Genomic DNA, 57671 nt, shown 5'->3' with positions numbered 1-57671 from the left:
CGACCACGCGACCTTGGCCTTGCATACTTTGTTTGACAACGGCCTGTGCACTACTTAGCAGCTGTCGCTCTTCATCTGATGTTGGTGGACGAGCCAATTGGTGCAGTGCCTGCATATGCTTACCGACTTTTGCCCCTTTACCTGTTTTGCTATCTTGATAGCTATCCTCTGGAAACATCGGATCCAAATAGACGACATCGATTGCCGTAGCATTATCTATTACGGTGCCTGCTTCTAAATTCGCAAAATAACTGAGTGCATCAGCATTGATAATATGTAGACGGCTCATGAGCTTTTGCCAATTGGGTAGCGCACTCATACGCTGCTGCTCTACAAGTAACAGCAATGCCATCAACGGCTGTTGTTCAAGCATAGTAACTTGGGCACCAGTACTGGCCAATATCAAACTATCATGCCCAAAGCCAGCGGTTGCATCAATAACGTGACTATCTGATGTGATTTTAGCCGCTTGTAATAGCAGCTCAGACTTACGACCAGCACTCACTACACGGCGCTGCAACTTGTCCCACTCAGGTGCTACACTGAGCCCATCACTTAGCCAGGATAGCTTGTCTTTATCATCTAATAATAAAATAGGCTGAGTAGATGCTTGGCTCAATTGCTGACGGCGCTTTTGAGTTAGTTTCTCTGTAGCGACTTTAATATCTAAAATGATTGGTAATGTATGCTCAGCTATCAATGACTGTAGACTCTCAACCTGTGCTTGCTGGCTGTCATTGACGTAGAATAACTGACAATGTACAAAAGCACCTGTCTCGTCATACGTTTGGGGCACATCTGTCATAACTATCATCCTAGTTGCTGCTTATTTTCACTATAAATTACTAGCGTGTTAAATCATAACGCAAATCTAGCCAGCCATTTGATAACCAAAGCCCCAAGCGGCGACCAACACGATAACACCCGTGATAATGCGCAACCAAGCAAAGATAGTAAAGTCACGGTGACTTACCCATGCCACTAGCAAGCGAATACAAAGTAGCGCCACTACAAATGATACGATGGTTCCGATACCTAGCACCAGCCAGTCTTCACTGTTGGTCAGTACGTCACCATGTTTGAGCAAATCCAACAGTGCTGCCCCTACAATGACAGGAATACCTAGAAAGAAAGAAAACTCAGCAGAAGCCTTACGTGAGACACCTAACCACAGCGCACCAATAATAGTGGCACCTGAGCGTGACGTCCCTGGTATAAGAGCTAAACATTGGAACAAACCAATCATCAACGCAGTTTTTATGCTGACATCTTCTGCTTCTTCTGCAATGACCGTTTTAGGACGCTTTTCCACGTAAAATATCAGCAGACCACCGATGATGAGCATAATGGCAACGACAATAGGATTGAATAAATACGCTTTGATTTCATCAGCAAAGGTAAAGCCAACAATCATCACAGGGATAGTAGAGACAATCAGACTCAGTCCCAGCTGTCTAGGATTGGTCATTCCTTCTGCTTTGCCAGTCAGCAAACCCATCAACGCTTGCCACAATCTACCCCAATAGTCATAAATCACTGCCAAAATAGCGCCAAGCTGTACCACCACGACAAATAAATCAACTTTTTCTTTAGTCCAGAAACCCATCACATCTGCTGATAAGATCAAATATCCCGTACTAGAGATGGGTAAAAACTCAGTGATACCTTCAACGATACCCATGATGACAGCTTGAACAAATAAAACTATATCCACAGTGACTTTCCTAGAAACAGATTGGCCTAAAAAATTGGCCTAAAAACAGACCGATTGGCTGTCCTATATTAACGTTGATTTTATATTGGTATGCGCTTGCTAAACACTAAAAAGCTAGCTGCTATCAATTGACGCTGCAAAAGCATATTTATAAAGCTATGCTTTACCTTGCTCTTTAAGTGTTTTCCAAGCTTGATTACGTAGATATTTTGGTAATGCCTGTGACGCTTCCGTACCACCATCGTTTGCAAACTGAGCAATACCAAGCTGCCCAATGACAACAGCATCTGGCCAAACATCTTCATGATAGTCTTGCTGATCATGTCGTGCCAATAGCGGCGCGCCATTACCCGCGATAGGTAGGCTAAGTGCAGTTTGGCGATCATAATCTAGTAGCTGCTCAGTGCTATCGCTATCATTAGCCAAGACTGGCTGCATAATGCTATGACCTGATTTGTCATCAGTTGCCAACTCATACTGTCCAAAGTAAACTTGCTGCATACGAGCATCAAGAGCGCTATATAAGTGTGTCAGCCTGTGTTTCTGATACGCGCATTGTGCGATTGCTTGTAGGCTTGAGACGCCAACGCAAGGTAAATCATGCGCTACAGACAGAGCCTGTACCACTGCCGTATTGATACGGATACCACTAAACGCACCCGGCCCGCGATTGAATATTAAAGCCTGTATATCAGCAAGACGTAACTGTGCCTCAGACAATGCAGCTTCAATCATCGGTAAAATCTGTTGAGTTTGCTGACGCTTACCTGTTTCGGTATGGCTCGATAGTACCTGTCCACTCGAATCTAAAATCGCGATCGAACACTGGTCGAACACGGTATCCATTGCTAAAAACATCACAACCTCGGCTTTTACTTTTGGCGTTCTAAATTGATTTATCAGATTTTATTAATTTTTTATAACGATCTATCATTCATGTCCTGTAATAATCTAGACAGAGTGAAGCAGCGCCTATCATAGCATTTAGGGTACACGAATTTTATTAATTTCTATATTTTTCACACTTTATCCATCAGTGTTTATCTACAACTGCTAACGATAAAAAGCCCCAAAGCTTCATTGGCTTCGGGGCTTTGATCGAACTTCTTAAAAAGAACTAATTGTTATCTAAAAGCGGGTTTTGAACTTCTTTGGTGCTTGGTTTTGCATTTCTTGCATTTGCTTTTGCATCTCTTCGGTACTTGGCATGTTATTTGGATCCAGTCCCATTTGCTTGGCCATTTGTTCTGGATTCACGTCCTTAGCGCCACCTTGCTGACCACCGCCAAACAATGGACCGCCGCCACCGCCAGCACTACCGCCACCCATGAGCCCTTGCATAGACTTCATCATTTTACTGATGCCTTCAGGCTTTGAAATCATTTTCATCATTTTTGCCATTTGCTTGTGTTGCTTGAGCAAGCGGTTAACATCTTGAATCTCACGCCCTGAACCTGCAGCGATACGGCGCTTACGACTTGGGTTAATCTTATCAGGGTTTTTGCGCTCAAACGGCGTCATTGAATTGATCAATGCTTCCATTTCACGTACTTTTTCTTCTGGTTTGGCATCTTCGACGGCCTTTTGCATATCTGAGCCGCCCATACCCGGCATCTTATCCAAGAAACCTGCCATGCCGCCCATGCTCTTCATCTGCTGGAACTGAGTCAATAGATCCTCAAGGTCAAAGTCACCGCCCTTTTGCATCTTTTTCGCCATTTTTTCGGCTTTATCACGGTCAATTTTCTGCTCAACTTCTTCGACCAGACTCAGTACATCACCCATACCAAGGATACGCTGCGCGATACGTTCAGGGTGGAACAGCTCTAGCTCGTCTAGTTTTTCACCGCGGCCTAAGAACTTAATTGGCTTGCCAGTGATAGCGCGTACAGAAAGCGCCGCACCGCCGCGAGCATCACCGTCAGTCTTGGTTAAGATAACACCTGTCAATGGCAACGCATCATTAAAAGCTTTTGCGGTATTGGCGGCATCTTGACCCGTCATTGCATCGACGACAAATAGCGTCTCAGATGGGTTAACCGCAGCAGTTAGCGCCTTAATCTCATCCATCATGGTATCGTCGATATGTAGACGACCAGCGGTATCAATGATCAGGATATCTTGATATTGGATTTTGGCTTCTTCAATCGCACGCTTTGCGATATCAATTGGATTCTCATCTGTGCTTGAGTTCACAAACTTAGCATTCACTTGACCGGCTACTTGCTCAAGCTGTTTGATAGCCGCTGGACGATAAACGTCAGCAGAGACTAGCATCACTTTTTTCTTTTGGCGCTCTTGTAGATATTTGGCCAATTTACCAGCTGTGGTCGTTTTACCCGCACCTTGTAAACCTGCTAGCAAATAGACAACAGGCGGTTTGCCTGTCATCTCTAACTGTTGGTTGGCACTGCCCATCATTTCAGTCAGCTCGTCGTGTACGATTTTGACAAAGGCTTGACCTGGCGCTAACTCTTTTAGCACCTCAGCACCAAGCGCTTGTTCTTTGACGCGTTTTACAAAATCACGAGTGACAGGTAGTGCTACATCGGCTTCTAACAACGCCATACGCACTTCACGTAGCGTGTCTTTGATATTGTCTTCGGTCAACTGTCCGGTACCGACAATGTTACGTAGGCTCGACGATAAGCGTTCTGTTAAGGTATCAAACATAAATAACTCTCAATTAAAATGGTTTTCAATTAAATAATACGCAATTAAAATAACTCTAAATCAAACCATTAAAATGGTTCATAAATAATATTAGGATACGCTATAAGATATTAGGATATTGCATGACAAAGGACATGATAAAAGAATTATATTATCAATACTATAGCATTAACATGGCTCTAAACTTATAGTCGTTTCGCAAAGGACACAGCGCTTATAATTGTAGTCAACTTTTTATAGATGACATATTTTACGTTTTGCGCTATGCAGCACTACCGATCATTTATAAGTTATAAGCAAGATGGTGCTCAATTGGCACCCATTTTATGATAAATTGGACGATTATTCTAATCATTCTGATAATACCACTTTAGCGACACATTGAGCGGCAATTTATGCTCAGTATAAGATGAGGCTTTTTATCTGTGCACTTTGCATTCTTACTTGCTAGCATGGCTTATATCTTAGTCAGCATCCACATTGGTTGGGCGTTGGTTCAGGACAAACCTATCCACAAAAGCCTCAGTTTGGGCTTGTTGCTGGTCGGCATGTCTGCACATGCAGCACTACTATATCCATACGTTGTGACGCTGTATGGTTTGAATTTCAACTTATTCAATATAATCAGTTTGACCAGTTTATTTTTCTTATTCTTTTACCTGTTGTTCTGTTTATATCGCCCTATTCTTAGTCTTGGCATTTTGGCTGCACCCACTGCGCTAATAGGTATGACTGTCGGCTACGTCGGCCGCGCCCCTTATCAACCACTCACTGATGTCAGTATCGGGCTTGAAATCCATATCATATTATCATTAGCTGCCTATTGTGTGCTGTTGATGGCGGCGGTACAAGCGCTATTTCTACGTCTACAAATACGTGAGCTCAAGCATCATACTATTCATCGATTTTGGGTCAATAAACTCCCCTCCTTGCAAAGTATGGAGAGTTTATTATTCGATATGCTGTTGGTAGGCTTTGTATTGCTAAGTATCGCACTGGGGATTGGGTTTATCTATGTGCAAGACCTGATGGCGCAACATATCGTGCATAAGACTGTTTTTAGTCTACTGTCGTGGTTATTATTTGGTGTGCTACTATTCGGTAATTGGCGTGCAGGCTGGCGAGGCAAACGTGCGGCTAATATCACTATTTATGCCTTTATCCTATTAGCCATTGGCTTTGTTGGTAGCAAGTTCGTCTTAGAAATGCTCTTATAAAATATATGTTCAGAAAAAAGCGGTCAGCAACACTAGTTACTGACCGCCTTTTTTATATTTTAGCAGACTCACTACTCATTTTTCTTAGTTAAATACGACTGTCTTATTACCCGCCACAATCACACGGTTTTGCACATGCCAGTTTACAGCACGTGCTAATACGTTGCGTTCGATATCACGGCCGATAGCACGCAACTCTGTCACCCCTTGGCGATGCGTCACACGGTGTACATCTTGCTCAATGATAGGCCCTTGGTCAAGCTCAGCTGTGACATAGTGCGCAGTTGCGCCGATAAGCTTAACGCCTTTATCATAAGCTTGACGATAAGGATCTGCACCCACAAACGCAGGCAAGAATGAATGATGAATATTGATAATCTGCATCGGCCAACGTTTGACAAAATCTGATGACAAAATCTGCATATAGCGCGCCAATACTAGCAAGTCATTACCTGCCATCAACTTATGGATTTGCTCTTCTGCGTCTGCCTTATTGTCTTTTGTCACTGGTACATGGTGAAAAGTAATGCCAAAATTCTGTACTGCTTGCTTTAAATCAGGATGGTTGCTGACCACGCAAGTAATCTCGCAATCGAGCAGTCCACGCTGATGTCGCCATAATAAATCTAACAATGCATGATCAAACTTAGATACCAAAATACCGACTTTGGTCTTCGTTGCATTATTATGTAGTCGCCAATCCATATCGTGGCGCTTAGCAACCGTATGCGCAAAGCTGGCTTCAAAATTTTCAATAATATCGCTCAAACCTGCCAAAGCAAACTCTAAACGCATAAAATATTGCCCGCCTTCATGCGCCGTTGAATACTGATCGAGCGTAATAATATTAGCGCCATAACGATGAATAAATTCAGAGACTGCTTGTACGATACCAGCCTGATCTTTGCATTTGATGAGCAGCGTGGCTGTATCGATAGCGCTAGGTGTCTGTTTGCTCTGAGAAGCTATGGTCGATAATGAAACCGTTTTAGTGTTGTCTGACATAATTCGCCCAATATAAAAATGATGACTTATCGCTGAAAAATTACTGACAGCGTAGTAAACCGGTTATTTTAATCTTTTTTGCAATACTTTGCTGAGCGAGTTGGTTGTTTTTGGTTATTTAAGGTGATTTGGTTATTTTAAAAGGATAAAGCAAAAACCCCTGACACGTGGTCAGGGGTTTACAAATTATGAGAATTTACTGAACAGTATAAATAACATTAGTGGTCACACCTTTAGGAGTAGTCACAGAAATTTTGAAATAGTCACCTGCTTCGCACTCATCTAATGCAAAAGTATTAATAGTCCCTGTATTATCACCAGGTTTACCAGGAGATACTATTGCTGGCACTTCTTCAGGGCCTCCAATCATTTCTACAGTACAGCTACCACTGCCTTCTCCGCTAGTTTTGTCAACAACTGAGCCTGAAATGGTAGTACCAGATGGCATTGGGTTTAAATCATAGAAACCACCGCTATTGATGCGAGTAACTACTCTTTTATTTGCTGCAGTAATGATTTGTGTATTAGGAGATAATAACGTGATATTTGGAATACCATTCGATAGCAACTGAATACCTTCATAACGTACTACTGCATCTAGCCCTGAGTTACAGGTCATAGGTTTATTTGGCGATACAAAGTTACCAATAAAGGTACTTTCAAAGAGATCTTTCTTATCTTGAGCAAAAGTTGGAAACTTAAGCTGGATAAATTGCTGGATATTGTTTTCACACACTTGATTGGCTTGAGTAGTTAGTGGGTAATTGAACTCCCCTATTTGGAAGATGCCGTCTTCATTGTCATCACGGAAAGTATCTCCAATATTGTGGACTAATGTATCAACTCCTTCATCCCAAGCATTGTTTTCATTATTATCTATATATGATTTCTCACCTTCAACAACTGCTAGAATACTAACACGACCATCACCAGGGCGAGGGTTTTGAGTTGAGAAGGTAACTTCACAGGCACCATTAGATGTTGTACAACTAGAAGGAGATACTTTACCGCCTTCAGCAGTAAAGTTAACTACTGTCCCATCAGGTACTTTATTACCATTACGATCGACTAGACGTGCAACTACTGAAGTTTCATCACCATCCAAACTCCAATCCAGCACATTTTTACCGAAGGACAAGCTTATTCCATCTTGTGTTACACGAGAGCTAGCAATAGATATGCCTTTTGATAAAGCATTAATACGAGCATCAGTTGCTAAAGTTGCTTTTATCTCTACAGGGCCTGGAGTACTGCCAGGATAAATATTAACTGAAACCTTACCATTTTCATCCGTAATAGCATTAAAACTATTTTTGTTTCCTAATACACCAAAAGTCAATCCGAGAGGAGACTTTTCTAATGAGAGAGTCACTTCTGCGTTGGCGAGCGGTGTTTTATTTGAATATATTGCAAATTCAGCTTCACCCGTCGCTGATGATCCGCTATTCTGAATACCTAATGTAAGCTCATTTGAAGTATAAACAATAGAAGTAGCTTCAGGCGCTTGAACAGTAAGATTGGCCGTCTGAGTAGCCGAACTGCCTGTACTAGCCGATATACGAACATTCCCACTACATAAAGTATTGTCTGTATTTATAGCTTTATAGACAAATGTAATCATACCATTTTCATCTGAAGTTGCTTGAGTAGGTAGCTGACCACAACTAGCATTCAAACTGACTAATATGCCACTTATAGCGTTACCTTCCGTATCAGTTGCCATTAATGATATAGCTGTTTGACCACCTGCAGAAAGCTGCGAGTCAACCACAGTTAGGGCACTTAGATTTACATTTGTTGCTTGTACGGAAAATGTTAAATTATTAATTGCCGTATTGTCATTATTACTTGCATTAGCGGTGATGGTGTATGCGCCAGAAACTTCAGGAGCATTAGGCTTCACGAAAATTCGAGCTTTACCTTCACTATCTGTTAACTTAGCTCCTGATGTTGTCTGAGATAACACAACACCATCAGCATCAATCGAGAATGTTACCTTAGCATTTGCGACAGGCTCATCATTCCCGTCCATAACTTGTACTTCATAATAAGCACCTTCTAGATCGATAGAAGTTATGGTATTACCATCTACATCTACTAGCCCACTGTTGCTAATATTTAATTCTGCAGCAGGTGTTTCAACGCCCCCATCACCAGTACCTGGCTGTTGCACTCCTAGGTCAGGTTCCGGCGCGATAGTATCAGTACCGTCACCGCCGCCACCACAGCCCGCTAGGGCTAATGATAATGTGAGTGCTGTTAATTGAAACAACTTAGAAGTGGGCAGGGATGTATATGACATGTTTTAACTCCGCATGAGCAGTAATTTATCTGAGCAAATAAGCAAAAAATCATTACCCAGAATCAAAAGAGATTGGTAATGATACATAGATTTACAGTAATACTGGTGTATTAACAGATTGTATTAAATATATAACAGCAACTTTACTGACTTTTGTTATAACTTACAACTAAAAATTAATCTTTACTATTAAACAATCAACAACATAGAGCGCTCATTTCAGGGTATAATAGCCCTCCTTTAATTCGACAGTTATTGTAAAAATATTTGAGTATTCATCTGTTTTATGGTATAAATGTCGGCTTTAAAATTTTCTGAATTGGTCAGCCTGTTATTTGCCTTTAGATAGCAGCAAAACCAGCTCAACCTTCATATAGTTTTGTTTGGTGCAAAGCTGCCGCTTGCTGTGTCCATGCCGCAAAAACGTGCAACTTGCCCAGACTGGTATGAGAAAAACTCATACCTCATAGATTAGGAGTTCGCCATGTCTCGAGTTTGCCAAGTGACTGGAAAGCGCCCTATGGTGGGTAATAATGTTTCGCATGCAAACAACAAAACCCGTCGTCGCTTTCTACCAAACCTTCACAACCATCGTTTTTGGGTAGAGTCTGAAAACCGCTTTGTACGTCTACGTGTGTCTACCAAAGGTATGCGCATCATTGACAAACTTGGTATCGATAAAGTGTTAGCGGATCTACGCGCACAAGGTCAAAAAGTTTAAGTTAAAAATAGCAGCTGGGTGATGACTCTCATCATTTAGGCTGCTGTTTTGCTACATTAATTGTGGCAACTCACTCTTTGAGACACGTACCTATCGTTTGAAGACCCCTCATTTACAGGAAAGCTATCATGAGAGATAAAATTAAATTAGTATCAACAGCTGGTACTGGGTATTACTACACCACTACTAAAAACAAGCGCACTATGCCTGGCAAAATGGAAATCAAAAAGTTTGATCCAAAAGTACGCCAGCACGTGATCTTTAAAGAAGCTAAAATCAAATAATCTTCATTTTATAAGTGGTATTATTTGAACAGAAAAAGGGTTTATCAATTGATAAACCCTTTTTTTATGCTTGTATATCTAGCTATCTTCAGCTCGCTAACAAACCAAAGCTTAGCTGTAGTGTGTTGGTTCTTTATCATATACATGCGCATGCCATTTACTCATCTGCTTTTGCATAATGACCTGAATCGCAGCATGAATCATATGTTGACCAATGGCTTGAGTATCGCTACCAAGTAGCTCTTTTAGCTTGTCAGAAAAATCAATAGTCATCAGCGGCGCTTCATCTTGTTCAGCATCACGTAACAACAATCTACCATCATCTGCTTCCACCAGCTCTAACGTGGTTTCTTTGGCAAATCCTGCAAACTGATCGCTACTCTCGTTATCTACTTCTATATCATTATCGATATCATATGGCATTAATGTGTTCCTTATTATCCCGTTTAGTACTGGTAGAGAAACTGGTCATTGCAAAGCAGTCATTTCTTAAAAATAAACTCATTCGGCAAATCTATCGTCTTACAGTAACGCGGGTAAATCTGTCTTACTCATACAATGGACGCTTTAACACTCGAATTCAAGGGCTGTCACATAAGTCTTCGCTATAAAAGCAAACTTGAATACCATGTCGTTTGTATATATTAGTGCCAATAACGTAACTTTCCTAATGTAAATAAGAATGCCACAAACATTCCAAGATAATAAACCAGCTTTAACTCAAGGCTAGGATCACGATACTTAAATGGTAGTGCAACGGTGGCAGTCGCAGTGGGCAATATCAGCAGCATAAGCAGCCAATTCTCAATGACATTTAGCCAACCTTGTAAGTCGGTTCCGTGACGTAATGACGCCAATCCCATTAACAAACAAGCGATAATTAAACTAGTAAATAAGCCATTTGGTAAGTCTTTAGGATAGATAATTTTAGCAATACTGGCTGGTACGATTCTCATATAAAATTCCAGTCATGCTTGTAGAACATGGCTTAATGATTAAAAATATAAAATATTACGACACTATATAGGCGTGAATAAACAATATAAGCACGAATCAACGATACAGACGCGAAGAAGCCTTATATTTACAGCTAAACAACTTAACTGTAAGTACCCATCAGCCATAGCATCGATATACAAGAAGTCAAATAACCCAAACTAATCGCATTCCAACTTTCGATATGCAGGCCTTTAACTTTATTAAGTATGCGAGAGCCTACCCAAAAAAACAGCGGAATGCCTAGCATAAATGCAGGCACAATGACCGCTGCATGACGCAGCACGGTTTCAACATCATCACCCACCATCAGGCGAAAGCCATAACCTGCCAAGCTAAGTACCAGTGCAAACATCGCTAAGCCAATGGTAATGCCTCTAGGCACCAAGCTGCGCTGCGGTGTTTCACTTTCAAGTGATTGCTTAGCCTGCTGGTTCAACGCTTCATGAGAGCTTGCTTGCTCAGAAGGTTCTGTTGAACGGGTAGAATTGTTTGTGTCCATATTTCACCTTTACGTGACTGACCGTTATACATAGTCATAAGTTATACAGCACATTCTAATATTATTATTGTATGGCTAATAGCGTTTATTAACCATACAACACTCGCTAGCTGTTGTTGGCTAACAACAACTCCGCGCGCATCTCATCGATAGCCGCTTTATAATCTTCTTGATTAAAAATCGCAGAACCCGCAACGAACATATCAGCGCCCGCTTCAGCAATCGCACGTATATTACTGGCTTTGATACCGCCATCAACTTCCAATCGAATATCTCGACCACTAGTAATAATACGCTGACGTACTTGACGGACTTTATCTAAAGTACTATCGATAAACGACTGTCCACCATAGCCCGGGTTCACACTCATTAATAAAATCTGATCTACTTTATCCATAACATAATCAAGATAATGCAGCGGGGTCGCTGGGTTCAATACCAAGCCACACTCCGCGCCGCCATCTTTGATAAGTTGAAGTGAGCGATCGATATGAGCGCTGGCTTCTGGATGGAAGGTAATGATACTAGCACCCGCTTCCAAGAACTGCTCAATCATACTATCGACAGGTGAAACCATCAGATGCACATCAATTGGCGCTTCAACACCATAGTCACGCAACGCCTTACAAATCATGCTACCAAACGTCAAATTGGGTACGTAATGATTGTCCATTACATCAAAATGAATCACATCGGCACCCGACTCTAGTACCTTCTCCACTTCTTCGCCCAACCGCGCGAAATCAGCTGAGAGTATCGACGGTGCAATAAGATAAGGTTTAGCAGGACTGTTCATAATTGAGCTACCTAATTCATGTTTATATAAGATATTAATAAATTAAAAAGGAAATTATAATTGGCTCACATATGCTGAGAGCCTTTTATATATTGATGCTAAATACTTAATGGTTTAGCGCTGCTTATATTGAGTTTTGCAATAAGCACGGCCAACTTCGAAAGAGCGCTTTGCCTCATGTTTGGTGGCGCGATTGCTCACTCTCTGACGCCATAAGCGAAAAGATGACGGCTTTAGCTCTTGGCGCATGAGTTTGATAACCCCAGTCTCATCGAGACCATAGCTATGCTCTATAGCCCCAAATGGCGTTCTATCTTCCCATGCCATCTCTATCACGCGAGATATTTGCACATCATCAAGTACTCTATCGCCAGCGTCGTTGACGGTTTTTGCAATCAGCTCGTCTGACTTAACTTGAGACACTTCATCATTATAATCAATGTTACGTTGTTTATTTTGTAGAGCAACATCCATATCAGCCTGCATAGTCGCTTTTGTAGAGCTCGTATCTGCTGACTTATTCTTTGAATTAGAAGCTGTCAAATCTTGATAACTTGCCATAAAAATCACCTTCTGAGCATGAATGGAATAGCGAAAAATGTATCACGGTCATCTAAAAGACATCTTAGCTCATTTGAGCCATATGCCAATGATGTTCGATATGATCATTAATCACTGTTTGGATAAAATAATAGCTGTGATCATGCCCCGCTTGATAGCGTAATGTTAAGGGCTGTTCGGCTTTTGCACAAGCGTCTTGTAGTTTAGAAGTCTGTAGCTGACCTTCTGCTAAGAAGTTATCAGCCGCGCCTTGATCAACCAAAATGCTCGAATACTGCTGACCAACCTTTTCAATCATCTGTGAGGCGTCCGCTTGTGCCCATAGAGACTTATCATCACCGAAATACTCTGTGTAGGCAGCTTGCCCCCATGCAGACTCACTCGCCGCACATACTGGCGATAAAGCCGATACGCTGACAAACTTACTTGGGAACTTAAACCCTAGCAATAACGCGCCATGACCACCCATTGAGTGTCCTGTGACACCGATGCTGTGAATAGGAAACTCTGAACGTAGTAAGTCATATAACTCATCGACAATATAGCTTTGCATATTAAAATTGTCTGACCAAGGCGCTTGGGTCGCGTCAACATAATAGCTTGCACCTTGACCGACAAAATAGCGATCGTCGTTTGGTACATCGCTGTCCTCACTACTTCTAGGCGAAGTATCAGGTGCGATAAGTATCATACCAAGCTCGCTGCATTTCTGCTGAAAATGCGCTTTATGAGTGACATTATCAGCATTACACGTCAGACCTGATAGGTACAATATCGCAGGACAACGTCGCCCAGCCAAGGCTTCATCAGGTAGATAAATACTAAACGTCATAGAGGTTTTGGTAGATGTCGACTCGTGGCTATAATAATGCTGCTCACCATTAAAACAACGATTCACACTCTTTTGGGTAAGCTGTTTATTGGTAGATAAACTGTGACTATAGGAATTTTGCATGAGTGATATCCTTTTATTCAAAATAGAACCAATGACGATGTTTAATAAATACTCATCATCTAATAGTAAATCTGATATTGGCATTTATAAAATGCTAGATCATACTTCGTATTTATTCAGCTATTCAGCAGCTATCTCTACTTCGTCTACCGACAGATTAGTAGCGCTTTCAGGTAGAGTATTAACCGTTGTAGAAGTAGCATTATTTGTAATACTAGCAACGGATGGGCGTGCCTTATCAAACAATACTTGCTCAAACGCAGGCAATGCTGTCTCCATTAAGCTACCAATAACCATTTGCGGCTCTGATGGCTCAAAGCCCATGGCGCTCTCACGCTCATTGACCCGTATACTGGCATCTTTAAAAGCCGACTCAAAACTGGTATTCCCTCGTAGACTTTCAGCAAAAAACGCTTGGCCAAAATAGGTCATCTCAGCTGTATTCGTGCAGCCAAACGATGCTTTGTCAGCAGCTGATGCAGTAATCACTACCGTGGTTGGCGATGCCAATTCGTCAATAAACGAACCTGAGTAGCAAGCAGACACCACAATCACACGCCAGCGGATACCAGATGCGTCTAGCGCGTCACGCAACCAGGTGGCATCTAAATTGTCCATCGCAAGCGGTGGATTTGCCAACTGGACGATATCCTGATTACCATGTGAAGACAACGTCAGGAACAACACGTCTTCATCAGGGTTCATCTGCTGACCAATTTTCTTTAGGCCGCGCAAAATGCTGGTCTTAGTAGCAATTGGTTCATCGAGCCAGCTATAAGTATTATTGATCAGCGATAGTGAATGCCCGCTAGTACCAAAGCGCACATCAAACAACTCGCGTACCTTGTTAATCTCGGAACGAAAGACGTTTTGATCAGAGAATCCTGCGACTCCCATAAAGTACCAGTCGGTTTTGCCATCGATACTCGGGTCTATACTATCCAATGCTTGCTGTAACAGACGTGGCTGCTGATACAATGCCGCCTCTTCTAGTACAGGCTCTACAGGTATTTGCTTAAAGATTGGCTGATCAGCGACATTACGCTGCCAGATGGTCAGCAACGCCACCGCGCCAACCAATACAATGATTCGCTCCCACCATGGTATACGCAGACGACGGGAGAAAATCCAAAGTAACGCTAGCGTTTGCCATAAGAACAATACTAAAAACAGTACTGGTAAGAACGAATAACTCCAATTTGGCAACCAACCATAGCTACCAAAAAACTGCACCAAGCTCTGCAATAGGGCTGATAATGTATCAGCGACCAACCATAATACTACTGGTACAAATACCAATGCTTGGTTGCTCGCTCGCCGAGCCAAAATGATACCACCAAGCAAAATAATCATCGGCCAGATCAAATAACTGACCAATCCTTGCTCATTGAATATGCTGCCACTTTCAGCAGCTAACCATGAAAATAAGACATTACTACCAAGCGCCAATAGCGCAAATACGGCAAACTGTACAAAAGTGGGTTTAACCCAAGAAAAAGCCCGTGTTGAGCCCACCAGCATCCACAAGGTTGCAATAATATTGGCAGCGAAATTGAGCGAAAAACGCTGAAGCGAGACGGTTTTTAACGACGTAAGTGACAAAGACTTAGACCTCTAGCCAGTCGAGAAAAATAAAATGACTCAATGATAATTATCTTAATGTAACAGCCGCGCGGTGCAATCAGTTGACGATTTTTTGTACAGCATGCAGACATCGATTTATATTGAATTCACGATGGAGTGATTATAGAAGATGACTAGCACTGCCTAATATTTTAGCTCGCTAATCTATCGCGATTGTAACGGATTGTCGGTTAAGAGGATAAGGCTGATTTGTAAAATTCACTCAAATTTAACCAAAAATTCAAATAAAAAAGGAGGCCTTTTATATAAAGCCTCCCTTTCTTACTAATTACTGAACATTATCTCATCAATAGCTCATTGACGCGTTTTAGGTAAGCGGCTGGATCGTCTAGCTGACCGCCATCTGCCAATAATGCTTGATCAAAGATCACTTGTGCCAGATCATCGAATTGCTCACTGCTCTCAAGCTTCTTGATGAGTGGATGATCAGGGTTTACTTCTAGCGTTGGCTTACTTGCTGGTACATCCTGACCCATTTGCTGTAGCATCTGAATCATTTGTGGTGATAGCTCACCTTCACCTACAACCAAGCAAGCTGGACTATCGACTAAACGCGTCGATACTTTGACGTCTTTAGCACGCTCACCCAATGCAGCCTTTAGTTTATCAACAACAGGCTTTAGCGTTTCTTGGGCTTTCTCCGCTTCCGCTTTTTCTGCTTCATCTTGTAAGTCGCCTAAATCTACTGCGCCCTTGGCGATGTTTTGCAGCGGTGTCTCATCGAATGAGGTCAAGAAGTTCATTGCCCATTCATCGACACGGCTGGTCATCAAGATAACTTCGATACCTTTTTTCTTGAATAGCTCAAGTTGCGGGCTGTTTTTTGCAGCGGCTAGGTTATCAGCGGTGAGGTAATAGATGGCTTTTTGGCCATCTTTCATACGGCCTTTGTAGTCTTCAAAGCTCGTCACTAGACCGTCTTGGGTGCTAGTTGCATAACGCAATAGCTTAGCAATACGTTCTTGATTGCCTGTGTCTTCGCCTAGGCCTTCTTTGATAACATCACCAAACTCTGCATAGAACTGGGCAAATTTTTCTTGTTTGTCACTGTCTTCGCTATTCGCAAGGCTGGCGAGTAAGGTCAAAATACGGCGAGCGTTACCATCACGAATAGATTTTACATCACGTGACTCTTGTAATAGCTCACGGCTCACGTTCAATGGCAGGTCTGCTGAATCGATCACACCTTTCACAAAACGCAAATACATCGGTAGCAATTGCTCAGCTTCGTCCATAATAAAGACACGCTTCACATATAGCTTTAGACCATGCTGCTGCTCACGAGTGTATAGATCAACTGGCGCTTTTTTAGGGATATATAATAGCTGCGTATACTGTACGCGACCCTCTACACGGTTGTGCGTCCAAGTAAGCGGCGCATCCATGTCATAAGAGATATTCTTATAAAAATCGACATACTCATCATCTTCAATTTCAGAGCTTGAGCGAGTCCATAGTGCACTGGCTTTGTTAATTGTTTCCCACTCATCAGTGAGTACCATCTGGCCACCAGCAGGTGCCTGATCATCAGAGCTGTCATTTTCGTCTTCTTTTACATCTTCTTGCCAGATCTCTTTACGCATTTGAATCGGCAAACTGATATGGTCAGAGTATTTATTAACCAAGCGCTTGATTTTGCTGCGATCCAAGTAGTTATCTTCACCCTCGCTATATTCTTCTTTTAGATGCAAAGTAATCGCCGTACCGCGCGTGTCTTTGGTAATAGGCTCAACAGTAAAGCTACCAGTACCATCTGATACCCAGCGCACGCCTTTATCAGCAGGCTCGCCCGCTTTGCGTGATTCGACACTGATGGTATCAGCCACAATAAAACCTGAGTAAAAACCAACACCGAACTGACCAATCAATTGACCGTCTTGTTTCTGTGATTCAGACAATTTGTCTAAAAATGCTTTAGTGCCTGATTTAGCAATCGTACCTAAGTTTTCGATGGCATCGGCTTCGTTCATACCAATACCATTGTCGGTAAAGGTAATAGTTTTGGCGGCTTCATCGACGGCGATGCGGATTTTTAATTCGCCATCATCTTCATAGAGGCTATCATCATTTGTGCCTTCAAAGCGCAACTTATCACAAGCATCCGACGCATTAGATACCAATTCGCGGACAAAAATATCAGCGTTAGAATATAGTGAATGCGTTACCAAATGCAGTAACTGCGCCACTTCCGCTTCAAACGTATGTTTTTTTAATTCTGGATTCAGACCTTCAGCTTGAGTTGCTTCACTCATAAAAACTCCTTTAAATTCTATGAAAGACCTATTATCAGATAACGATATACTCACTAAAGCCGTTCTCATAATGTTAGAGAACTTGCCGTATGCAATACCGTTAAACTGTCTATACTAATAGGGGCATTGAGAAAAAATTCAAGCTCAAAAGTTTTATTCCATAAAAAACACCGCGCTTGTTTACCAAGGCGGTGTTCTGGTATCAGTTATTTGTTTGCTTGGTTTTTACTTGCTTCGTCATTTAATTGCTCAGTTATTTTCTGATATAACAATCAACGCGCAAACAACAGCAACTATTCTGAATATGCTTCTATCAATATATCCCAGAGAGTCGTCAGCTTTTTTGAAAATTGAGTACGGGTTTTCATAGTAACCTCTATGTCGATTAACATCAGCTTGTTAGTAATATTGTCTTGTTAGCTACTATTAAAACCATTTCTCTATTATTTGTATAATTAATTGATTACAACGTATAGTTTCATTTTTCAAAACTATAGCCTGACTGACTCTTAGCCTTTTAACGTGGCATAGGGCGAATAGTAAGGATTTGCTCACTACGACCAAAAGGCCCAGACACATCGTGCAATACCGCACTGGTCAACCCGATACCATCATCACCATATTGTTGTACAGCCTCGATACCCAGCCAGCGACCTTTTGGCGAGCGATGCATATGGATTTGCAAATCAGTATTGGGAAACATCCATTCTAACTTAGATAAACCAAGACCCAATCTTGGTACAACACCATTGGCAGTATCGACCATACCTAACAGATGCACCAAATCATCAGTCGGCTCGCCTTCTACCATGTCGAGATCATTGGTAATCCATACCATACCGCGACCAGAACGACGGTCTTCTGTCGCTACTAGACGTACGCTCTCAATAAAACCACCCGGCCAGCCTTTCATACCTTCCCAAACTGGTAGTCCTTCAGGTTTGTATTCTGCTGGTTGATCTTCAAGTCCGGCAATCTCGCTGGTATCTTGAGTAATCAGTCGCCACGCTCTTGCAATGATAGCATCGCGGCCACGGCTACTCATGACCGCTTCGACCAGCTCAATAGTCTTACCCGGTCGGATACAGCGAGTAGTGATAGTAAAATCGTCAAGCGGTATTAGCCCCAAGATATCGAGGCTCACACGTGCGATACGGGTATTAGGTTGTGGCGCGAAGCTGTTAATCTCGGCTGTTAATAGGCCTGTTGCTGGCGCCATGTGCTGCTCATGCTCATTCCAAGCACCTTGAGCATGCTTGGTTGGCTGATAATGCGCCACACTAACACCGTCTTCTTGCAATTCTCGTTTAACAAATTTGTAATAAGCAGTCATAGCTATCCTATATTTGGTACTTTCATCTGTATTTTTTATTTAGGCTTGTACTTTTTATTTATGGATAAGCTCTTGTTTTCTGAGCGTGAGAATCCGGCGAGCTTTTTGTATGAAAAATAACAAACAGATCATGACTACTGCGAGCATTGCGTAGAAAAAGCTTTTATCTGCCATAAACTTCATAATATTCATAAACAATACGAAAACCACTGCTACCATCACTAGCATATTGAGCTTTAGTTGCTTGTTGACTTCAGCGAGCGTGGCCTCTGCCAATACAAATCTGGCTTTTGGTTCTTTCATGCGACCTTATCCATATCAATGATGGTTCATACAAATACAAACACGAATATTAGTTACTTACCAACCTGAGTAACAGGTATCCGCAACGCTTTCGGCAGACTAAACGTCACATTTTCTTCAATACCAGATAGCTCACTAGGCAGATCACCACCCCAGTCTTGCAGCTGTTGCAATACTTCTTGGATCAACACTTCGGGCGCGGATGCACCAGCGGTCACGCCTATACTCTGCACACCATCTAACCAACGCTTGTCCATCTCACTGGCATTATCGATTAAATACGCTCGGCAATTCATACGCTCAGCCAGCTCACGCAGGCGATTAGAGTTTGATGAGTTTGGTGAACCGACCACTAGTACGACTTCACAGCGACTGGCCAAATCTTTTACCGCATCTTGGCGGTTTTGAGTAGCATAGCAAATGTCGTCTTTGCGAGGGCCTTGGATACTAGGAAATTTTTCACGTAGCGCATCGATAACGCGCGCAGTATCATCCATCGACAAAGTTGTCTGAGTCACAAATGCCAAGCGTTCAGCATCTTGTACAGTCAATGCGGCCACATCACCTTCATCTTCGACCAGATGAATATGCCCACCATGGCGACGATTAAAGCGGCCCATCGTACCTTCGACTTCTGGGTGTCCTGCATGTCCTATTAACACTGCATCCATCCCATCTTGCGCAAACTTTGCCACTTCGATATGTACTTTAGTTACCAACGGGCATGTCGCATCGAACACTGTCAAATCACGACGCTCAGCCTCATCTTCGACTGCTTTGGAGACCCCATGAGCGGAGAAAATAACGATGGAGCCGTCTGGCACTTCGTGAAGCTCTTCAACAAATACCGCACCACGATTGGCCAAGTCTGACACCACAAACTTATTATGCACAACTTCATGACGGACATAAATAGGCGGCTCGAAACGTGTCAATGCTTCATTAACAATCGCAATTGCACGGTCCACACCAGCACAAAATCCACGGGGATTGGCAAGATAAATTTGCATAAAAAGGCCTATCATTGGATAATTTATAGTTAAAACGTATTTTTGAATTTTTTATTCAAAAGTTGGGGCGAAATCAATGCTCTACTTTAGCATAATTTGCTTTTGTCGCTCTCTAAAATAGCTGTCTACTCATAGCAATATTTTGTGGGCGAATCTCAGCATGCTTACGACATATTGCAAAACCAGCTTTAACTTGTATAAAAGCAGTTTATAATAATGCATCTATTATAATTTCTATCGCCATACATGATGGCGTTTTTTATTTTTTCCAGTCTTTGTTTTTGACTGAGGCACTGCTTAACCTTTTATCAACACGCATTTATTACGATACATTTTACAAGTTACCAAGACACCTTCTATTAGGATAAATTGTATGACAGGTTCATTATTCATCGTTACTGCCGCTTCAGGTACTGGCAAGACCTCACTGGTCAAGCAGTTGCTTGCTACCACCAATGACTTGACTGTCAGCGTCTCTCATACCACTCGCGCACCGCGTCCAGGCGAGATTGATGGTCAGCACTATCATTTCACAGATACCGATAGTTTTACCAATGGTATCAATGCGGGTCTATTTCTAGAGCATGCTGAAGTATTTGGTAACTATTATGGCACGTCAGAGGAAAGTGTCCGTACCCAACTAGCGGCGGGTATCGACGTTATTTTGGAGATTGACTGGCAAGGCGCGACGCAAATCAGAAATATTTTTCCCGATGCCATTATGGTTTTTATTCTACCACCTAGCATTGCGACATTACGTCAACGTCTCTCAACCCGCGCGCAGGATTCTGTAGAAGTTATAGAGCGCCGTCTAGCTGGCGCGGTCACCGAAATGGCACAATACGTGAATGCTGACTATGTAGTGATCAATGATAATTTTGATGTAGCCTTAGCTGAGCTAAAAGCCATCATCGTGGCCGACAGGCAGACACTTGGTCGTCAGCAGCAGCGCTATCATCGCACGATTAGCAACTTGCTAAACACTCAGGTAGAAGAGTAAACTACGCACAAGCAGCTAATCTCGTAAGTAGATATAAAAAGCAACTACGCGGCTTGGCAAAAAATGCTATAATATTTAGCTATCCCCCTTTATATTTTTGATATTATTTTTATTGAGTGGCGGGCAAGGTCCGTTACTAATAAAAACAACCGAGGTAGCTATTTATGGCACGAGTGACGATTGAAGATTGTTTGGATAATGTTGATAATCGCTTTGAGCTAATTTTGGTCGCAAGCAAACGCGCCCGTCAATTGGCCAAAGGTATTGCCGAGCCGTTGGTTGACGTTGATAACGACAAGCCTACAGTATTGGCACTACGTGAAATTGCCGCTGGCAAAATCACACGCGACATCCTAAATCAGCCAGAGCATAATTTTGCTACTAGCTCATTAGATTTAGCATTGTCAGGCGACCACAGCTTCTAGTAGGCTGTTTTGATAAGATGTATTTTATAGAGCCAATAGGGTTTTTATAAAATAAATACACATCTTGATCAACTATAGAGACCACAGCATAGGCTGTGGTTTTTTGGTTGTAATAATAGTGTATTGGCTATTTTGGTCACCATTTATCCCCAAAATAGACCACTGAGTGAAATTTTTTCATCGCCCACACGCTTATCAGTTGACATTGAAAGCGATTTGCGATTAATTAGAGAATGGCGTACTCATCCTTAAGTTTTGTATGGTAGGTCATTATTTAGCCTCCATTTGCTTCGGTAAGTGGCCCAACAAGTAGGTCATGGAAAATAGGATCATCATTTTATGAGTCAAACCCTACCCAAACTCAGTCATCACCTCGTCGATGATGCTCAATATAATTTACTACGTTCGGTAGGTTATCTCACTGCTGCTGAGCGCCGTGATATTGTTGATGCTTGTGAGTTCGGAGATATTGCGCACATTAAAGACAAGCGCAAATCAGGGGAACCTTATATCACGCATCCAATCGCTGTCGCTGAGATACTAGCGGGCTTTCGCTTAGATCGAGATACTATTATTGCAGCAATTTTGCATGATACGGTCGAAGACACCGAAGTCAGCGATGAACAAATCAAGCAGCGTTATGGTGAAATTGTATCAAGACTGGTCGATGGTGTGACTAAGCTAAAATCCTCTTCACATAACAAGCAGCAGAATAAAGCGGCCACCTTTCATAAAATTCTGACCGCCACCCTCGCCGACCCGCGTGTACTCATTATCAAGCTTGCTGACCGTCTACATAATATGTCTACGCTTGACGCGGTACGTCCTGAAAAACAGCGTACCACAGCTCAAGAAACCTTAGATTTTTATGTGCCATTTGCCCGATTAATGGGTCTGAATGATATTGCTGACTATATCGAAGTATTGTGTTATCGCAATTTAGACTCTGATATGTACAACAAGCTGTCTGATAAACTGCTACAGCATGGGCTTGGACGAAATTTTCAAAGAGAGTCGATTCATCGTTATTTGAGTATCGTACTAAACAACTTGGATCTCAATGGTCTGGTCAAAGTCTTAGACAATCGCGTGGTCATATATCGTCAGTTTTTCCGCAATCGCGGTGAGATTAACGCGCTACTGCGTCACTATGCATTTGAAATCGTCCTTGATAATATCGAAGCATGCGACAAACTGGCCTATTACTTAATCAAAAAATATCAGATTGATGATACCCATATTGCGGATAATATTCGTCGTCCGCTGCCAGGTGGTAACCAGTCCCTCACCCTCATCTATGAGCGTGACAATGACGTGGTAAAGGTCACTATATTGACCAAGCAAATGCAGAGCGCTGCAAGACTTGGGGTCATCGGGGCAGAGCATGCATCTGATGTGAGTCAATCGGTTATCCAAGCGTCATTGCGCAATATGAAAGATTTGGTCGATGAAGATAATCTGAATGAAAACAGTCCTGATTTCTCAGCGGCAGTCTCAACCATTAATGAGCTGATGGATTACCTGCATTCTAGTAAAATCATTTGCTACAGTCCTCAAGGGCGTGCTTACGAGCTACCTCAAGGGGCAACCGCTCTAGATTTTGCCTACGCGGTCGGGCCTATGATTGGTAACGTTGCCGTTGGTGCAAATATCGATGGCAAAGCTGCAAAGCTCGGCACCGTGGTAAAAAATGGACAGTCCGTTGAGATAGAAGTGAACAGTCACTCAGAACCAAAAGCGGAGTGGTTAGGATTTGTAGTGACTAACAAAGCCCGTGAAGAAATTTTACGTTGGTTCAAAGATTTATCTGTCGCTGACAAACAACACCATGGTAGACAGGCATTGGATCGTGCGCTCCGAACGCATCAGAAAAGTTTTGATGACTTGACAGATGCTGATTGGAAAGATCTGACTGAATGGCGCGGTCTGACAGAAAAAGATGCGTTATTTGAACAAATAAGCTCAGGTACGCTACTTCCTCAGCTAGTCGTGACACGTTTGTTTAGCGATGAACTGAGCGATCTACAGGCAAAAGTACATAGCGATGATATGACCCAACCGCAACAGCTGATTGCAAATGCTGCTGGCGTCGAGCTTGATTTTGCCAACTGTTGTCATCCGATATATGGCGACCCTATCGTAGGGCATTTATCACGTCATGGTTTGGTCGTTCATCGTCATAAGTGTTTCTCACTTGACGATATCCGTAAAGACAATCCTTATCAGGTGATCCAATTACGTTGGCGCAATGACAATGCGGTCAAACAAGGTGACATCGGCGAGCATGACTTAAAAAACAGCGGCAAGATTCGTTTTCCTGCTTATTTGAAGCTCTCTATTGCGCTTAGTGATGAGCAAATCAGTGAAGTTATCTATCACTTGCGCCAGCTCAATATGGGTGTTGAAACCGTTGATGTTCGCAATACTGATACCATCATTCATATCGTGGTACGTAGTCGCAACCACTTAGCACAGGGTATTCGTGAACTACGCTCGTTGCTAGGTTTCCCTAACATTATAAGGTTATATCAATTATAATAAGCGCATTTGCTGATTTGTATCACTGGTATAGTCATGATGCAAATAGCTAAAATAGAACTGCTATTCTAGTAGCAATGAATCACTCACATAAAATATAAAAGGGATACCCCATGACTCGTCAAACCATCCAAACTGATAAAGCACCTGCAGCAGTTGGCACTTATTCACAAGCTGTAAAAGTCGGCAATACTGTTTATATCTCAGGTCAGCTTGGTTTTGATCCTGACACGATGGAGCTAAGAGAAGGTTTTAAAGCACAGGCTGAGCAAGTATTTGAAAACATCAAAGCTATCTGTGAAGCCGCTGGTGGCAGTCTAAATGACGTGGTCAAATTCAATGTATCTTTGACTGACTTGAGTAATTTTGCTGTCTTGAACGAAGTGTTTGTCGCCAATCTAAGCGAGCCATACCCTGCCCGCGCTGCCGTTCAAGTAGCTGCTCTACCTAAAGGTGGCGTGGTAGAAATCGAGTCTATTCTTTATATCGAGTAAGATGATATTTGATGCTTAATATTAGGTACTAATTGTTAAGCATCATTATTAAGTGCTCATTTTAGCAACAGCCTATAAGTCATATCACAATAAGCTTAGCATCATGCTAAGCTTATTGGTCTCCGTTCTATTATTCTGATCTCATATTCACCTAATAAGACTGCGAAGCCGTTTATGTTGGTACAAGTTGCTCTGCCCGTTCCCCTTTATCGGGTGTTTGACTATAGCCTACCAGCTGATATGCTTGCTTTGCCAGACAGTGCGATACCGCAAATTGGCAGCCGTGTTGAAGTTTCGTTTGGTCGTCAGACTCTGATTGGCATTGTGATTGCTCATATTTCACAAGACGATAGCAGCGTACCTGTTAATAAAATCAAACCTATTAATAAATGTCTAGATGCTGAGCCTATTTTGGACGCGGACATGCTCAAGCTTGCCTACTGGTTAGCCCGCTATTACCATTATCCACTTGGCGACGTGTTAGCAGTTATCCTGCCAAGCCTTGTTCGTCAAGGCAAACCATTAGATTTACTGATTACCCATTGGCGAATTTTGCCTCATATCACTGATGATGATTTTCGAGCCAATGCCAAGAAACAAAAGCAGCAGTTCGACATGCTAAAGCTACATGGTCAGCACGGCGCAAGCGAAGATGTATTGCTACTAGAAGGGATGCAACGAGCATTTTTAAAGACGCTAGAAGATAAAGGGCTAGTCGAGCGCTATATTCAGCCAAAACAAGCACCTACTCCAGTCAAACTGGCAAAAATGCCACTTGATCTCAATGATGAGCAGAAACTTGCTGTCGACGCTATTATTGCTGCACACGAATCCGATACTTATACTGGTTTTCTGCTCAACGGTATTACTGGTAGTGGTAAAACCGAAGTCTATCTGCAAGCGATGCAAGCCGTACTAGAGGCTGGCAAACAAGTCCTTATTTTAGTGCCAGAGATTGGTCTCACACCGCAAACGCGGGCAAGATTTGCCAGTCGGTTTGCCGCCCATATTGTGCTATTGCACTCTGGCATGACCAACACTTATCGCTTACAAGGTTGGCAAGACTGCCGCACGGGTCATGCACAAATCGTGATCGGTACACGTTCAGCTGTGCTATATCCTTTCGCAGACTTAGGCCTGATTGTCGTTGATGAAGCGCATGATGGCTCGTACAAGCAACAAGACACGTTACGTTATCATGCCGCTGATGTCGCTCTCTATCGAGGTTTGCAGTATAAAATTCCAGTGATACTCGGTACTGCCACACCTTCTCTTGAGCATTTAAAACTGGTCGATGATGGCAAACTAGCAGAATACCAACTGCTTACTCGTCCAGGTAATGCCAAGCCTGCAACCATGCAACTGATCGATGCTCGCTTGCAAAGCACCCATCAACAAGCCCAAGATGACGGTGCGCGCTATGATACAGGGCTGACGGATGCCATGATCGGGGCGATACGGCAAACGCTAGAAGCTGGTGATCAAGTACTAATATTTTTGAATCGTCGTGGCTATGCGCCTGTTCTATTGTGCGAGGCTTGTGGCTGGCAAGCAGATTGTCCGCGCTGTGACGCGCACCTGACCGTTCACTATAACGGCCAATCCCAGCGAAACAGTTATTCAAGCAACTCTTATTTGAAATGCCATCATTGCGATTGGCAAGCCTATATCCCTACCGTATGCCCTGATTGTGGCAGTCAAAATCTAGACGCCAAAGGCATGGGAACGACAAGGCTCAGCGAAAATCTACACGCAATCTTTGCTAATCCTCAAACCAGCAAAGAGCTCTATCCGATTATTCAAATAGACCGTGATACCACAAGACGTAAAGACAGCTGGGAAAATATTTACGAGCAAATTAATAAAGGCAACCCTGCTATCTTGGTCGGTACGCAGATGGTCGCCAAAGGACATCACTTCCCCAACGTTACATTGGTTTGCTTACCCAATGCTGATCGCGGATTTTTATCAGCAGACTTTCGCTCACCAGAGCATACCGCACAGCTCATGATTCAGGTAGCTGGCCGTGCTGGTCGAGGTGACAAAGCTGGCCGCGTATTGATTCAAACGTTGCAGCCTGATAACGAGTTACTATTAAAACTGGTCAAAGACGGCTACTTGTCATTTGCACGCGAGCTACTGCAAGAACGTCAAATGATGGGCTTACCTCCTCATCGACATGCTGCATTGATACGCTGCGAAGGTAAAACATTAGCAGCTACTACTCGAGCACTCAAGGATGCTATTGCGCATTTGCCGAATGCTCATAACCTCGCTGTTCTCGGTCCTATTGATGCACCCATGAGTAAAAAGAACAGCCGCTACCATGCACAACTTTTGCTATTGGCTAAAGACCGTCGTCAATTGCACCATGTGTTGGGACAGTGGTGGCAACCAGTGCTTGCCCTACCAAGCGCTAAATACCTTAAGCTTACTTTGGATATTGATCCTGTCGGTTGGTAGTTCTCACGCAGCTCTCAACAAATGGGCGCATATCTTTCTACTCATCTCCTCATCATGTTTACTTCGTCGTTACAGCTTCTCATGCTTGGCTATGTTAAATTTATAACCATCAAATGATATGCGGCAAAGGCTTTACGCCTACTCTACCCATAGCAAACGTCACTTGTCAGTAAGCATCATCTATCGAACGCAACTATCAGCGAATTTGAGTATTATTATGAATCCAAATAATCCAAACTCTGACGAGCACAATCATAGCCAGCAGCATGATAATACGGATGTGCCTAAGTACGTTCGCGAAGATGAAGAAAATAACTACACTCAGGAAAACCAAGGCCATCACGATCATGATGAGCATCTAGAACAGACAACTACAGCACGAGATACCAAGGGCTATCAGCGTACCTTGCTGTTCAGCTTTATTATCATTACTGGTTACATGTTTATCGAAGCCATTGGTGGCTGGCTTACCGGTAGTTTAGCCTTACTGTCCGATGCAGGACATATGTTAAGCGATGCGATAGCGCTTGGCGCCACTTTGGTCGCATTTAAAATCGGCGAAAAAGCGGCCACTCACCAGAAAACCTTCGGATACAAGCGTTTTGAGATATTAGTCGCTACGGTAAATGGCGCGACACTTGTCATAATTGCTTTGATGATTTTTTATGAAGCGATCAAACGCTTTAACTCACCGCCAGAAATTGCCACCCAAGGCATGCTTATCGTTGCGACTATCGGTATGCTGGTGAATATTTTGGTGGCATGGCTGATGCACCGAGGCAGTCAAGGTGAAGAGTCACATGGTCATAGTCATGGAACAGACAATCCCAAAATAACAGAGGAAAAATCTGATAATAAAGCACCCGTTAACCTCAATATGCAAAGTGCTTATTTACATGTATTGAGCGATTTATTAGGGTCAGTAGCTGCGATTATCGCTGCGCTACTGATGATGGGATTTGGTTGGGTATGGGCAGACGCAGTAGCATCAGTAATCGTTGCTGTACTTATTTTAATCAGTGGCTACCGCGTCGTACGTGATTCTGTGCATATATTAATGGAAGGGACGCCTGCCAATATATCGCTAGTCGATGTGGAGCAAAAATTACTCGAAGATGCTCAAGTACAAAAAGTACATGACCTACATGTTTGGAGTATTACTAGCGGTCTCAATGCACTCTCTTGTCACGTAGTGGTCGATGGTGAAATGAGTATCTATGAATCAAATATTCTAATTGCCAGTCTCGAACAAAGACTGCTAGAGCTTGGTATTCATCATGCTACTATTCAGGTCGAAAGCTCGTCTCACCCGCAGAATATCGCACATAGCGATGCATTGGTCTGTGATATTTCGGGACAGCTACCTGATGGTAATAGTCATATTGGTCATAACCATTAACGATACATTATCAGATAAGTGACTGAATAAAGAAGTCAGTAACTTGAAACACGTCCTAGAAAATACAAGTATAGGCATCTGATACTGGCTCATACTAAAAGTTACATGGAATTAAAACTAGAATCTAGATCACATTAAGACAGTCGTGATTTGCGACAAACTTTTGCTTTATTCCATTCAAAAAAATTAAGTCCGAATCGGCTTATGTGGTTATAATAACTATTATAAAGTTTTGTTTAGCACCCCAGTTAATTTTTATAATCATACTTTTTGGTATTTTCACTCTATCTATTGATGATACAACACTATGTCTAGACGCTCAGCACCCTTTGTCGCCCCAGACTATATCGATGATCCTGCATCAAAAGATGGCAAAAAACACGCCAAAGTTTTGTTATCAACGCTGCAAGAAGACATTGCAAACTTTCGTAATGAACAGTTTCCACCTGATATTTTGCGACAAATCCGCGATATGCCTATCTACGAGGGCAATTTAGCGGAAGTCCAAACCTATCAGCAACGTTGGCAAAATCTGCTTGAGCGTGCCAAGGATTTTTATCCAGCGGCCAATATGCCACCTGACTATCTACCGCTCCCAGCCAGCCTTGAGATACCACAATTTATTTATCACGTTCAGCGTCTACATTTGACTAAGACACGCGCCAAAGAATCTAAAAGCTTTGGATCAGTAGGTGCTCTGACCGATAAATGTGGTCAATATACGGATGATGAAATTGAGCGTATGACAGCAATGTTAGACAACGATGATGAAACGCGACTGGTGGCGCATCGTGAATTTATCGATCTGCGTGCTTATGTTTTTTGTCGCGATAGTAAGGGCGAGATGCTAGAGCCTGAGCGGGTACGGTTTTATCGTACTGGTCTTATTGTACATGCCCTGCCTGATTTTAAGATTGTAGATAGTCGCCAGACACCACGTAAACGCCGCAACGATGCTTATAATAATCCGCTTGCAGACAATGGTGTGTGGAAAATTTATCGCAAAAAATAATAGATACTAGCGCGATGTAGTTTTAGCCATACTGATTTTAGCCACGTTGATTTTATATTGTATATTTTATTCAAATTTTTAAGGAGCCCAGATGTTTGCTGCCGCCGCCGGCTCACCAAATCTCATGTTGCAAGCCACTATCTTTTTGGGAGCAGCATTGCTCTTTGTCCCTCTCGGTAAACGCTTCGGCATTGCAACAGTTTTAGGCTACCTCATCACCGGACTCATATTGGGCCCAAGTGGCTTGGATGTGGCAGGCGACGCTGAAAGTTTATTGCACTTCTCAGAGTTTGGCGTGGTCATGCTGCTGTTTATTATCGGGCTTGAGCTCCAGCCTTCGCGGCTCTGGGCATTGCGCCGCTCTATATTTGTATTGGGCGGTTTGCAGGTCGGTTTGACTGGTACGCTACTGATGTGGCTCCTACACCAGTTTTTCTCCTTACAACTAGATACTGCCTTTATTGTTGGTTTTGGTTTAGCCCTGTCTTCTACTGCATTTGTACTACAGATACTGACTGAAAAACAGCAGCTTTCAAGCACGCATGGTCGAGAAGCCTTCACTATCTTATTATTCCAAGATATTGCGGTCATTCCCTTGTTAGCAGTCATTCCGTTCTTATCAGGGGTGCGTGAGCAAAGCTACGATTTGATTTATTTTGGTAAAGTATTTGCTGTCTTTGCCGGTCTGATTTTTGCCAGCCGTTATGTGGTTCGACCATTCTTTAAATTTGTGGCTTCCAGTGGTGCATCAGAACTACTGACAGCGGTCGCGCTATTTATCGTGATGGGCGTATCTATCTTGATGGGTCAAATCGGTCTATCAATGGCGTTAGGTGCATTTTTGACAGGTGTATTGTTAGCAGATTCCGAATATCGTCACGAATTAGAAGCCAGTATCGAACCTTTTAAAGGGTTGCTATTAGGTCTGTTCTTTATGTCGGTCGGTATGCTTACCGACGTCAAGCTCATTTTGGCAGAGCCCATCTTTATTATTGGCTGCGCCCTCGCCTTGATGTTTATCAAGTTTGCAGTGATTGCAGGTATTGCCAAAGTATCAGGCAACCGCTGGCCGACCAGTATCAGATTGGGCGTAACCCTAGCCCAAGGTGGTGAGTTTGCCTTTGTCCTGTTTAGTGTTGCTACTGCCCAAAACGTCTTACGTCCCGAGCTTGCCAATACTCTCAATCTTGTCGTTACTATCTCGATGGCGCTGACACCTCTGGCATTCTTGTTATTAGAAAAAGTGGGCGAACCGTTATTTGCCAAGAGCAAACCGAGTCGCGAATACGATACCATTCCCGATCATGAACATCAGGTCATTATTGCAGGCTTCGGCCGCGTCGGTCAGATTATTGGCCGTGTACTGCGCATGCATAATATCGAATTTACCGCCATCGAACGCTCTGCAAACCGAGTAGATTTTGTAAGAAAATTTGGTAACCAAGTCTATTATGGCGATCCGAAAAATCCTGAGATTTTACGAGCGGCAGGCATTCAGAAAGCGCGGGTATTTATTCTTGCCATCGATGACTTAGAACGCTCTATCACTACCGCTCAGTATCTTCGTAAGAATTATCCTGAACTGATTGTATTGGCAAGAGCACGTGATCGTCAGCACTATTATCGCTTGCGTGAAGTTGGCGTGCGTCATATTTGGCGTGAGACTTACTTGTCGTCTTTGGACATGTCACGCGAATCACTACAGTTATTAGGCATCTCACCAGAAAAAGCGCGAGAAACAGTAAAAACATTCCGTGATTATGATGATGATTTGATCGAACGCCAACAAGCAATTTACGATGATGAAGCCAGCATGATTGAGTCCGCACAATCAGCAATGGCTGAGCTTGAAAGCTTGTTTGATGAAGATATTGGTAAAGCACGAAAAATGGATTTAACCGATTTTTATGAGGCGTTAAAGAGCCAAGCAACACCAGTTGAGGAAAAAGATGATACTGCAACGGACTCTAAGCATTAGCTCTCAGTACTAGCAACATCTACAAGCACTCGTGAAATACAGCCCCTAATCAGCTATGCAGTTTTTAGGGGCTTGTTTTTTATTCAGTGAGCTGGTGCAATCCCAGTTATCACTGTCTGGTATATGATAAAAGACCAGCGTCTGCTCGTTTAAGTAGCGTATTGGAAACGTCACGTTCTGAATCGTTGCCACTACCGCACAGTCGGTTTCTGTTACGCCAGCGGCCTGACTATCGACATGCATGCGTAGTTGCTGCTGCTCAGTACTCAGGGGCAAATTTACTGGGCACTGCCCTGTCTGTTGATAAATCAACGCCACTCGATTTTGGGCATTCTTTGCAATATCATAAGCATCAAACAATACTTCGTTTGCTTTTGGCTTGGCAATAATCGGTAAGAACTGCACCTTAATCACTAATAGCGAAAACGCAAAAAAACCAAACCCTAATGCCAGTCCAAACAAGCTAACGCTACCCTCTCTTTGCAGATGCGCCTTCTGTGCTGCCTCATCTCGCGAATGATCATTTATCGCATCAGCGATCTCACGCCTTGCCATTCGATAGTAATACGCATCAGTCCAGCGTGCCACCATAAACGACCAAAATAGCCAAATAACGGCAGCAATGCCGATACGTGTTGCCATCTGATAAGCATCAGGTACGTAAGACATCGCTACAAACTCAAAGGCGACTAGCACCAGTGCCACATTTAGCTGAATAAAAGACCACCCTGCGACACTATACACAATCGCATCCATATAACGCTTACGGTATAGCAGCCAAGGAAAAGTGATAAAAAACGCAGCCCAATGCCACTTTGGCGACAGATAACCTTGCTGATCGAATTGTTCAAAACGTTTGAGGTAATAACGCTGGCTACGATTACCGATGAACCACTTGTCTAACTGCTTACGTTTAGTAGGTGTTAGCGCTTCTTGATAAAATGGTGGCGGTGAATATGTCTCGATAAATAACATGGCAACACGCTCTACTTGCTGACTCTTAGAAAAAGCATTTGAAAAATACCATTATATGATAACGCTAAAACCCGTGTGTAACATAGAGAAACCACAGCACTGACCAGCAAATACGCGAAAATAGGATTGTCCGTTCACAGTTGTATGGATTTAACTTATAATAAGCAAACATCACCCACCTAATTAAGCCTTACGAATCCTATGAGTCAACATTCTGATATCAATGACAACGTCAATAGTACCGATACTACTGATGAGCAAACCCTTAATAGCACAAGCGAGCCTATCGATATCGATAACAGCACTAGCCAAGAGATAGAACCGACCTCTGACAAGCATATCCGCATCGTCAATACGTTTATGAAGCGCCGTACGCACATGAACAAAAACGCCGAGCTTGCACTAACTGCTCCAGAATTTTCTGAGTATTTGGTCAATAACAGTTTTGGTGATGGCGATCTTACCGGTATTGACAACCTACGTGCGTTATTCGCTGATAGCCCTAACGGCCCAGATGCGCCGCTTACAGTAGAGATTGGTTTTGGCTTGGGTGATTCATTTATTGAGATGGCAGCCGCTGACCCTACTCGTAATTTTGTCGGTGTAGAAGTGCATGAGCCTGGTATTGGTAAATGTGCGTATATGGCTGGCACCCAAGATTTGAGCAACGTAAAAATCATTAACGGTGATGCCATTCAATTGCTCAAGCAGCTACCAGAAAACCATATCGACCGTATTCAGCTATACTTTCCTGACCCATGGCAAAAGAAGCGCCACTATAAGCGTCGTTTCGTCAGTCCTGAACGTATGACCATTGTTACGCGCAGCTTAAAACAAGGCGGCTGGTTCCATACAGCAACTGACTGGGAGCACTATGCATTTTGGATGGTTGAAGTATTGGATGGTTTCGCTGGATTGACCAACAAAGCAGGTACAGGTAATTTCACTGAGCGTCCTGACTTTCGTCCAATGACTAAGTTTGAACGTCGTGGCCTCGACCGTGGGCATGGTGTTTGGGATTTGATCTATATCAAAGACTGATTAATACAGCTTTACTTTTGATAATTTTGACAAAGCGGCTATCTGATGTAGCCGCTTTTTTTGGCCTTCCATATGTCATAGAAAATATCTCTAAAAATACTAGACATCCTATGCATAACTATGTCTGCTGACATCTTAGGTGTATATCTTGAGTCATACTCCTGACTTTTAATGCCTATAGTATGATTATGCATAAAAAAAGATAAATTTATAATTTGTGAAACATAGCGCTCATAGCGTTGTTTGTAGACAAAATTGCTTCTCTAAAGTGATTAGAAACGAAATATAGAATCCGTTCCTAATACTAATAATCTACGTAAACTTATGTATTATAAGGCTTTACAGAGTTCTCCCCATAAGCTGTGGATAACCCTGTGCATAAGTCACCACTTGACAACTTTATAGCTAAGCAACTTAAAGGATAAGGTAAAATCGTTCATTTTTTGTACAATTTATAAAGCATTTAAAATCAATAATTTACATTAAATTTACACACATAAAAAATTATTTTAAATAATTTCTAAAATAATTTAATTATTCATAATGTTTCACAATTAGCAAAAATAAGCCTTTTATTTATTGTGGACAACTCCTAAATCTGTTGACAAGCATAGTCATTATCAGGTTCAAAACAACAGCGACCTATCGCATCATTTCTGTAGATTTTCAGCCTTATAACATGCGACAGATAGTGTCGTCTAGCATCCCTCAATGAGCATTATAGTGCTTTTCTTTTGTTATAATTACCTTATCAAATCAACAGTGTTAAGAAGTTAAGTCAAGTAATGAGCACGCCAAGTCTGACTAAAAACAACGATAACGACAGTGTATTACGGACTTATTTTTACTTCTCTAGCTATTTAATTTTACTGTATAGTAGAACGATACATTCGATACTACTACCTATACCAGTCACGTGACAACCTATTTTTCGATAAAACAGCCAAACAATAATTGCCGACTTCATAACAGTCAGTATGCGTTTGCCAAAGGTTTTAACAGTACCAATATTTTATTTATAGCATCAACTTAACTACCGAAAACAAGGAATCCAATATGGACGACAATAAAGCCAAGGCCCTCAAAGCGGCATTAGGTCAAATCGAAAAGCAATTTGGTAAAAACACCATCATGCATCTAGGCGATGACTCGGCCATTATGGATGTCGATGTGGTCTCTACAGGCTCTCTAGGATTAGACATTGCGCTTGGCATTGGTGGTCTACCAAAAGGCCGTATCGTTGAAATTTACGGCCCAGAAAGCTCAGGTAAGACGACGATGACCCTACAAGCTATTGCAGAGTGTCAAAAGCAAGGTGGTACTTGTGCCTTTATCGATGCTGAGCACGCGCTTGACCCTGTTTATGCACGCAAGCTTGGGGTAAATACTGACGACTTATTGCTCTCGCAGCCTGACAATGGCGAGCAAGCACTTGAAATTACCGATATGTTGGTACGCTCAGGTGCAATAGACATGATCGTGATTGACTCAGTAGCCGCCTTGACGCCACGTGCCGAGATTGAAGGTGAAATGGGTGACTCGCACATGGGTCTGCAAGCGCGCCTGATGAGCCAAGCCCTACGTAAAATCACTGGTAACGCCAAACGCTCTAACTGTATGGTGGTGTTTATTAACCAGATTCGTATGAAAATCGGTGTTATGTTCGGTAGTCCTGAGACCACAACTGGTGGTAACGCACTGAAGTTCTACGCCTCTGTACGTATGGATATTCGCCGCATTGGTGCGGTCAAAAACGGTGATGAAATCATCGGTAACCAGACCCGTGTCAAAGTCATCAAAAATAAAATGGCACCACCTTTCCGCCAAGCTGAGTTTGAAATTACTTACGGTGAAGGTACTAACCACTTAGCCGAAGTTATTGATTTAGGTGTGGAGATTGGAGCCGTTGGCAAAGCAGGGTCTTGGTACAGCTATGGCGACGAAAAAATTGGTCAAGGTAAGGCTAACTCTGTGCTTTTCTTAAAAGAGAATCCTGCCATTGCTCAAGAAATCGAAGACAAGATTCGTGATGAAAAGCTTGGTACAAAGAAAAATAGCAAAGCCGACGAAACTGAAGAAGCAGAACAGGCTTCTGAACCTGTACAATAATGGTTTAACGATTAACCGTTGTCAGTAACTATGATTCATTATGAAAATTAAAACCTTAGCTGAAATTCTAGCTGAGTCGGCACCCGACTCAGCTAGTTCTGTTGATAGAAAATCAAAAAAACTGCCTAAAAATTCTCATACGAAAGAGTCTAAAAAATCAGAGAAGTTTAGTAAACGGACTATTCGTTCAAGTAAAGATGATTCAGTCACGAATGACGCTACTATTAATACAACGTTTTTTGAAGACTCCTCTCCTAAGTCAAAGAAAACTTCTAAATCTAAAAAACGTAAAAAGCGTTTTCATCCAGCGGCTAATTTTACCGCTGAGCCTAGTGACACCACTACATATCAACCCCCCGAAGCGCAAACCATCAAAGAGATGCTGGCAGAAGTTAAACTCGACATTCAGAATGACGAAGTTGACAACAGCTTAGCAACAGATAATGGTCGTAGCACTGAGCCGCTATCCAAAAACTCAGAACATGAAGCTGAGCTTTTTGCTATCAATGGTAGTGAAACAGACAGCCAAAACGATAACATACCAGCCGCGCTCAAAGCCTACTTACGAACCCCTGAACAAAAACAAGCAGAAATCGATGCGATCAAAGCAGAAAGTCGATTGCGTTGGCTCGCATTTTATTATTTATCACGCCGTGAGTACGGTAAGGCTGAGCTAAAGCAAAAGCTGATCGACAAAGAACAAGACCCAGAGAAAATTGACGCACTACTTGATGAGTTTGAAGAAAAAGGTTATCAAAGTGATTACCGCACTACCCTAATGCTGATACGTGAGAACATTCGCAAAGGTCGTGGACGTGGTCGGATCAAACAAGAATTCTATCGTAAGAAGATTGCTATGCCAGGTAACATCGATGAGCTAATCGATATGGCAAATACTGAGTCTGATGAATTTAGTGAGTTTGTAGATGATGATGCAGATAACCTAGTCGATGGTGTAGATTGGCTAAAACTGGCGGTGATAGCTCGTACCAAAAAATACGGTAATGACATACCAGTTGAGCAAAAAGAAAAAGCCAAACAGCTACGATTTTTGCAGTATAGAGGGTTTAATACCGATATCTGCTTTGCCGCACTTAATCATACCACAGAGTCGCTAGACGAGCGATTTTAACGCCTTGCTGTCACTGTCACTACCAAACGGTATTTATCGACAGTCATACTATTGTGATAGACGTAAAAAAGAGCACGTTATATAACGTGCCCTTTGATCAATACTGCCAGAAACAGTACTGCCAGTTATTTTAATTGAGGCGGCTTTTAAGTATTCAGTTAGAAAGTTTCAAATTCTAAGCTGCCAAACTACTTGAACAAACTACTTAAAATTACCAAGACGGCTAGATAGCTGGCTAATGATTTGATCTATCTCTTCATTAGCTTCAGACTCATTATCTAGATTACCATTAGGCGTTAGCTGATTCATGACCTCAGGCAACAGCTCAGCGAGTCCCTGTCTTACCTCAGTTTCATTAGCACCAGTATGAGCGGCCACTTGCTGAATTTCATTTTCGTCAAACAAACGGTTAATTTCGTCTGGATTTAAATTATCGTTTGCTTCGTTATTACTCATCCAAGAGCGTGCTTGACCTTCATAGCCCATACCAGTGATTTTTGACAACGCCCCACTCAAACCACCATTACGTTTGATCCAACTGAGTACCATAGGCATCAACGCAGCGACGAGCATACCTTTACCACCAAACCCATTATTAGTACGCTGACCACCTAATACACTACCTAAAATATCACCTAGTCCGCCAGCACCTGAACTTATACCGCCGCGCTGACTACCGCCCGTGAGACCACCAATGATGTCATCTAAGCCAAAACCATTATCTGCTTGACGACTATTTTGTTGAGGGCTATAACCACCTGCCTGACTGCCACCGCCCAGCACACTACCTAAAATATCACCTAGTCCGCCAGTCTGCCGTGTTTCAGTACGTTGGTTAACTGGATTGCGCTGAGCGTCGTCTGGATTCATTGCACTACGTGCCACTTGGCTCACTAAATTCCCTAATAAGCTCATTATCTATTCCTCTTTTTATCGTATTGTTTAGTACAAAAATACTGCTAAAATTTATGAAACACCATATCTGCATACATGTTCTTTAATAACGGGACAGCAGAATTACGAGTTTTATTTTCTATTTTTAATATAACAGATTTTAATATAACAAACCTCTTTGTCCTTTGAGATAGCTATTTTGTTATGACGTGTAGAGATTTTTCACCGTAAAAGGAGAAGTCTAAGACCAGTAGATAACCAGTTATCTAGCATTATCCTTACTGGTATTGGCTAAAATATTTAACTGTCGCCATTGCTCGTGATTTACTTGGTCGCGAAATATAGTAGTCGAAAACGTTTTTTGATAAGGCTCAACAATATTGAATTCGACACTCATTGCCCACTGATAGCGATTTATATCAACTAACTCTGCTTGCCATAACTCATCGCCGCGGCCCGTTCGTATCAGTAATTGCCATTCTTTATCAATACGCTGACTGAGCGATGGCTGACTAATATGTAATAGTATTGGTCTCGATATAATCAGATAACTTGCAACTGCTGCCGAGACTATTAAGATTAGTAAATACTGCCACAAAGCAAAAGATGCAAACCATGCTAATATCATCATAACCCCAGTCAAGCCTACATACAGCAGCGCGCGTAAATAACTGGCAGGCGTGATAGCTGTATCAATACGTAGCGAGGTTACTAGCGTCATATAAGCGTACCATGGGAAACGTTAGATATTGTGCTGACCCGTTCCTTAAGACCTAAACCAAGTCTTTGGTGTGGCGCCATGTTTTTATCTTATTGACCAATGCCCAGATGTCGTCCTCTTCTGGACGATTTTGATTGGTAAAGTAATCAAGCAAGTCTGGGTCTTCATGAGTGAGCATTTCTGCAAATGTTGCTTGTTCAATAGCATCTGCTGTCAGATATAGCTCTTTAACATAAGGATCAATATAAAAATCCAATTCTTTTAATCCGCGGCGAGCTTGATAAATGATACGGCGCTGTTCATTGGTTGGTTCTGGCTGAGTTGTACTTGTCATAGATTTACTCTTATTAATTGAGATAGTTTTATTGGTTTAGATAGTTTAAAAATAGACGTTAAGCATAGCGTATAGAATATTTATAGTCTTGAAATCTCACTATGCATTCGGACATGTAGAATGAAATTAACAACGATATGCTGACAGTTGACTCCATAAGGCAACTGCTTGCTGCATCATCGCCACATTATGCGTACGAATGATACTTGCTCCTTGCTGTAGCGCAAACAACCCAGCTGCCGTTCCTGCCGAATCACGCTCTACCGCTTGCGTCGTACTCACAGCTTCAGCTCTACTTTTGGTCAATACTTCTGCTAAAAACCGCTTACGAGAAATGCCAAACATCAATGGTAGTCCTAGTGTTTGCAAGCAGCTCAGCTGACTTAATAACGCGCAATGATGCTCATAGTTCTTAGCAAAACCAAAACCTGGATCGATAATGATATTGCTTTGTTTGACGCCGATGCTAACTACTTCGTTAATACGGTCGAGCAGCTCTGTACGCACTTCATCGATCACATCATCATACTGTGCTAGATTATTCATTGTCGTTGGCTCACCGCGCATATGCATTAGCATAACAGGTATATTAAGTTTAGCAGCCAGCTCTGCCGCACCAGTACGTTTCAGTGCTCGTACATCGTTCCAAATGTCAGCACCTTCATTAAATGCTGCCTGCATGACTTCAGGGCTGCTAGTATCAATCGATAACCAAATAGCATCACCACAATGCTGACGAATAGCTCGGACCACTGGCACAACTCGTTGTATCTCATCATCAGTCGCCACAGTTTGCGCATTTGGACGAGTAGATTCACCACCAATATCGATAATAGTGGCACCTTTATTTATCATCTGCTGACAGTGCGCAACGGCTTTATCTACTGCGTTAAACTGCCCGCCGTCCGAAAATGAATCTGGCGTCACATTCAAGATACCCATGACATGCGGCTGCGACAAATCTAAGGTTTTATCACGGCTAGATACTTGGTAGTTGGGTAAAGGTTGAAATAATGACATGAATAATCCATCGCAAATAAAATTTATAATGCAGCTTTAGGGCGTGTTGAACATTCGACCATGGCACTGACAGAGACTATTTTTTAGACAGTTCGACGTTAGAAATAGTAAGTTTAGTCATTCTAAGTGTGTATTTTTAACAATGAAATGGCAAAAAAGAGTCCTGTTTTCTTCTGTTGATATTAGAGCTGAGCCTAAAACTGCCCCCAGATCCATACAAGCAGTACGTTGCAAACCTAGTTAAGGCTGGAGCATTACCGTCACTTTATACCTTGTCTGGAACAGTTTTAGCGATTAGCAGTGCTTATTCGTGAATGTTCAACACGCCCTATTTATTATCTATGCTTATGATACCAGTAAATCTTATGGGGTTCTAAATCCTTCATAAAATGATGACAATAAAAAAGCCCTCTATCATAAAGGGCTTTTTATAAAACATGAGTACGCTAGCATTTACATCGCCGGTAATGGTGGCGGTGTAGCACCCGTTGTTTTGACATCGTTTTTCGACAAGTTTACTTCGTTATGCTGGTAAACTCTTGGTGGTCGCGGTTCTTCACCTGCTAGAATATCTTGCAGTTGGTCACGATCAATAGTTTCCCAGTTCATAAGCGCATCAACCATCGCATGCATTTTGTCTTGGTTGGCTTCAATCAATTCACGAGCGATATCATACTGCTCTTCTAGCATACGACGCACTTCTTCATCGACCTTCTGCTGAGTAGCTTCAGAGATAGTACGTCCACCACCACCGAAATACCCTTGTGAGTTATCGTCATCTTCGTATACCATAATACCGAGTGCATCAGACATACCGTACTTTGTGACCATAGCACGTGCCATTTTGGTAGCACGTTCAAAGTCGTTCGAAGCACCCGTCGACATTTGATTGATGAACACTTCTTCGGCGATACGACCACCAAACAAAATAGCAATGTCGCTCAGCATTTTCGACTTGTACATACTGGTCTGATCATGCTCAGGCAACTGCCAAGTGACACCAAGGGCAAAGCCACGCGGCATAATAGTGACCTTATGCACCGGATCTGTACCTGGCAATAACTCAGCTACTAGCGCATGACCCGCTTCATGATATGCAGTTGCACGGCGCTCTTCTTCACGGATTACCATTGATTTGCGTTCAGGACCCATATATAGCTTGTCCTTCGCATCTTCGAAGTCATTCATATCGACGCTGGTCTTGTTGCGACGCGCGGCAAACAATGCAGCTTCGTTTACAAGGTTGGCAAGCTGTGCACCACTGAATCCAGGCGTACCACGAGCAAGAGAACTTGCATCTACACTGATTGTGTTTGGTAGTTTCTTCAAATGGACTTTCAAGATTTGCTCACGGCCTTTGATATCCGGCAAGCCTACTTGTACCTGACGGTCAAAACGACCTGGACGCAGTAACGCTTTATCAAGCACGTCAGCACGGTTGGTTGCGGCAATAACAATAACGCCTTCATTACCTTCAAAACCATCCATCTCAACCAATAGTTGGTTCAATGTCTGCTCACGCTCATCATTACCGCCGCCCATACCGGAACCACGATGACGACCGACTGCATCAATCTCATCAATAAAGATGATACAAGGAGCGCTTTTCTTCGCCTGTTCGAACATATCACGGACACGTGATGCACCAACACCGACGAACATTTCAACAAAATCAGAACCTGAAATTGAGAAGAAAGGCACTTTAGCTTCACCAGCAATAGCTCTCGCTAACAAGGTTTTACCTGTACCTGGAGGACCTACCATCAAGATGCCACGAGGAATCGTTGCACCCAGTTTGGTAAATTTGTCTGGATCACGTAAGAACTCAACCACTTCAACAACTTCTTCTTTGGCTTCTTCACAACCGGCCACATCTTCGAAGTTAACGTTGATTTGATCTTCGGTCAGCATTTTCGCTTTTGATTTACCAAAGCTCATTGGGCCACCGCCTTTACCGCCAGCGCCGCCTTGCATATTACGCATAAAGAATAAGAACAGACCAATAATCAATAGAATTGGGAAGCTGGCTATCAGTAGTTGCATTAGTACGCTTTGGCGCTTTGGTGCAGTTCCTTGAACTTCGACTTGGTTCTCACGTAGCATTGGCATGAGCTGGTCATCTGACACAGCTGGTCTAATGGTCTCAAAAGATGAACCATTTTTCTTTTCGCCGGTGATCTGTTCGCCGTCGATCTCGACACTGGCTACTTGGTTTTCTGACACTGCGGTCACAAACTCAGAGTAGTTAAGGTTATCCGGCTCAGAGGATTGATCAAAGCCGCTAAACACCAGCACCAAAACGCCGATTACCACCAGCCACAATAAGGTATTTTTTACCATGTCGCTCACTAGTTATTCCCATCCCTTACTTATTGGTGTGTTTATTAAACACGTGACGTCTATAAACGTATTGCTCATTTTTAACGAATATCCCGATAATAAAAAACTGCTAAATTAAACTTATATGATTTATAGGTGGCCTAAAAATTGTTTTTATAAATAATCATTATGAGATAAACATAGATATACGATCACTGAGCTTGTAAAACGCTTATTATCAGACGACTTTGCCTAAAACGTATGCTAAAAACAAAGGTAATATACCATGATATGTGGTGCTAACCCGCATAATTCAAGCAGGTTTTACGATTATTCATTTAACAATTGACGCAGCTTTTATATCGCGATAATAACACTTTATGGTGGTTTACCCTCACGCTTACAAGAGCAGCAACCTATTGATGTTAAAACTATTTAATCGCTATCCAAAACATCTCTTTTGAGCGTGGTCGTGACGCACCTGGCTTTATACTACGAATCTTACTAAAATCCTGCTGCATCTGCTTGCGTAATTCTTGTGTACCCTCACCTTGAAACACTTTCATAATAAGTGCGCCACCTTCTGGTAAGGTTGCGAGCGCGAAGTCTACTGCTAGCTCACATAAGTACATCATACGTGGCTGATCGATAGCGCTATTTCCCGCAGTATTGGGTGCCATGTCAGACAATACCACGTCGACTTGTCTATCACCCACTTCTGCCATAATGGCATCAAACACTTCAGCTTCACGAAAATCGCCCTGAATAAAGGTCACATCAGGCAAGGTATCCATGGCCAAAATATCAGAGGCAATCAAGATACCATCGTCACCTACCAATCGACCAGCGACTTGTGACCAGCTACCAGGCGCACTGCCCAAGTCCACGACCGTCATGCCTTTCTTGATCAGGTTGGTTTTTTCATTAATCTCTAATAATTTATAAGCGGCACGGGCACGGTAGCCATCTTTTTGAGCTTTTTGCACATAATGATCGTCAATATGCTCTTTCATCCAAGCACTGCTGCTCTTTGATAGTTTTTTGTTTTCGATACGCGTGGCCAAAATACCTGCTCCTATTGCTTTACTAAATCTAGCTGCTTTAATTGCTCTATCACTTACAAACTGATATTAATCCGTTGCGGATCATTCTAAATACGGTGTTAATCAGATTTTTTATTCATGGTTGGTTGCAAACTGACCAAATTCTATTGGTTAAATAACTGTTTTATAAGGCAGTAGCGTTTATAATGTACCAAACATTCAGTTTAACATTTTCGTCACGTAAAATCGTGCAAAATCCTGCTGATCTCATGCAAGATGGTCACAGATTATCTATAATGATCAATAACTGTTTTTGACAGTACCATTTTTATTTTTACCAACACTTAGGAATTCTATGCAACTCGATAACGCTACCATCAAACGTCTAAAAGGCATCGGTCACGAGCTAAAGCCTATCGTTATGATCGGCAACAAGGGTATTACTCCAACCATCACTGAAGAAATCGATCGCGCGCTAACAGATCATGAGCTTATCAAAGTGAAATTGCCTGCTGGCACGAAAGAAGAGCGTGACATCGTTGGCGCTGAACTTGCTAAAGCGGCTAATGCATCTTTGGTTCATTCTATTGGTCGTATGGCATTATTACTACGCAAAAACCCAAATGCCAACCCAAAACTGTCTAACCTAGCACGTCACGCGCAGTAATATGTCATGATAGACTGGCATTAAGTGACTGGGTTTTATGTTCACTTATATCATAGCCAAACGATAATGAAATACAAAGGCCGCGACGCATCTTGCTCGCGGCTTTTATGTTCTCCGATAGTCTCGGTTATACTTAACATATAGTATTAGTTCCCTGAATCAGTATAATTTCTCTTGTCACTATCACCTCTTTATTATTACCGTCGAGATGTACTTATAATGAAACAAGCTTTTAACCTCCGTCTAGCCACCGAGACGATAGCGAAAGATGCTCAGGAATTAGGCGTGTCTATAGAAGAGCTTGAGAATATCTCTATCAAAGTAAGTGCAGAGATCATCCAGCAACCAGCTTTGCAACTAGTGCTGACCTATCAAGTGACTCTGCCTAGCCAAATTCTAGCCAATCAATTCAATTGGCCAACATGGCAACAAACTCAAGTAAATTTCACTGATTACCTATGGGAAGAAACCTGCCTTGAATGTTTTATTGCTGGCAGCAAGATTGTGCGCTGTAAGACTGATGATGAAGATATCGTAGCACGCCATCAGACAGAACCTTACAAGATACCATTTCAGCAAGCAACCGCTTATATAGAGATTAATGCTAACCCTGATGGTCGTTACGCACTTTATCAATTTGAGAGCTATCGTAACCCTGCGGCACTACCGCCATTACCGTTGTACGAGACCGATGAAACCACGCGCGCATCTATTAATTGGCGTAACTGTAAAGAGCTAGCAGATATATCAGGGGAGAACCCGTTATCTAGCACTCCAACGGTAGTGCAGACACCTTTCCGTTATGGGCGTAGCTTTAGCCTGCCTATAACTCAACTACCGAATCAACAATACGCTATTGCAAACATAATGATTGAACAAATACATCCTTGTGTCATCTTATGGTTTGGCAAAACTGACTTATACTTTGCCTCGGGCCATGCCTCCCCGCCTGATTTTCACAATCGCGACTATTGGCCAAATTTTGAGCTTTGATTTTGTTAAATGAGCTGTACTTACTTAGACATCCCAGTTTAAAGCACAAAAAAAACCCAGTAATGTCACAAAGAGCATTACTGAGTTTGGAGAAAACTTTAGTCTTATTTAACTGATACTTACTTCATTTAACCGATGTTTATTTGTCAGCCATCGCAAGGTAGATACCACGATCTGATGCATCATCAACATACTGCGAATCACGCCATGTCGTATAGCTGTATGTACCGCTATAAGGGCTAATGCTATTTTGACGGAAGTCAGATACCCAGTCATTGCCATCAAAAATCTGAATATGACCATGTGGACGGCTTGACGTGCGGTTATAGACAACGACATCACCAACTTGTGGTGCCATGTCGTTACTGATTTTGGTAAAGCCAGCTTGGGCTAGCGTGCCACGAGAAGCGTACTGATAGGCTGAAGGGTTAGGCGTAAATTCGTAACCTGCAGATTGTAACGCTTTACGTACATAGCGAGCACAGTAGCCAGAGCTTCTAGATAGAGCGACGCGAGAGGCATTTGCTGCTGCAATAGCAGGAGCAGAGTTGCGGTCAGGTACGCGGCTTGCTTGCTGCTGACGCTGCTCGTAAGACAAACGACTGGTCAGTGAAGCGAGCTGATATTCTTTTTGCTTAGCATGAGCGCTTAGGTTGTCAATTGCTTGACTGATCTCATCGTTGCTATATACATGTGCACCACTGTTAGTGCTATAGATATTGCGACTAGAACCATAGTTCGCAGAAGTAGAAATATTTGTGATGGTATGACTCAAGGTATTATTTGGTTGAAAGGTTGTTTCGGCAGCACCACTCGTCTGTGCGATACCCATTCCCAATACTGACAAAATTAATAAAGCTTGTTTCATAAATTTACTACCTATTGTTAATACAAGTCTGCTCGTCATCCGTAACGAAGCATCAATTAATTTAGAGGATATAATCATCAAATAGACGTGATAAAATCCCTATTACAACGGTTCATTCTTTTCAAATAGTGACTAGTGCCAGTAGTACTTCCCACCTAGTCAACTATCTTATAAGCCATCTGCTATATATTGCTTTTAGCATGTCTGTTATGAGTATCGAGTTTGTCACCTATTAGATGAGTACTTACGATGTCAAAAAAACAGCCTAATCGGCTTGCCCAGCTTATAGATCATCAAGCATTTGCTGGTAGCGCGCTACCTCAAACCCTTGCTAACAACATGCGACTATATATAGAAGCAACCAACGAGATAAAAGAGCTATTGGTAGACTGTCTACCTGAAGAAATACTCAATACCTGTTGGGTTGTAGGCTTATCACCTGAGCAGTTGATATTAAGTGTTAGCTCAATGACAGCAGCAAATCATATTCGCTATTTACATAGCTCGTATTTGCAAATACTAACAGAGCAGTCAATTACATTTAAACAACTCAAGCAAATTCGCGTCGTTGTGGCTAAACACTCTACTGATAATTATTCATCTAAACAATCATCAACATCATCACTGCACTTGCCAAATTCTCGTAAAGCCAATGAAAATCAGGCGCTTAGCCAGAACACAAAACGGACTATATCACAGGCCGCAGAGCATGTCACCACTGATGAAAATCTCAAAAAAGCTCTTTTGCGTTTGATTAATCATTAAAAATACTGACCATTAAATGTAAAGTTATGTAAATAAGAGCAGGTGATGGCATTGGTAAAGATGGATTTTTGTAATGTATCAGATAAAAAAAATCCTTCGTTAGTTACATCCAGATTATGGATATAGCTAACGAAGGATTTAAAAACCATCTACAGCTTTTGTATTATATGCCTTAACAGAAAATTCATATAATCATATAGATAATATATTCAAAGTATAGCATATTATATAAATGTAATTATGGGCTTCCTATGTAATATTGCGTAAATGTTTCGATACTTCCTGTATATTCCTGTATTTATCCTTCAATAACCAAATCATTGAGCGGTAAATACTCGATAGGACAGGTTACATTGTCATCAAAAGTTACAATTTCAAAATTATCTTCGTCAGATAGTATTTCACGTACTAATAAATTATTTAGAGCATGACCAGACTTATAGGCGTTAAAACGACCTAAAATTGGGTAGCCAATCAGATGCAAATCTCCCAAAGCATCTAAAATTTTATGACGGACAAACTCATCGTTAAAACGTAAGCCTTCTGCATTAAGTATATTGGCATCATCGATAACGATGGCGTTTTCCATACTGCCACCTAATGCTAGGTTATTTTGACGTAGCGCTTCTATATCACGTAAAAATCCAAAAGTACGCGCAGTGCTTAATTGTTCGATAAAGTTCTGTGTAGAGAACTGCAACTGTGCATGCTGAAAGTTCTTATCAAACGCAGGATGATCAAAATCAATTTCGAAATTTAATTCATACCCTTCATAAGGACGTAGCTCTGCCCACTTATCTTCTAGCTTTACTCGTACTGGACGTATAATTTTAATAAACTTTTTGGCCGCTTCTTGCTCACAAAATCCTGCATCTAGTAAGAGCGCAACGAAAGGCGCAGCGCTACCATCCATAATTGGTATCTCTGAAGCAGAGACCCGAACTAACAGATTGTCTACTCCTAGACCAGCGATGGCACTAAGCAGATGCTCAACCGTGCCCACTCGCGTACCACCAAACACTAAGTTCGATGACATCATCGTGTCTTGTACTAAAAACGCACTCGCTGGAATTGGTTGACTACCTTCTATATCAGAGCGCTCGAAAACAATACCAGTGTCAATCGGCTGTGGATGAAACTCCAAGTCAACAGGCTGACCACTATGTAGACCAGTACCCGTAACGGCTATTGCTGTTTTTATGGTTCTTTGGTTCATGGTTGTCTTCTCACATATTTTGTTACAATTGACATAGTGTACCATTACCGACCCCTTATTCGCTATATATAAAAAGCGCTAATTTTCTTATCTCCTTGATTGATAACACTTATCGTCAATATCCTATTGCTGATTTTTACTTTATATGGCCTACCTAATGCTATAAAACAACGAGGCTCATATACGTTTCGACAATCATATACATATAGATTACATAGAAAATTGTCATAATTTTTCTTATAGAAGACGTTTCATTTTTCCTTAACCACAAAAAAACCAGCGTTAAAACGCTGGCTTTTTCTTACTCACAGTAAATTAGAAGTACTATTTATTCTGTTGACGTTTTAAATAGTCTTGAATACTGTTTGTTTTAGTCTTAGGCTGCTCTTGAGGTGCACTTGCGCTAGGGCGTGCAACGCTATCTTGATACTGCTGAGCTTGTGACTGCTTCTGACTATTTAAAGCGCTGGTATGCACGTTAGGATCAACAGGTTGCGTGCTATTAACAGAAGGTACTGGCTGCTCTACTACTTCTGGCTCTTGACCTGCGTTTTCATCTAACGTTAAGCCAGTTGCGATAACGGTCACATGTAAGTCGTCACCCATTTTTTCATCAATCACAGAACCGTAGAAAATATGAGCGTCATCAATATCAGTAATTTCTTCGACTATTGCACTGATTTTGCTCATCTCATCTAGTGACAATGACTCTGAAGAAATAACGTTAACCAGTAGACCTTTTGCATTTTCTAAACGCAAATCATCAAGTAGTGGCGATCTGATGGCTTTTTCAGTCGCTTGACGTGCACGATCATCACCGCTGGCGCGACCAATACCCATCATTGCATGACCTTTAGCAGTCATCGCCGTACGGATATCGTTAAAGTCAATATTGATCATACCTTCGCTAGCAATGGTTTCCGCAATACCTTGAACAGCATGCAGCAATACATCATCCGCTTTTTTGAAAGCATCTTGCATAGAGATGTTGCCGTATACACTCATTAATTTATCATTTGGAATCGTGATAATTGAGTCGACAAAGTTAGTCAGCTGCTCAATACCTGCTTTAGCAGCTTTGATACGCTTACCACCTTCGAATTTGAATGGCGTGGTCACAACCGCAACTGTCAGCACTTCCATTTCTTTAGCAATACGAGCAACAACTGGCGCTGCGCCTGTACCAGTACCGCCACCCATACCAGCAGTGATAAATACCATATCCGAGTGCTCAAGCAATGCGCGAATCGCTTCTTCTTCGCTCTCTGCTGCTTCACGACCCACTTCTGGATTTGCGCCTGCCCCTAGACCACGGTTCGTTTTTGCACCTAATTGCAGTTTGTGCGGTGCAGTAAGACGATCTAGCGCTTGTTTATCTGTATTGGCACAAACGAACGTTACACCTCTGATGCCTTGCTGTACCATATGTTCAACTGCATTACCGCCGCCGCCACCAACACCGAATACAGTGAAGCTTGCTTGGCCATTGTTTTGAAGCTGATTATCATCTGGCATGGTGTATTTTGACATAAAAAAGATTCTCCAGTTGCAGATAGCGTGTAAGTCGATACATAGTAACGCACTCATGTGGCGCGCTATCGACATACTATATATAAATGTATTTAAATAAAACAGGGTATGGCTAAAATCGATCAGTATAGACAATAATATGTCATTATTACTTAATACTTTATTTTTAAAACTAATTTATTCGCAATGTTACTTTATTTTTTGCTTAACTAGTTTAGAGACATTCCATAATATATGGATGCTCTAGATATGAGGTTAAACAGATCTATAATATTTTCTTTAAAACATTTGCAAACCGTTGACCCGCACTCCGAAATACGCTTGATACTCGATTGTTTTGAATCGCTTCAGGTTCGCTTTTTTCGCTACGGCGGAATTGCTCACTTTGACTATATAACAATGTGCCAAAAGCCGTCTGATAAGCACGGTCATTCACTTGACTATTTAGTAGCTTAAACGACTCATCATTATCAAAATGATTATAAGCGCTGATAGCAGGATGGGTATTGGTCAGTACGACAGGCATTTTTAGTAGCTTTTTGGCAAAGGGTATCATACCTTTAATCGTACTACCGCCGCCAGTCAACACAATCCCTTTATCGATATAGCCTATCAAACCTGCTTCGTGTAATTGACGCGCTACTTCAGTGAATATCTGAACGTAACGAGCCTCAATGATGCGTGCTAGGTTATAGATGCCAATATTGATTTCGTCGCCCGAGCCTTGAGGCTTGAACAAAAAGAATGCGCTTGGATCGACACTATTAACATCAGCTGTACCATGAGACTTCTTCAGCTTTTCAGCTTCAATCATGGAAATACCAAAATCAGCTGAAATATCCATTGTCACTTCATGACTGCCCGTTGCTATACAATGGGTAAAAATCAGCTTATTCTCTTTATATACACAAATGCTGGTCGTACTAGCACCGATATCTACTAAACAAACCCCTTGCTGGCGTTCCTCAGTCATCAAACTATACTCAGCACTGGTCACTGCATCGAAAACAATATGATCAATGCCGACGTCACAACTTTGTAATAGCTTTTGGATATTCTGACGGCTGGCAACAGGCATCATCATCATGTGGTACATCACGGTGATATTGTGTGCCATCATCTCGATGACATCATCCACCATAAAGTCTTGCTCATCAACATAGATACCTTGCTGACAGCAATGCATCAAATAATAGTCAGATGATAAATCACGCGATTTTGCATTGGCCAATGCTTGTACCATATCTTTGGCACGTACAACTTCATCCTCTACTTTGACCTCTCCAGCACTGTTTTTACTAGATAGCTCAGGTGTCGCAAGCGTTAACCAAACACTATGCACACGGCAATTAGCGGTGTCTTCTGCTTCTTGAATGGCTTGCTTGATAGCACCTTGCAGACGTTCACGATGCTTTATTTGACCTTGATAAAAATCGCTGTTTTTAACTTGTCCTACGCCCAAAATACGAATGTCTTTTGCAGAGACAACATTGCCTATGACGACATATACTGCCGTGGCACTTAGATGGACAACAACCAGATTTTCATTATTTTTCATGGTACCAGACAAATTATCGCTAAATAGAAGAGCAAGTGATGCTCTTCTATTAAATCATTAAAAAAAGCGTTACTAATACGCTATGATGTTGTACATATTTTCTTCAAACTAAATAAACCGTATTAGCTCACATCGATTATGCATAGATGTATTGCTTACTTAGGCTATTCTGATTCAGCAGTCTGTGTTACGTTCCAAGCGATGGTAAAGCCATTTTTATACCGTAAATCTACAGACTGCATGTCATCTCGACGCGTACTTAGCTGATTGCCAAGCAGCTGGCTTAAATTCAGTAGTTTTTGCGCCGTATTCTCATTGTCTACAATCACACGTAGCCCATTGTCAAAGCGGATTAGCCAAGTCATTCTCGGTGACAGAATGATGTCTTCGACCTGCATACCAAGCGGTGCATACCAATCATTGACCTGCTGCATTTGTTGCATAATAACTGGTGCTTGAGACATCTCGCCCTGTAGGGTCGCAAAACGTTCTTGTGTTAAATCTCTACTATCAGCAGGAACAAACACAGCCCCTTTTGCATCGACCAAACGTTCCGTGCCAAAATTGGCAACTGCTTGCTTGGGTAATGCGTTGACGACAATACCACGTTGCCAATCCCGAGAGATACTTACTTGGTCTACCCAAGCTAAGCCCATCGTAATATCTCGCAATGCTTGCAAATCAGAAGTAAAAAAGCTACTTACTTGTTGTTGTTCCATCACTGTCTGTAATGAGCGATATTGAGCAGCAGACAAACCTTGATTACTGACATAAATATTTGCTGGCGGTGCATCACGTAACGCTTTGCCGCCCATCATTAATATTAGCACTAGCAAACCTAAGACCAGTACCATAAATAGATACTTTACCGTTGCCGGTATTTGGATCTTAGATTTTGGGCGACCGGCTTTATCACTCATCAAGTCAGTTACCTCGTTGACAGTTTGAGCCATAACGACCTTTGTCCCTATATTTGCATAAAACTGATCATGCTATTTATTGATATAAATCTGCGTATTTTTGGCAGAAGCTTATTAAATCGATATGTTATCAAATTTTATTAAAAATATAGCTTATATACAGCGATTACGTTGATTTAAACGTAACATTTTTCTTAAATTATGAATAAGTTATCAGTTGTATTCACAAAAGAACATAAATATCACCGAAATAGACCTATTCTTACAATATTAACGTATTTTGTGGTTAAACAATAGCCAAACACCAACTAGCAGCAGCGAATTTACACAAGTTTACACGAAGCTGTGGTATAGCAGCTCTAGTGACACAAAGAGTCATCACTATCTGCTCAATTTGATTGATTTGACAATTATAGTGTTTGCGTCAAAATATGCCAGCATAGCGCATCAAAATCTAGTCCGCGCGCTTTAGCCGCCATTGGCACCAAACTGTGACTGGTCATACCTGGTACGGTATTGATTTCAAGCAACCAAAAGTTGCCTGCTTCATCTTGCATGGCATCGATACGTCCCCAGCCTTTTGCATCTACTGCACGAAATGCTGCAAGGCTTAAATCTTGCAAGTGCTTTTCATCAGCAGCGCTCAATCCACAGGGGATGTAGTAACTGGTATCGTTGCGATTGTACTTGGCTTCAAAATCATAGAAATTAGTGATATCAGCTGGTTCGAGACGAATGACTGGATAGGCTTCATCATCGATAATCACAATCGTAAATTCACGACCTGTAATCCAGCGCTCAGCCATCACCGCATCACCACATTCCACTGCAGTTGCATAAGCGGCAGGCAATTCATCAAGATGATTGACCTTTGTCATGCCAATGCTCGAACCTTCATGAACTGGTTTAATGATAAGTGGAAGACCTAGCATGTTAACCACTTGCTGCCAGTCCGTATCAGCCGTCAATAATGAAAATGGTGCAGTTGATAAACCGCAGCCTTGCCACAATTGCTTGGTACGTACTTTGTCCATGCCTAGTGCAGAAGCTAGAATTCCTGAACCAGTTTGCGGTATATCAAACCACTGTAATACGCCTTGCAGCAAACCATCTTCGCCGCCACGACCATGTAACACATTAAATACGCGGTCATATTTGCGTAGCTCAGTGATGTCTTGGTGCTTTGGATCAAAGTGAGTGGCATCAACGCCTTGGTTTTGCAGCGCTTGCAATACTGCCGCACCACTGTCCAAAGACACGCTACGCTCATTGCTACTGCCACCATAAATAACGGCTACTTTGCCAAACTGACTGGCATCTTTTGTATGAGTCGTCGTGTCTACAGATGTATCATTGGTAGCTGCACTTTGAGTGCTATTATTGTCTTTATTATCAGTTGTCATGAGGATCGTCCCTAAATTTTAGCTTACTTAATATAAAGGTTATTGGCAGCCAAATCGATAGCAATTTGCCCGACATTGCCAGCGCCTTGGGTAATCAGCATATCGTTGGCTTTTAACAAACGCTGCATAACAGGAGCTAGATTGTCTTTATCAATAATAGTCGGTTCAACTTCACCGCGCAAACGGATACTGCGCGCTAGTGACTTGGTATCAGCGCCGGTAATCGGACTCTCACCTGCTGAATAAACATCTAATAATAATAGCTCATCAACGCTCGATAGCACTTCTACAAAATCATCGTAGCAATCACGGGTACGGCTGTAACGATGTGGCTGGAATAGCATCACCAAACGACGATCAGGGAAGCTTTGACGAGCGGCTTTGATGGTCGCATCGACTTCTTTTGGATGATGACCATAATCATCAATCAATAAGACATTACCATCATCGATATCGACAGAAGCATGCTGCTCAAAACGACGGCCCACGCCTTCAAATTTTTGCAGGGCGCGCTCAATCGCTGCATCATCAACGCCTTCATCGGTCGCCATCGTGATGGCAGCAAGCGCGTTATAAACGTTATGTGTACCAGGAATGTTCAACGTTAGACGTAATGGCTCACGGTCACGGCGCAGTACGGTAAAGTGAGTTTTGGTTCCTTCTGTCACCAAGTCTACAGCCTGCACGTCATTGAACGGCTCAAGACCAAAGGTCAATACTGGACGACCGATATCATCGATCATTGCATACAGTTCAGGGTCATCACCGCAAACCACTGCCAGACCGTAAAACGGCATGTTTTGTAGAAACTGGATATAAGCGGCTTTTAATTTATCAAAGCTGTTTTCGTAGGTTTCCATATGGTCTTGGTCGATGTTGGTCACAATCGCGGCCATCGGATGCAATGACAAGAACGATGCATCAGACTCATCAGCCTCTGCTACCAAGAAACGGCTGCTACCCAATGCTGCATTTTTGCCTGACGCATTTAACTTACCGCCGATAACATAAGTAGGATCTAGCTGTCCTTCTGCCATCATCGTGGTTAGCAAACTGGTTGTCGTCGTTTTACCATGTGCGCCAGCAACTGCGATACCATGACGATAGCGCATTAGTTCACCAAGCATATCGGCGCGGCGTACCACCGGTAGACGAGCTTCAAGCGCTGCTTTTACTTCAGGGTTGCTACGATCAATCGCTGATGAAACAACAATAACATCGGCATTGGCAATATTTTTGGAGTCATGGCCAATCGATATCTCAATACCAATCTGCTGTAATCGTTTAGTCACCAAGCTTTCTGCGATGTCAGAACCACTGACCTGATAGCCTTGATTGTTCATTACCTCAGCGATACCACACATGCCTGAGCCACCAATACCGATAAAATGCAAATGCTGAATGCGGCGCATTTCTGGTATTTCAATCAAACGCTTAGGTAGAGCTTTCGCAGAGGTAGGCATAAGGATCTCTCTTTATTAAAGGTCAATAAAACTTGGTAAATTCAAATAAGGGGGATAGATGACAGACTATAGTGCTTGCCAAATGATGTCAGCAACTTGCTTGCTCGCACTACGGTTGGCCAATGCGTGGCCTTTTTTTGCCATCGCTAAGCACTTCTCTCGATTGAGTACGCCAAGCTCGTCACTTAGACTCTTGGCAGTTAGCTCTGACTGCGGTAATAGAATTGCCGCATCATGCGAGGTCAACGTGCGTGCATTAGCCGTCTGATGGTCATCCACTGCATGCGGTAGCGGTACAAAAATAGCGGCGATGCCGACGTTTTGAATTTCCGTCACGGTCAATGCACCTGCGCGGCAAACGATGATATCTGCCCAGTTGTAAGATGCAGCCATGTCATTGATAAAGGGCTGTACAGTAAACTGATGGTTGTTTAGGTCTTGTGCGCTATAAGCCGCTTGCGTGGCTGCTTCATTGTTGCGTCCGCACTGGTGTAAGACTTCAAACGGCTGATCTAGTAATGCTAATGCTTTTGGTACTGTATCATTTAATACCTGAGCGCCAAGTGAACCGCCTACTACCAACAGTTTAAGCGGTGAACTGTCATTTACATCGTAGCGTACCGTTGGCTCTGCGACACCAGTGATAGCATTACGCACAGGATTGCCCACTGTCTCAAGCTTGGCATCTTGCTGACTATTAGCAAAGGTATTCTCGAACGCTTGTAATGTCTTGGTCGACAGCTTAGATAAGTAGCGGTTGCTCATGCCAGCGATGGCATTTTGCTCATGGATAATCAAAGGCGTATTAGTCATACGCGCAGCGATACCGCCAGGTGCAGTGACATAACCACCGAACCCAACAACCACGTCAATCTGATTACTGCGAATCACTTTTACAGCTGCCATCGTCGCGGACAACAGAGTCATTGGTAGCTTCAATAATCGACCAACGCCTTTGCCACGAAGCCCTTGCATATTAATAGCATGAAAGGGATAACCTGTTGGCTCAACCAAACCGTTTTCCATACCATTTGGCGTTCCCAACCAATGAATCACCGCACCGCGCTGGGTCAGCTCGTCGCTCACTGCAAGCGCTGGAAAAACATGCCCGCCCGTACCAGCTGCCATCATCAATATATGCGGTGTTTTCATGAACGCCTGCCTATCTTTACTTTATTTATATGAAGGGTTTATCTCACTGCGGCGGTGGTAATTATGAAAAATAATGACCTAGCCAAAGCCCGCATAGTATAGAGGAAATCATTGTCTTATATACAGTACTTTATGCAGCAAAAATAACAAAAATCCAAGCCATGATCGGTCACGGCTTGGCGTCGTGTAATGCTAATAAACGGTAAGGAAAATCAATGACTAACAATACTTCAAAATACGGGTTCTACGTAGTCAAAATATTCCTGAACTCAAAGCATTCCTGGACATAGCGAAAGCTACGCCGTAAATTTGTTCTCAATCGCCATAATAAAGTCGGTTGCGATATCTGTACCGCACTGGTCATCAATCTCACGTACGCATGTTGGGCTAGTGACGTTAATCTCAGTGATACGCCCACCGATCAAGTCTAGACCAACGAACATTAGGCCTTTTTCTTTGACGATTGGTGCCACAACTTCTGCTACTTGACGTTCAATATCAGTCAATGGCATGGCAACACCGCTACCACCAGCTGCTAGATTACCACGGGTCTCGCCTTTGGTTGGAATACGAGCCAAACTATAATCTACCACGACTCCATCGACGATCAATACGCGTTTATCGCCCTCTTTGATTTCTGGCAAATAACGCTGCGCCATAATGGGCAAAGTCTCAAGCTCAGTCAGTATCTCTAACGTCACTCCAATGTTTGGGCTATCAGCAGTCAAACGGAAGATACCAGTGCCGCCCATACCATCTAGTGGCTTGACGATGACGTCCTGCTGTTCAGCGATGAATTTACGAATGTGTGCTTGTTTGCTAGTCACAATCGTTGGGCTCATATAATCGCTAAACCACGTCGCAAATAACTTTTCATTGCAGTCGCGAATCGCCTGTGGGTCATTGACTACGAGCACGCCTGCTGCTTTGGCATGGTCAAGCATATAAGTGGCATAGATAAAGCGCATATCAAACGGTGGATCTTTGCGCATCAAAATCACGTCATAGTCGCCGACTGGCCCTGTGCTTTTATCACCCAATGTATAGAAATCTGCAGGATCACGCTTTACTGTCAGTGGCTGCGTATCGACCATCAACTGACCACGGTCCAACCACAAGTCATGAATCTGACAATAACCAAGCTGATGGCCACGGTCTTGAGCGGCCCACATCATAGCGAGACTGGTGTCTTTTTTATAATTGACACGCTCGATAGGATCCATAATAACGAGTATTTTTAGCGATTTTTCTTGTTTTTGTTGGCTCATAATAAGACTCACTTACGTTATATTGTTGATATGAAACGAACTCAGTGCCCAACTATACGCCGTACTGCTCACGGTAGTGTTGCATTTTGGCTAACTGGGTCGCGTCTTTATGCTGGCTGTTTTGTGCACCATGGTCATCGGCCAGATAGCTGATCAAATCATCGATATCGACCAATGCACGCACAGGCACTTCTAGTGTCGCGGCAAGCTCTTGGATAGCAGAATGCTCGGCTTGACCTTTTTCTTTACGATCGAGTGCAACGATAATACCAGCAACGCTTGCGCCTGCTTGCTCTAAAATCTCGACCACTTCGCGCATGGCTGTACCCGCTGTGATGACGTCGTCAAGTACCCAAACGGCCTTGCCAGTTACGTCAGCACCTACCAAATTACCGCCTTCGCCGTGAGTTTTGGCTTCTTTACGGTTGTAGCCCCATTTAGCATTGATGCCATAGTGTAACCATAACGCTTGCGCTGTCGCTGCGACAAAAGGAATACCTTTATAAGCCGCACCAAAGATGACTAGCTCTTGCTCATTATCGCCATTATTTGCACCCATTTGTTCAGCTAAGGCATCTGCATAACCACGTGCTAGTAACGACAACATCTCACCAGTCGCAAGCAAGCCTGCATTAAAAAAGTACGGACTGATACGACCAGACTTTAGGACAAACTCACCGAACTTGAGCACTTGGTTGTCTAG

51 protein-coding genes (1 of these 51 running past the window's edge) are annotated in these 57671 nt (G+C 42.5%); 17 read left to right on the top strand and 34 right to left on the bottom strand.

Features of this window, described 5'->3' with window-relative positions:
• The 4 genes from B2863_RS01815 to ffh all read right to left on the bottom strand — a co-directional run.
• Positions 1-805: the 5' portion of a class I SAM-dependent methyltransferase gene (locus B2863_RS01815; protein WP_296207123.1), read on the bottom strand. Its footprint begins 95 nt before the window's first position; only the first 805 of its 900 coding nucleotides appear in the window; it begins with the start codon at positions 803-805; its stop codon lies off the left edge, out of view.
• A gap of 66 nt (positions 806-871) precedes the next feature.
• On the bottom strand, positions 872-1714 hold the full coding sequence (locus B2863_RS01810) for an undecaprenyl-diphosphate phosphatase (RefSeq protein ID WP_296207121.1): 843 nt from the start codon (positions 1712-1714) through the stop codon (positions 872-874).
• A gap of 156 nt (positions 1715-1870) precedes the next feature.
• Positions 1871-2572 (bottom strand): tRNA (adenosine(37)-N6)-threonylcarbamoyltransferase complex dimerization subunit type 1 TsaB, encoded by a 702-nt coding sequence (gene tsaB, locus B2863_RS01805; protein ID WP_296207153.1) that lies wholly within the window; start codon positions 2570-2572, stop codon positions 1871-1873.
• Positions 2573-2842: 270 nt separating this feature from the next.
• The gene (gene ffh, locus B2863_RS01800) at positions 2843-4387 is read right to left on the bottom strand and encodes a signal recognition particle protein (RefSeq protein WP_057761369.1); all 1545 of its coding nucleotides are present in this window, start codon (positions 4385-4387) and stop codon (positions 2843-2845) included.
• A gap of 452 nt (positions 4388-4839) precedes the next feature.
• On the opposite strand from ffh, the gene B2863_RS01795 reads away from it, so the two are divergent.
• Positions 4840-5604, top strand: coding sequence for a cytochrome C assembly family protein (locus B2863_RS01795; RefSeq protein WP_414706866.1), 765 nt, complete (start codon positions 4840-4842; stop codon positions 5602-5604).
• Positions 5605-5688: 84 nt separating this feature from the next.
• Here the strand turns inward: B2863_RS01795 and purU are convergent, their stop codons facing one another.
• A complete protein-coding gene (purU, locus tag B2863_RS01790) occupies positions 5689-6609 on the bottom strand; it encodes a formyltetrahydrofolate deformylase (protein ID WP_296207117.1) in 921 nt (306 codons plus the stop codon).
• A 196-nt stretch (positions 6610-6805) separates the two neighbouring features.
• Positions 6806-8911: an Ig-like domain-containing protein gene (locus B2863_RS01785; protein ID WP_296207115.1), complete on the bottom strand. Its 2106-nt coding sequence runs from the start codon at positions 8909-8911 to the stop codon at positions 6806-6808.
• A 484-nt stretch (positions 8912-9395) separates the two neighbouring features.
• Between B2863_RS01785 and rpmB the strand changes: the two genes are divergently transcribed.
• Together rpmB and rpmG are read left to right on the top strand one after the other, a co-directional pair.
• Positions 9396-9632 (top strand): 50S ribosomal protein L28, encoded by a 237-nt coding sequence (gene rpmB / locus B2863_RS01780; RefSeq protein WP_057761372.1) that lies wholly within the window; start codon positions 9396-9398, stop codon positions 9630-9632.
• A 128-nt stretch (positions 9633-9760) separates the two neighbouring features.
• Positions 9761-9916, top strand: a complete 156-nt coding sequence (rpmG, locus tag B2863_RS01775) for a 50S ribosomal protein L33 (protein ID WP_010201403.1) — start codon at positions 9761-9763, stop codon at positions 9914-9916.
• A gap of 111 nt (positions 9917-10027) precedes the next feature.
• Here rpmG and B2863_RS01770 read toward each other — a convergent pair whose 3' ends face one another.
• From B2863_RS01770 to ispH, 11 genes are all read right to left on the bottom strand, one after another.
• Positions 10028-10339: a hypothetical protein gene (locus tag B2863_RS01770; RefSeq protein WP_101205798.1), complete on the bottom strand. Its 312-nt coding sequence runs from the start codon at positions 10337-10339 to the stop codon at positions 10028-10030.
• Positions 10340-10560: 221 nt separating this feature from the next.
• Positions 10561-10872, bottom strand: coding sequence for a hypothetical protein (locus B2863_RS01765; protein WP_057761376.1), 312 nt, complete (start codon positions 10870-10872; stop codon positions 10561-10563).
• Positions 10873-11015: 143 nt separating this feature from the next.
• Complete coding sequence (locus B2863_RS01760) at positions 11016-11414, bottom strand: hypothetical protein (RefSeq protein WP_296207112.1); 399 nt, start codon at positions 11412-11414, stop codon at positions 11016-11018.
• A gap of 106 nt (positions 11415-11520) precedes the next feature.
• Positions 11521-12210: a ribulose-phosphate 3-epimerase gene (gene rpe / locus B2863_RS01755; RefSeq protein ID WP_057761380.1), complete on the bottom strand. Its 690-nt coding sequence runs from the start codon at positions 12208-12210 to the stop codon at positions 11521-11523.
• A gap of 114 nt (positions 12211-12324) precedes the next feature.
• Complete coding sequence (locus B2863_RS14630) at positions 12325-12606, bottom strand: TIGR03643 family protein (protein ID WP_371547594.1); 282 nt, start codon at positions 12604-12606, stop codon at positions 12325-12327.
• 229 nt (positions 12607-12835) lie between these two features.
• Positions 12836-13726: an S-formylglutathione hydrolase gene (gene fghA / locus B2863_RS01745; protein ID WP_296207107.1), complete on the bottom strand. Its 891-nt coding sequence runs from the start codon at positions 13724-13726 to the stop codon at positions 12836-12838.
• Positions 13727-13846: 120 nt separating this feature from the next.
• Positions 13847-15328 (bottom strand): C13 family peptidase, encoded by a 1482-nt coding sequence (locus B2863_RS01740; protein ID WP_296207106.1) that lies wholly within the window; start codon positions 15326-15328, stop codon positions 13847-13849.
• 320 nt (positions 15329-15648) lie between these two features.
• Positions 15649-17622 (bottom strand): molecular chaperone HtpG, encoded by a 1974-nt coding sequence (htpG, locus tag B2863_RS01735; protein ID WP_296207104.1) that lies wholly within the window; start codon positions 17620-17622, stop codon positions 15649-15651.
• 517 nt (positions 17623-18139) lie between these two features.
• Positions 18140-18955 (bottom strand): thioesterase family protein, encoded by an 816-nt coding sequence (locus B2863_RS01730; protein ID WP_296207102.1) that lies wholly within the window; start codon positions 18953-18955, stop codon positions 18140-18142.
• 54 nt (positions 18956-19009) lie between these two features.
• Complete coding sequence (locus B2863_RS01725) at positions 19010-19258, bottom strand: hypothetical protein (RefSeq protein ID WP_296207100.1); 249 nt, start codon at positions 19256-19258, stop codon at positions 19010-19012.
• Positions 19259-19311: 53 nt separating this feature from the next.
• The gene (gene ispH, locus B2863_RS01720) at positions 19312-20268 is read right to left on the bottom strand and encodes a 4-hydroxy-3-methylbut-2-enyl diphosphate reductase (RefSeq protein WP_296207098.1); all 957 of its coding nucleotides are present in this window, start codon (positions 20266-20268) and stop codon (positions 19312-19314) included.
• Positions 20269-20641: 373 nt separating this feature from the next.
• On the opposite strand from ispH, the gene gmk reads away from it, so the two are divergent.
• The 8 genes from gmk to B2863_RS01680 all read left to right on the top strand — a co-directional run bounded on the left by gmk (position 20642) and on the right by B2863_RS01680 (position 31577).
• Positions 20642-21268: a guanylate kinase gene (gmk, locus tag B2863_RS01715; RefSeq protein WP_102091897.1), complete on the top strand. Its 627-nt coding sequence runs from the start codon at positions 20642-20644 to the stop codon at positions 21266-21268.
• A gap of 164 nt (positions 21269-21432) precedes the next feature.
• On the top strand, positions 21433-21693 hold the full coding sequence (gene rpoZ, locus B2863_RS01710; protein WP_057761396.1) for a DNA-directed RNA polymerase subunit omega: 261 nt from the start codon (positions 21433-21435) through the stop codon (positions 21691-21693).
• A 339-nt stretch (positions 21694-22032) separates the two neighbouring features.
• Positions 22033-24231, top strand: coding sequence for a RelA/SpoT family protein (locus tag B2863_RS01705; RefSeq protein WP_057761397.1), 2199 nt, complete (start codon positions 22033-22035; stop codon positions 24229-24231).
• Between the two features lie 113 nt (positions 24232-24344).
• Positions 24345-24725, top strand: coding sequence for a RidA family protein (locus B2863_RS01700; protein ID WP_296207095.1), 381 nt, complete (start codon positions 24345-24347; stop codon positions 24723-24725).
• Between the two features lie 174 nt (positions 24726-24899).
• Positions 24900-27188: a primosomal protein N' gene (locus B2863_RS01695; RefSeq protein ID WP_296207094.1), complete on the top strand. Its 2289-nt coding sequence runs from the start codon at positions 24900-24902 to the stop codon at positions 27186-27188.
• A 217-nt stretch (positions 27189-27405) separates the two neighbouring features.
• Positions 27406-28587, top strand: coding sequence for a cation diffusion facilitator family transporter (locus B2863_RS01690; protein ID WP_296207092.1), 1182 nt, complete (start codon positions 27406-27408; stop codon positions 28585-28587).
• A 307-nt stretch (positions 28588-28894) separates the two neighbouring features.
• The gene (locus tag B2863_RS01685) at positions 28895-29599 is read left to right on the top strand and encodes a hypothetical protein (protein WP_296207090.1); all 705 of its coding nucleotides are present in this window, start codon (positions 28895-28897) and stop codon (positions 29597-29599) included.
• Between the two features lie 91 nt (positions 29600-29690).
• A complete protein-coding gene (locus B2863_RS01680) occupies positions 29691-31577 on the top strand; it encodes a monovalent cation:proton antiporter-2 (CPA2) family protein (RefSeq protein ID WP_114700593.1) in 1887 nt (628 codons plus the stop codon).
• Between the two features lie 45 nt (positions 31578-31622).
• Here B2863_RS01680 and B2863_RS01675 read toward each other — a convergent pair whose 3' ends face one another.
• Positions 31623-32552 carry a DUF2628 domain-containing protein gene (locus B2863_RS01675; protein WP_296207088.1) on the bottom strand — a complete coding sequence of 310 codons (930 nt, stop codon included), beginning with the start codon at positions 32550-32552 and terminating at the stop codon, positions 31623-31625.
• Between the two features lie 201 nt (positions 32553-32753).
• Between B2863_RS01675 and trmB the strand changes: the two genes are divergently transcribed.
• The 3 genes from trmB (at position 32754) to B2863_RS01660 (ending at position 36834) form a co-directional block, all read left to right on the top strand.
• Positions 32754-33593, top strand: a complete 840-nt coding sequence (gene trmB / locus B2863_RS01670; RefSeq protein WP_296207086.1) for a tRNA (guanosine(46)-N7)-methyltransferase TrmB — start codon at positions 32754-32756, stop codon at positions 33591-33593.
• A 1056-nt stretch (positions 33594-34649) separates the two neighbouring features.
• On the top strand, positions 34650-35702 hold the full coding sequence (gene recA / locus B2863_RS01665; protein ID WP_101205782.1) for a recombinase RecA: 1053 nt from the start codon (positions 34650-34652) through the stop codon (positions 35700-35702).
• Positions 35703-35742: 40 nt separating this feature from the next.
• Entirely contained in the window at positions 35743-36834 is a 1092-nt protein-coding gene (locus B2863_RS01660) for a regulatory protein RecX (protein ID WP_296207085.1), read from the top strand.
• Positions 36835-37035: 201 nt separating this feature from the next.
• On the opposite strand, the gene B2863_RS01655 is transcribed toward B2863_RS01660, so the two are convergent.
• From B2863_RS01655 to B2863_RS01630, 6 genes are all read right to left on the bottom strand, one after another.
• Positions 37036-37749: a YidB family protein gene (locus B2863_RS01655; protein ID WP_296207084.1), complete on the bottom strand. Its 714-nt coding sequence runs from the start codon at positions 37747-37749 to the stop codon at positions 37036-37038.
• A gap of 241 nt (positions 37750-37990) precedes the next feature.
• Positions 37991-38449, bottom strand: coding sequence for a hypothetical protein (locus B2863_RS01650; RefSeq protein WP_296207083.1), 459 nt, complete (start codon positions 38447-38449; stop codon positions 37991-37993).
• 52 nt (positions 38450-38501) lie between these two features.
• Positions 38502-38783, bottom strand: coding sequence for a succinate dehydrogenase assembly factor 2 (locus B2863_RS01645; protein WP_296207081.1), 282 nt, complete (start codon positions 38781-38783; stop codon positions 38502-38504).
• A gap of 126 nt (positions 38784-38909) precedes the next feature.
• Positions 38910-39803, bottom strand: coding sequence for a dihydropteroate synthase (gene folP / locus B2863_RS01640; protein WP_296207080.1), 894 nt, complete (start codon positions 39801-39803; stop codon positions 38910-38912).
• A gap of 453 nt (positions 39804-40256) precedes the next feature.
• On the bottom strand, positions 40257-42152 hold the full coding sequence (gene ftsH, locus B2863_RS01635) for an ATP-dependent zinc metalloprotease FtsH (protein ID WP_057761422.1): 1896 nt from the start codon (positions 42150-42152) through the stop codon (positions 40257-40259).
• Between the two features lie 401 nt (positions 42153-42553).
• Positions 42554-43186 (bottom strand): RlmE family RNA methyltransferase, encoded by a 633-nt coding sequence (locus B2863_RS01630; protein WP_057761424.1) that lies wholly within the window; start codon positions 43184-43186, stop codon positions 42554-42556.
• Positions 43187-43520: 334 nt separating this feature from the next.
• Here B2863_RS01630 and B2863_RS01625 point away from each other — a divergent pair, with 334 nt between their 5' ends.
• Positions 43521-43832 (top strand): YhbY family RNA-binding protein, encoded by a 312-nt coding sequence (locus B2863_RS01625; protein ID WP_057761426.1) that lies wholly within the window; start codon positions 43521-43523, stop codon positions 43830-43832.
• A gap of 219 nt (positions 43833-44051) precedes the next feature.
• Positions 44052-44825: a hypothetical protein gene (locus B2863_RS01620; RefSeq protein WP_296207078.1), complete on the top strand. Its 774-nt coding sequence runs from the start codon at positions 44052-44054 to the stop codon at positions 44823-44825.
• A 139-nt stretch (positions 44826-44964) separates the two neighbouring features.
• Here B2863_RS01620 and B2863_RS01615 read toward each other — a convergent pair whose 3' ends face one another.
• Positions 44965-45693, bottom strand: a complete 729-nt coding sequence (locus B2863_RS01615; RefSeq protein ID WP_160022325.1) for a CHAP domain-containing protein — start codon at positions 45691-45693, stop codon at positions 44965-44967.
• A gap of 249 nt (positions 45694-45942) precedes the next feature.
• Here B2863_RS01615 and B2863_RS01610 point away from each other — a divergent pair, with 249 nt between their 5' ends.
• Positions 45943-46458 (top strand): hypothetical protein, encoded by a 516-nt coding sequence (locus B2863_RS01610; RefSeq protein ID WP_296207073.1) that lies wholly within the window; start codon positions 45943-45945, stop codon positions 46456-46458.
• A gap of 298 nt (positions 46459-46756) precedes the next feature.
• On the opposite strand, the gene lpxC is transcribed toward B2863_RS01610, so the two are convergent.
• The 9 genes from lpxC to pyrE all read right to left on the bottom strand — a co-directional run.
• Positions 46757-47674 (bottom strand): UDP-3-O-acyl-N-acetylglucosamine deacetylase, encoded by a 918-nt coding sequence (gene lpxC / locus B2863_RS01605; RefSeq protein ID WP_290178785.1) that lies wholly within the window; start codon positions 47672-47674, stop codon positions 46757-46759.
• A 324-nt stretch (positions 47675-47998) separates the two neighbouring features.
• Positions 47999-49204, bottom strand: a complete 1206-nt coding sequence (gene ftsZ, locus B2863_RS01600; RefSeq protein WP_057761433.1) for a cell division protein FtsZ — start codon at positions 49202-49204, stop codon at positions 47999-48001.
• 265 nt (positions 49205-49469) lie between these two features.
• On the bottom strand, positions 49470-50762 hold the full coding sequence (gene ftsA, locus B2863_RS01595) for a cell division protein FtsA (protein ID WP_296207068.1): 1293 nt from the start codon (positions 50760-50762) through the stop codon (positions 49470-49472).
• Between the two features lie 164 nt (positions 50763-50926).
• Positions 50927-51715, bottom strand: a complete 789-nt coding sequence (locus B2863_RS01590) for a cell division protein FtsQ/DivIB (protein WP_296207066.1) — start codon at positions 51713-51715, stop codon at positions 50927-50929.
• 377 nt (positions 51716-52092) lie between these two features.
• Positions 52093-53085: a D-alanine--D-alanine ligase gene (locus B2863_RS01585; RefSeq protein ID WP_296207065.1), complete on the bottom strand. Its 993-nt coding sequence runs from the start codon at positions 53083-53085 to the stop codon at positions 52093-52095.
• Positions 53086-53108: 23 nt separating this feature from the next.
• Positions 53109-54548 carry a UDP-N-acetylmuramate--L-alanine ligase gene (murC, locus tag B2863_RS01580; RefSeq protein WP_101205772.1) on the bottom strand — a complete coding sequence of 480 codons (1440 nt, stop codon included), beginning with the start codon at positions 54546-54548 and terminating at the stop codon, positions 53109-53111.
• 66 nt (positions 54549-54614) lie between these two features.
• On the bottom strand, positions 54615-55700 hold the full coding sequence (gene murG / locus B2863_RS01575) for an undecaprenyldiphospho-muramoylpentapeptide beta-N-acetylglucosaminyltransferase (RefSeq protein ID WP_296207064.1): 1086 nt from the start codon (positions 55698-55700) through the stop codon (positions 54615-54617).
• Between the two features lie 296 nt (positions 55701-55996).
• On the bottom strand, positions 55997-56968 hold the full coding sequence (gshB, locus tag B2863_RS01570; protein ID WP_201568751.1) for a glutathione synthase: 972 nt from the start codon (positions 56966-56968) through the stop codon (positions 55997-55999).
• Between the two features lie 52 nt (positions 56969-57020).
• Positions 57021-57671 (bottom strand): orotate phosphoribosyltransferase (pyrE, locus tag B2863_RS01565; RefSeq protein ID WP_296207060.1); only part of this gene is annotated, 651 nt, incomplete at its 5' end.

This window comes from Psychrobacter sp. UBA3480, assembly GCF_002377945.1.
Taxonomy (GTDB): Bacteria; Pseudomonadota; Gammaproteobacteria; order Pseudomonadales; family Moraxellaceae; genus Psychrobacter.
Note: the sequence above shows the minus strand (reverse complement) of the source record. Positions and strands in the feature narration are given on the sequence as shown.

Excerpts from the sequence above, each read along its gene's own strand:
- B2863_RS01660 (WP_296207085.1), top strand. The coding sequence starts at position 35,743 with ATGAAAATTAAAACCTTAGCTGAAATTCTAGCTGAGTCGGCACCCGAC.
- B2863_RS01690 (WP_296207092.1), top strand. The coding sequence starts at position 27,406 with ATGAATCCAAATAATCCAAACTCTGACGAGCACAATCATAGCCAGCAG.
- murC (WP_101205772.1), bottom strand. The coding sequence starts at position 54,548 with ATGCCTACCTCTGCGAAAGCTCTACCTAAGCGTTTGATTGAAATACCA.
- rpmG (WP_010201403.1), top strand. The coding sequence starts at position 9,761 with ATGAGAGATAAAATTAAATTAGTATCAACAGCTGGTACTGGGTATTAC.
- rpmB (WP_057761372.1), top strand. The coding sequence starts at position 9,396 with ATGTCTCGAGTTTGCCAAGTGACTGGAAAGCGCCCTATGGTGGGTAAT.
- folP (WP_296207080.1), bottom strand. The coding sequence starts at position 39,803 with ATGTCATTATTTCAACCTTTACCCAACTACCAAGTATCTAGCCGTGAT.
- rpe (WP_057761380.1), bottom strand. The coding sequence starts at position 12,210 with ATGAACAGTCCTGCTAAACCTTATCTTATTGCACCGTCGATACTCTCA.
- B2863_RS01590 (WP_296207066.1), bottom strand. The coding sequence starts at position 51,715 with ATGGCTCAAACTGTCAACGAGGTAACTGACTTGATGAGTGATAAAGCC.
- B2863_RS01795 (WP_414706866.1), top strand. The coding sequence starts at position 4,840 with ATGGCTTATATCTTAGTCAGCATCCACATTGGTTGGGCGTTGGTTCAG.
- tsaB (WP_296207153.1), bottom strand. The coding sequence starts at position 2,572 with ATGTTTTTAGCAATGGATACCGTGTTCGACCAGTGTTCGATCGCGATT.
- B2863_RS01615 (WP_160022325.1), bottom strand. The coding sequence starts at position 45,693 with ATGAAACAAGCTTTATTAATTTTGTCAGTATTGGGAATGGGTATCGCA.
- gshB (WP_201568751.1), bottom strand. The coding sequence starts at position 56,968 with ATGAGCCAACAAAAACAAGAAAAATCGCTAAAAATACTCGTTATTATG.
- B2863_RS01705 (WP_057761397.1), top strand. The coding sequence starts at position 22,033 with ATGAGTCAAACCCTACCCAAACTCAGTCATCACCTCGTCGATGATGCT.
- B2863_RS01760 (WP_296207112.1), bottom strand. The coding sequence starts at position 11,414 with ATGGACACAAACAATTCTACCCGTTCAACAGAACCTTCTGAGCAAGCA.
- murG (WP_296207064.1), bottom strand. The coding sequence starts at position 55,700 with ATGAAAACACCGCATATATTGATGATGGCAGCTGGTACGGGCGGGCAT.
- B2863_RS01730 (WP_296207102.1), bottom strand. The coding sequence starts at position 18,955 with ATGACTGCTTATTACAAATTTGTTAAACGAGAATTGCAAGAAGACGGT.
- fghA (WP_296207107.1), bottom strand. The coding sequence starts at position 13,726 with ATGCAAAATTCCTATAGTCACAGTTTATCTACCAATAAACAGCTTACC.
- B2863_RS01625 (WP_057761426.1), top strand. The coding sequence starts at position 43,521 with ATGCAACTCGATAACGCTACCATCAAACGTCTAAAAGGCATCGGTCAC.
- htpG (WP_296207104.1), bottom strand. The coding sequence starts at position 17,622 with ATGAGTGAAGCAACTCAAGCTGAAGGTCTGAATCCAGAATTAAAAAAA.
- ffh (WP_057761369.1), bottom strand. The coding sequence starts at position 4,387 with ATGTTTGATACCTTAACAGAACGCTTATCGTCGAGCCTACGTAACATT.
- B2863_RS01685 (WP_296207090.1), top strand. The coding sequence starts at position 28,895 with ATGTCTAGACGCTCAGCACCCTTTGTCGCCCCAGACTATATCGATGAT.
- B2863_RS01650 (WP_296207083.1), bottom strand. The coding sequence starts at position 38,449 with ATGACGCTAGTAACCTCGCTACGTATTGATACAGCTATCACGCCTGCC.
- ftsA (WP_296207068.1), bottom strand. The coding sequence starts at position 50,762 with ATGAAAAATAATGAAAATCTGGTTGTTGTCCATCTAAGTGCCACGGCA.
- B2863_RS01770 (WP_101205798.1), bottom strand. The coding sequence starts at position 10,339 with ATGCCATATGATATCGATAATGATATAGAAGTAGATAACGAGAGTAGC.
- B2863_RS01725 (WP_296207100.1), bottom strand. The coding sequence starts at position 19,258 with ATGAAAGAACCAAAAGCCAGATTTGTATTGGCAGAGGCCACGCTCGCT.
- ispH (WP_296207098.1), bottom strand. The coding sequence starts at position 20,268 with ATGCAAATTTATCTTGCCAATCCCCGTGGATTTTGTGCTGGTGTGGAC.
- B2863_RS01765 (WP_057761376.1), bottom strand. The coding sequence starts at position 10,872 with ATGAGAATCGTACCAGCCAGTATTGCTAAAATTATCTATCCTAAAGAC.
- B2863_RS01585 (WP_296207065.1), bottom strand. The coding sequence starts at position 53,085 with ATGACAACTGATAATAAAGACAATAATAGCACTCAAAGTGCAGCTACC.
- purU (WP_296207117.1), bottom strand. The coding sequence starts at position 6,609 with ATGTCAGACAACACTAAAACGGTTTCATTATCGACCATAGCTTCTCAG.
- ftsZ (WP_057761433.1), bottom strand. The coding sequence starts at position 49,204 with ATGTCAAAATACACCATGCCAGATGATAATCAGCTTCAAAACAATGGC.
- B2863_RS01610 (WP_296207073.1), top strand. The coding sequence starts at position 45,943 with ATGTCAAAAAAACAGCCTAATCGGCTTGCCCAGCTTATAGATCATCAA.
- B2863_RS01785 (WP_296207115.1), bottom strand. The coding sequence starts at position 8,911 with ATGTCATATACATCCCTGCCCACTTCTAAGTTGTTTCAATTAACAGCA.
- recA (WP_101205782.1), top strand. The coding sequence starts at position 34,650 with ATGGACGACAATAAAGCCAAGGCCCTCAAAGCGGCATTAGGTCAAATC.
- B2863_RS01655 (WP_296207084.1), bottom strand. The coding sequence starts at position 37,749 with ATGAGCTTATTAGGGAATTTAGTGAGCCAAGTGGCACGTAGTGCAATG.
- lpxC (WP_290178785.1), bottom strand. The coding sequence starts at position 47,674 with ATGAACCAAAGAACCATAAAAACAGCAATAGCCGTTACGGGTACTGGT.
- B2863_RS01645 (WP_296207081.1), bottom strand. The coding sequence starts at position 38,783 with ATGACAAGTACAACTCAGCCAGAACCAACCAATGAACAGCGCCGTATC.
- rpoZ (WP_057761396.1), top strand. The coding sequence starts at position 21,433 with ATGGCACGAGTGACGATTGAAGATTGTTTGGATAATGTTGATAATCGC.
- B2863_RS01695 (WP_296207094.1), top strand. The coding sequence starts at position 24,900 with ATGTTGGTACAAGTTGCTCTGCCCGTTCCCCTTTATCGGGTGTTTGAC.
- B2863_RS01675 (WP_296207088.1), bottom strand. The coding sequence starts at position 32,552 with ATGTTATTTATCGAGACATATTCACCGCCACCATTTTATCAAGAAGCG.
- B2863_RS01620 (WP_296207078.1), top strand. The coding sequence starts at position 44,052 with ATGAAACAAGCTTTTAACCTCCGTCTAGCCACCGAGACGATAGCGAAA.
- B2863_RS01680 (WP_114700593.1), top strand. The coding sequence starts at position 29,691 with ATGTTTGCTGCCGCCGCCGGCTCACCAAATCTCATGTTGCAAGCCACT.
- gmk (WP_102091897.1), top strand. The coding sequence starts at position 20,642 with ATGACAGGTTCATTATTCATCGTTACTGCCGCTTCAGGTACTGGCAAG.
- B2863_RS01700 (WP_296207095.1), top strand. The coding sequence starts at position 24,345 with ATGACTCGTCAAACCATCCAAACTGATAAAGCACCTGCAGCAGTTGGC.
- trmB (WP_296207086.1), top strand. The coding sequence starts at position 32,754 with ATGAGTCAACATTCTGATATCAATGACAACGTCAATAGTACCGATACT.